Below are 57,671 nucleotides of genomic sequence, written 5' to 3' on the forward strand. Positions count from 1 at the left end.
TTCTCCTGTTATGGAACAGGCAAATGAAACGGTAGACGTAATGCTGCAGGACCCGAAAGAGCGGTGGCTGTATGAAAACCGTATGAAGTATGAACACGATAAGGCCTCTTGGGAACATTTCGGTTACACAAAGGGAGTTACTGAAGGCGAAGCTATCGGGCTTGAAAAAGGTGCCCGGCAAAAAGCGCTGGAAACGGCAGCGGCTTTTAAACGGCTTGGCGTTGAACTCGATACGATAGTTGCGGGTACGGGCTTATCCCGTGAAGAAATAGAAAAACTGTAACTTTTTTTTATGCCGTTTTTTATTTGAAGTATAAAAATACGTGCCGCACGGCGGTTTTGCCGGCGCACGGCAGCATATTATTGTTGAGGATATCGATTATGAATAAAAAATCGAACCGTGTATGGGGTTTAAGGTTTATAGGGTTTGTAGCAGTGCTTATATTTGTTTTTATAAGCCTGTCTTGTAAAAGCGTACAAGGCGCGCCGAACGGACAAAGTACCGAACAAAGCGCCGACCCCGCCTTTTTGGGCGACTTCGACCCCATACGTCTTGAAGACGCTATGGCATTGCGATTGTCGTTCGGAAAAATAAAACCGACACAAATACGGCTTTATTTTGTACCGCGCACCAACGTGGTGGAAGCCCACTTGCGCGACGGTATGAATTCCGTTGTGCTTATGTTCGATGCACAACAGCGCCGCAGCCTTGCCGAAGGAATCGACTTGTATGCGCAAGCTTACGCTTTATATGCCGCCGGAAACAAATCGGCCCTGCCGGAACGGAAAGCGGATCGCAAAAACGCCTTTAACAGAGGCGGCCTTTCGGTTGCATGGGGTGTGCTGGGTACCGCGCGTACCGCACACACGGAGTTCAGAACAAATTACGAGTTTCTTGAAAAAGGCAAACCCTATTTTGTGCTTACGGCCGAAGGCGGCGAAGATATGGAAGATTCAACCGTTCAATCGCCCCTCGTACATTTATATTTTTCGCCTGCACAATTGGAAGCTTTATCGGAAATTACGCGGCAAGACGCTTTGCAAAAGCATATTGACGTTTTAAACGAAAAAGCCTTTGCATTTTAATTTACACTTTGACATTTTTTGTCGAATGTGTAAAAAAAAACTGCCCAAAAACGTCCTAAATACTTGACGATTGTCTTAACTCATGCTATTCTTATTTTTAAGTAAAGATAAACTGTACCATAAAAAAAAAGCGTTGCTTTCGTGCAGTTTTAACGACTAAGGAGGGTTTTCAAGATATGAAAAAAGCTCTTGTAATTTTTCTTGCTTTGGCAATGGTATGCTCCGTTTTTGCAGCCGAACCCGCAGCCGAAGTAAAGGTAGCCGAGTTTAAAGGCAGTGCGGCTGTTACGTTCGGTATCAACTTGGATACGGTAAAAACCGGTTTTAAAAATGAAACCGACGGCAGTTTAAAGTTGAATTTTATGAACGGTGGTGAAAAATCCACGACCGGAAGCGGTATTTGGGGCGAACTGAAAATTAAAATCGTAGGTTTGCAAGCTAGTGTAACCGTAGATGATAATTTTGCGCTCACTATGCAAAAAGATAATGATAATGCAAGTGATATTCGTGTAGAAATCGATACGGCTAAAATTCACTTCGGTCCTGTATATATGGGAATCAAATCGGGAAATTTAAGCTACGGCGGAAGCTTTTGGTATCCCCATGCTTTAAACTATAAGGACAGTAACGATAAATACAATCGCACTCCTTCGGATAAGTTTGAAACAACCGGTACCAACGTTGCCTATGATCAGGGAATTGTTGTAGGATATGCAAATGATAAGTTTAAAGTTGAAGGTTCTTTGCGTTCAAATAAGGAAAAAGATGGCGCAGGTAAACCGATTTATTGGACCAACAAATATGCAATGGGCGTATACGGTGAAGCAACCCCCATTAAAGATTTGCGCGCAGGTGCAGGCTTTGCCTATGTGCTCGGTAATATAAGCTTAAATACTCCTATTTCGGACGCACAGAAAGATGCGGATCGAGCAGGTGACTTCTCTTTGTTCGCCGGTGTTGACTACCGCTTTAACTTTAACGACGATTTCTTTATTCAGCCGACACTTACCTATACACTGACCAACGATTACAATTGGGTTGCTTCTACCAGCGCTGTTTCAATGAATGCTCTTAGTACAGGTGTTCGCTTAGGTTTTGCAAAGAGCAAGAGTTCAAGCGACAATTCAGTACTCTATGATTTCTTCGGTAATAAATTGGTCTATGAAACAAAGCAAAACGACAAAGGTGACGATACCCTTCTTCCCGGCGTGAGCGTATATACTTCTTTTGATTTGAAGAAGAACGCTATGAAAACGAATTTGCCCCTTATGGTTACTGCTTATTCCGGTGAAATCGTAAATGGTTTGAAAGCCGCTGCGTTATTCTATGCCAACCTCGGTAAGGATGCCAGCAAAGTTCCCTCTGTTCTAGGTATTGATTATACCACTCTTATTGCAGCAAAAGGGTTGCAAGCCGGTCTTGCCGCCAGCTACGACATTAAGGTTAACGATATTACCGTTGTTCCCGTTGCAGGTTTCCTGTGGACACACGGCAGTGCAAAAGTCGATAAAGACAACGTGATAAACGCTGACGAATTTGCTATCGAGGCAAAAGTCATCGTTAAGGGATTGATAGATAATACTACTCTTACCCTTTTCTGGGACGACGCCGCTTTTGGAGTAGCCAAAGCAAAAATACTTGGTACTTCCGGTTCTACTAAGTACACAACAAAAGGTTTGGTCGGTCTTAAAGCAAAAATCGCCCTCTAAGGTGTGATTGCTTAAAGTACGGTGCCCCGTGTGCCGTACTTGGACTAAAGCCCTGCGCGCAAGTGCAGGGCTTTTTTTGTGTTTTTATGCCGAATCCGGTTTGTTCAAACCCCGATTGTGCCGCTTTTAAACGGCTTCCTCCTTATACCCGCCGGTTCCCTTCAATCTCACACACAATATTTTTTGTAAAATGTCTGATTTTTTGAAAATCCGCCCCTATAATGTTTAAAGAGAGCGGCTGAAATAGCGCCGCTCTCTTTAACGTCGAGTTTGTTTCAAAACCGCACGTCCTGTGCGGTTTTGAACTCCAGTTTTGAGCATAGCTCAAAACTGATTACTGACGGCTTTTATGCACATCCGTGTGCAGGATTTGAAACAGGATGTTTTACGTGCGGTATTTTATCGTCCAAAACATCGCGAATAATCGGCTTTAGGTTCGCAATTGTTTTAAAACCGAACCTCGTGTTCGGTTTTAAACCTCAGTTTTGCTGCACAAAACTGAGTATTTGCAGCTTTTTCGTACATCCGTGTACGGAAATGAAATAAAATGGAGCTATTTCGGTGTGGTTCACTTGTAAAACAGTATAGGAGAACGGCTAATAATCACACATCCTGTGCGATTATTAGCTTCTAGTTTGCGCGCGCCGCAAACTAGGGCAATCTGAAGCTTTTACCGGCATCCGTGCCGGGATTTGAAATAGACAAAGGGAGTAAAACTATGGCAGAAAACAAAGCGGAAATCTTAAACCCCAAAACCGACTGGGTATTCAAGTTGATGTTTTCAAAGGGCGAAGAGGGTAACAAAGCACTCATCAGCTTTCTCAATGCCTTTTTGAAAGAAACTTACGGCACTATACGTAAGGCAGATATCCTGAACACCGAGCTTACGCGCGAAAGTCCCAAAGGTGAAACCTATTATTTGGACTTACTCGTGAAAACCGACAACGGCCTTATCGTCAACATCGAAATGCAGCAATTTTGGAGCAGCTCATTTTTACGTAGAAAACAACTCTACCTGGCGCGTACCGCTTCCCGTTTTCTTAAAAAAGAACCGAAAAACGATGACTTGCTTTATGCGATAAGCTTAACCGTATTCGGCTGTGATGTTCCTGAAAACGCCAAACTGGCCGAGATAAGCGGTGAAACAATCATGCAGTTTATTTACGTTGCGTTAAACGAACTTATCGGGTATACTATGAGTAAGGATATCGCGGATTATACGGCAAAGGATTGTTGGATACGGTTTTTAAGCAACTATGCGCAAGATAAACAAAGCGGTATGCTCAAAAAACTGTGTGCGCTGGAGGAGGGTTTGGAAATGGCCGAAGCGACATTATTCAAAGTAACCGAAGAAGAGCGGCGTATAGCACGGGAATTGTCCGAGCAGTACTATTATGATACCCTTGCCGATGAACGTGCCGAAGGCAGAGAAGAAGGCGAAGCTATCGGGCTTGAAAAAGGCTTGTTTCAAGGTGCCCGGCAAAAAGCGCTGGAAACGGCAAAAAACTTACTTGATATGGGCTTATCTTTAGAGAATATCGTAAAAGCTACCGGTTTAACCCGCGAAGAAATAGAAAAACTGTAATTTCTTACATGCTCTGCGTTCTTTGCGCTCTGTGCGGTTAACGCTTCTTATCTTCCGTAGGGAAGGCCGGTTAAAAGTTCGCACACCGCCTTGGTGTTTTCCGGGGCGTCTTCTTTTTTGCCGCCTTCTTCAAGCCGCTTTAATTCTTCCAATACGATTTTATGGTTTAGAGGCGTTACTTTAAAAGTCAGCCCGATGACGATTCCGAGTATAATCATTGCCAGCGGCATTAAAACAAAGGCGAGCCTGACTCCGTGCAGGGTCGTATTTTTTTGAAGCGGTTTTTGCACTTCGCCGATACCCGAATACGGATATTCGATTTTTTCCAAAAGTACCTTTAAATCGTACAAGTCCGCCTTTGAATAAAAGTCCTGCGGTTCGATGTATACATAAAAATCGCCGCTTTTTTTATACGCCGATTTTAAGAAAAAGAGGAGGTCGGCGTCGCGGAAGTTTTTCGGGTTTAGAGAGCCGAGGATAAGATTTTCAAACAGACCTGCCGGAATTTCGGCGGAGGATTTTTTTTCTTCAAAAAAATCGGCGGCATCTTCAAAATCGGCCGCTTTTAAAGCCGTTTGTCCTGCACTTCCCTTGTGTTTTTTTGCCGCCGTGTATGCATCGCTTACAATGCTGTCGGCGCTTCGCGGAAGGTATTTTAAGTGCAGATTTCCGTCTTCGCCTTTTGCATAATAGGCTTCGATTGCGGAAAAATCCTGCCCGTGTTTTACGCTTAATTCGCGCGCTTCGGTAAACTGATTTTCGGTTAAAATCGAGGGCACGGGATTTTTATAGCCTATGCCGTTCAAAATGGCTCCGATACTCGTCATAATGACAAGACCCAAAAACAGTTTTCGGGTTAAAGTCATAGCGGCCGAATAGGTGCCGGCCCTGCTTTTTCCGCTCATAAGTTTGTCTATATCGCTTATAAAGGGCAAAAGCTGGTGCGGTATAAGATTGTTTGCCGAAATTCCTATGCCCATCAAAACCATATTCAAAATTAAAAGTACGACCGGAGAGGTCGGCGTATGGAAAAGCATGAGTAAAACGGAAAGAGCAAAAACAACCAGGGCCGTTATATATACGGGGCGGTGGCCGAATTTGTTTATAAAATGATTGTGAACGGGCAAAACGAGCATCATCGTAATAAGGAGGGTGCCTTGTATAATAACAAATACGCTGCCCCTGTCCAAATAATCGACCATATAAAATAAGACAAACGACATAAAAATATCGAGCGCCCCGTATGAGCAAACGTACATGGCAATATGGATTCGGCAGGATTTGTTTTTAAACAGCGATAAAAAGTTACGCATAAAGGATTCGCCCTTTGCATTCTTTTCCTGCACGGAAGCTTTTTCCCATGTACCGAAATAGAGCGGTATCCACGGCAGGGCAAAGATCAGGGCAAAAACGCAGCTCATAACAAAATATCCCATCTTGCTGCCGTGAAAGCTGTCGATAATCGGCTGAGCCAAAACGCCGCCGAGAAGGGTTGCTATAAACGAAAACATCAATCGCGACGTGTTCAGCTTATTGCGCTCGGAAAAGGATTCGGTCATTTCCGCACTGAGGGCTGCATAAGGAATGTATGAAACCGTCGATACGGTAAAAAACGCTATATATGCAATGGTGTAAAAAATGAATTTTCCGGCTTGGCTTTCAAAATGTGCCGGAAACCAAATATGCATAAAAGACAGGGCTATCGGTACAATCGATATTAAAAACCAAACCCGCCGTTTACCGAATCGGTTTTGCGGGGTGTTATCCGCAATATAGCCCATAAGCGGATCCGATACCGCATCCCAAAATTTACCGATAGCGGGGATAAGTCCTGCCAGCAGGGGGTGCAGTCCGACGACGTTTACCAAATAATACATTGAAAAGGTCGTTACGATAAAAAAACAACCGCCTCCGTATAAATCGGCGGCTCCGTAAGCCAAGTAGTTTTTCCATGTCAGTTTGCGGTTTTGCGTATTCATACCGAATATTATACACCGCTTTTCTCTATCCGTGCAAGTAAACAAATACCGACTTTGTAAACGACAGTAAAAAAACGGTAACAGTAAAACGCCGATTCTTGTTATTTTTTTGCCGACATGCTAGTATGCTGATTGATGTAACAGCGGTGTTTTGTTCATCTGAATCTTAGGAAATACATCGGAGGAAAAATGAAAAAATCATTATGTAAGCTCGGTATTGCGGTATTGATTGTGTTTTCTTTATTCTTTATTGCGTGTAAAGACGAAAACAAATTCAAAGCCGGTACCTATACCGGAGAAGGCTCGGGTATGGCCGGCCCCGTTACGGTAGAAGTAAAACTTTCGGAATCAAAAATCGAATCCGTTAGGGTTGTCAAACACAACGAAACGGCGGGAATCAGCGATCCGGCACTGGTAAAAATACCGGAACAAATTGTAGCCTTGCAAAAAACAAAGGTCGATGTAGTGGCCGGCTGCTCGATTACAAGCCGTGCAATTGCAGCGGGAACGGAAGCCGCTCTTAAAGCCGCCGGTGCGGATATTGCAAAACTTAATAAAGCCGCTTCGGATGTAAAAAAGGCAAAAACGGCTTCCGAAGAAAAGCGCACGGATGTCGTTGTTGTGGGCAGCGGAGGAGCCGGTATTGCCGCCGCCCTTGCTGCGGCGGAAAACGGCGCAAAGGTTATTTTGCTTGAAAAAATGTCGTCGCTCGGCGGTGCTACACGGCTTTCCGGCGGTATAATTCCGGCAGTAGGAACAAAGCAGCAAGTCGAAGCGGGAATCGCCGACAACAACGATTGGTTTGCACGGGATATTCTCCGTCCGAGTAATTACAGCGTAAGACAGGATCTTGTCTATACCGTTGTTGAAAATTCAAAGTCCCTGATAGAATGGATGGAATCGATGGGCTGCCGCTTTACGCTTGTTACAAACGCCCTGTATTACGGTCAATCCAATTACAGAATGCATCGAAGCGAGGGGTCCGGAGCCGGAATGACCGAAACGCTCATAAAATATCTTGAAGGCGTTGGCGCCATTACGGTTATGCGCGAAACGGCGGGTACCGGTCTTATTACAAATAAAGCCGGCGAAGTTATCGGAGTTACCGCAAGCGACGGAAAAACCTCGTTTAACATTTATGCGAACAATACCGTCCTTGCCACTTCCGGATTCGGAGCAAACGACGCAATGTTAAAAGAATATATGCCTGAAGTCGCCGCAGCTTTTAAATATGTGGCTCCGGGAGCAACGGGCGAGGGCATTTTGTGGGGACAAAAACTCGGCGCCGCCGTTGCCAATATGAAAGCGTATCAGGGACATGCGTTTTTTAACGAACAAATTCGGAAATCGCTTTCACAGGGAATGGCCAATATGGGCGGTATTTTTGTAAATACAAACGGCGTACGTTTTACCAACGAATACGGCGGATATTCCGAATTGACGCCGCATGTTTTGGCGCAGCCCGGACATTTTGCCTATTTGATTATCAATAAGGATATTGCAAATGCAACGTCCGCCTTTGCCGGATACAAAGAAAACGGTATTGTCGTTTCGGGAAATACCGCCGAAAGCTTGGCTGCGGAACTCGGTATCGATGCGGCCGCCCTTGCCGACACCTTTGAGCGCTACAAAGCTTCGATTAAGCGCGGCGAAGATGAATTTAATAAAACAAAGCTTCCCAAAAATTGGGACGGTCCGTATTATGCGATGAAAATAACGGGCGATTTACGCCATACGCAGGGCGGCTTGGTAACCGATATAGATACGCACGTTTTGAAAAAAGACGGTTCGGTTATTCAGGGTTTGTATGCGGCCGGCGGTTGTACCGAAGGTTTTGCAAGCACCGGCGGCGCCGCATATATGTCCGGCGACGGATTGCTGCAAGCTTTGATTTACGGACGCATAGCGGGAACCAAGGCTGCAACCGAAAAAAAAGGCAGTATAAAAGCAACGGTTTGGCAAGGTCCTTCATCACGATAAATTTTTGCATATTCTAAACTGCCGTTTATCTTTACGGCAGCCGGGCTGTTTTAAAAGTAATCGACTTTTAAAACAGCCCTTTTTTTGTTGTTCTGCGGCATTTTTCGGAACAAAAGCTGTGAAAAAAATTAAATTTGTTGACAGCCGGTAAAAGCTGTCTTATACTGGATAGGGACATACAGTATAATTTTATCTAATACAGAGGACGAAACATGCACACAGATTCTCAAATTCAAAAACTTATTGACGGCTACGGCAGCTGGGTTCAGCAAGAGGGCGAAAACAAGGCGGGATCGAGCGGCGGAATGACTAAAAATCTGTTTCCGTATTCCGCAATTTTTTCACCGATTCAAATTAACCGCACAACGGTAAAAAACCGTGTGGTTATGGCTCCTATGGGCAACCTCGATATGGCCGAAGAAACGGGCCGCCCGAGTTCCAAAATGCTCGAATATTTTTTTGCACGTGCAAAGGGCGGCTGCGGTTTGTTGACTACCGGCTTGATTCCGATAAGCCACGGAGTGGATCCGACCGTTACCGAGCCGGATAAACTTTCAACCTTTCCGCGTATAGACCGCACGCGCACGGTTATGGCCGGCTGGCGCGATTTGGCGCAGGGCGTTCATGCTTTCGGAAGCCAAGTGTACGTTCAGCTGACGCCCGGCTTGGGACGGGTAGGGCCGCCTATGTGCGTTTTAACGCAAATGAAATTTCCCAAATCGGCTTCACTTAATCCGAACTTTTATCTTCCCGGCGTTCCCTGTTTTCCTTTGACGGACGCTCAGTTGGATAGAATCGTAAAAAACTGCGGTCAGGCGGCGGCCGATGCAAAGGCTTGTCTGCTCGACGGCGTGTACTTGCACGGACACGAGGGCTATTTGCTTGAACAAATGACAAACCGCGCCTTTAACCGCAGAAAATTGGGTAAATACGCCGACCCGCAGCGCTTCGGAATCGAACTGGTTAAATCAATCAGAAAACGCGCCGGGGACCGTTACCCGATTATGTACCGCATCGACTTATCGCTTGCGTTAAACGAAACCTACGGCGCCGATATGAAAAAAATCAAGTCGCTTAAAAAGTTTACAAACGGCCGCTCGATTCGGGAAACCCTCAACTATATGGAAAACCTTATAAAAGCCGGCGTCGATATTTTCGACGTGGATTTGGGCTGTTACGATAACTGGTGGCTTCCCCATCCTCCGGCAAGTATGCCCGCAGGATGTTTTCTTGAAGTATCCGAAATCGTTAAAAAGCACTTTAAAGAAAAGGGTATTCTTTCCAATGCGGGCGTTCCCGTTCCCGTCGTTGCGGTCGGAAAGCTCGGCTATCCCGACATTGCCGAAAAAGCGCTGCGCGACGGTATGTGCGATATGGTTATGCTCGGCCGCCCGCTTTTGGCCGACGAAAACTGGTGCAATAAAGCCTATGCCGGCGATGTGGAAAGCATACGCCCCTGTATCGGCTGTCAGGAAGGCTGTATCAATGAGTTTATCGAAGGCGGCCACCCGCAATGCGCCGTTAATGCCCGTACCGGTTTTGAGGATGTGTTTCCCCTTCATATGCCTAAAACGGATGCGCCGAAAAAAATCGGTGTCATAGGCGGCGGACCGGGCGGAATCGTCTTTGCGCTTAACGCATTGGAACGCGGCCACCGTGTAGATTTGATTGAAGCTTCGGACAAACTCGGAGGCCGCATTATTCCCGGTTCCGCTCCCAAAATCAAATACGATATACGCAACTATTTGGATTATCTTCGCGCCGCGGTACAAAAAGCCGAAAAAAAAGAAGGCTTTAAGCTTTTGCTCAACCAAAAAGCGTCCGCCGAATGGATAAAAAAACAAAACTACGATACGGTCGTATGCGCTTACGGAACAACGGATGTCGTGCCTCCCTTTGAGGGCTTCGATTCGGTGAAAAGCGTTCAAGCGGTCGATTTGCTTGTAAAACCGGAACTGCTCGGCGATGCGAAAAAAATCGTGATTGTCGGCGGCGGTGTTGTCGGCTGCGAAACCGCATATTGGCTCGCATACGAACACGGAAAATCGGTATCGGTTGTCGAAATGCTTCCCCATATGATGCAGGGAGCTTGTACGGCAAACAGGGGACATCTTTTGCACTATATGAAAGAAAAAAACGTTTCTTTGTATAATTGCGCAAAGGTTGTGTCTTTCGGTAAAAATTGCGTAAACATTATTAAAAACGTTTCCGCAGGCGTTCCCGATCCCTTTAATACATGGGAACCGATTTTGCCGCCGAACATCGATAACCCGTTTGCAAAAAAAATCGACGAGCGCAAAACAAAGGACATGAGCCTTGAAGCCGATTTGGTTATTCTTGCCCTCGGAGGTAAGGCGGACCACTCTTTATTTTTTGAACTGCAAAAAGAGCGCGCCGCCAAAGAAATATACAATATCGGAGACAGTTATGCCGCAGGCCGCGTTCTTGAAGCCGCCCGCGCCGCATACCGGTTGGCTTTAAGAATTTGACATTTAAAAAACGGCCGCCGTTAAAAAGCGGGATGAACCCGCAGCAGCGGTTTTACATACGGGAGCTGTGAAAAAGACCGTGTTTTTTTACAACTCCCGTGCGCGGCCGATATAAGAGGAAATGATTTCATGGAGAAAAAAAATGCACTTATTATCGCCGTTGCCGGGAAGGGCGGTGTCGGTAAAACCTCCGTTTCCGCCAATATTGTCCGTTGTTTAGTCGATGCGTTTCCCGATAAAAGAATTTTGGCTATAGATGCCGACCCTGCGGTGGGCTTGGCGACCGCTTTGGGTATAGAGCCGCGTATGACAATCGACGATATACGGAAAAATATTGTTGAAAATGTTGCAGGCGGCAATACAAAAGAAGCTATAGAGCTTCTCGGCGAAGTTCGCTATAGAATTTACGATGCCCTTGTTGAAAAAGACGGCTTTTCTTTTATTGCCGTCGGCCGTCCCGAATCGGAGGGCTGTTATTGTAAAATCAACGGCTATTTAAAAGAGGTTATAACCTTATTGTCCGAGCAATTCGACTATGTAGTTATAGACGGGGAAGCCGGAATCGAACAAATCAACCGCCGAGTTATGGAAAAAGTTTCTCATCTTATTCTCGTTACCGATCCGAGTAAAAAAGGCACTCAGGTTATTCAAACCATCAAAACGGTTGCAGATGAGCTGGTTATGTACAAAGATATTGCCGTTATCGTAAACCGTATTTCCGACCTTTCTTTAAAAGACTTTATCGATACCGGCGGAATAAGAATTCTGTCGTATATACAAAGCGATAATAATTTAGCCTTATGCGATATTAAGGGACAAAGCGTTTTTAATCTTCCGTCCGACAGTTTGATTGTCTGCGGTGTAAAAAAGGCGCTGCAAAATATGAATATTCTTTAAAGGAGGAGGCGGGATGAAAGACCTGAAGCATTTGATATATTTTGAAAAATTGTTGGAAGACACGCATAACGAACTTATCCGGCAGGCAAAAAAGGACGGTAAACTTATGATAGGCTATACCTGCTATCATATGCCGGAGGTTGTTTTGAATGTCGATAACTGCGTTTCAATACGAATGAGGGCGCCCAATACCGGAGCTATGGATATTGCTTCGTATTATATGTCGAACTATACGTGCGAATTTTGCCGTGCGATTTTGGAACGCGCCTTTGAAGGCGGTTTTAATTTTTTGGATGCTTTTTGCGCGGTAGATGCATGCGCGATGATGAACCGTATGGCCGAAAATTTGGAATTGCTCAACCTTGTTTCAAACGATAAATTCTTTGTTACCCATGCGGATATTCCCTACAAGGTTGCGGATTACAGCGTGGAACATCATATGGTGCAAATACGCAAACGTATACTTGAAAAACTGCATTCGGTTTACGGTGTCGATATTTCCGATGCCGCGCTGCGCGATGCGGTTAACAGGCATAACGAAATATGCCGTATTATTACGGAAATATCGGAATTGCGTAAACTTGAAAATCCGCCGATTACCGGCTATGAATTTCACGTATTGACTATGGCGACGTATTGCTGCCCCAAGTATTTGCTGCTCGATAAATTGCGCGAAACCTTGGACGAAATAAAAAACAGACAGGTTGACGATAAACCCTGGTACCGCGCCCGCGTTGTGTTGGTCGGAAGCGAAGTGGACGACTTAACCTTAACAAAGTTGATAGAAGACTGCGGCGTTATGGTTGTTGCCGACCGCTATTGCTTCGGTGCAATTCCGGGGCGCGAAGTTATAGAATTAAACGATTCCGAAGATGTTCTTACGCAAATTTGCCGGCACTATCTTGAAACAAGCGAATGCCCGCGCTTTATGAGCAGCGACAAGGTTCAGCAGCGATTTAAAACGGCGGATACGCTTTTAAAAGAATACAATGCCGAAGGCATAATTTATGAGCAAATTAAATTTTGCGATTTTTGGGGATTTGAGCGTGCGTTGGCAAGCCATGTACTCACTAAAGATTTCGGCCGCAACGTATTGTCGATCGACCGTCCTTATGTATCAAGGACTTCCGGACAGCTTCGGACAAGAATACAAGCCTTTGTTGAAAGTCTTGAAATTAAGAGAATTCAAAAAGAAAGCGAGGGAGCGTAATGGAAAAACAAAGATTTAAGCAAAGCTTTTGGGATTGGCTTAGCTACGGCGACCGAAGGCTGGGAGTATTGTATAAAGAAGGCCGAATGGCATTTATCCGGCGTGAATGGCGGGGTGTAAAAAGTACCTTTATAGATTATATAAATTGGCTTAAATTGTGGGGAGTATTGATCGGCTTTACAATGAGGGCGCCCATTCCCATCGCCCGGGCTTTTTTTAAGTACCGCTGGCTTGCATCCTATTTATCGGTACCCGCCTTTGTAGACAGAAACTCAATGGGTTTGCGCGGCGGTCATCTTTCCATTTGCCATATCAATTTCAGAACGATTATAGCGCAGGGAACGATTTATATTGCCAATTTAATAAAAGCCGATAAAACGCTGGGAAAAAACAAGCGGCTTTCGCGCAAAATGGTATTGTTCGATGAAATGACCATGTCGCAAATTATGGCGGGCTTTCCCGATTTGGTAGGAGTTCCCTATCAGCTTATGCCGGTTTTTTTGGTTTCGGAAATAGATCAGCTGTCCTGTATTCCGTATATAGACGCCATTGAAAGTTACGGCTTGCCCTCCGATACCTGCCCCGTTCCGACCAGCGAAGCCGGTGCGGCCGTTTTGGACGCTTACCCTCCCTGCGGCGCATGCTTTATTTCGAGTACGATGCCCTGCGACGGAAGCGTCATGGCGTCGGCCTTTCAAGAGCGTAATTTGGAAATTCCCGTGTTTCCTCTTTCATTTCCGGTGCGCTATCGGGATGAAGAAACCTTGCAATATGCCGTTGAAGACGTAAAAAAATGTATCGAATTTATCGAAAATTGTACCGGTGCGAAGTTTAATTGGGATGCATACTTTAAAAATATAGCCCGCTTTAACAAAGAAAACATCATGGAACAGGAACGCTGGGAAATCAATAAAACGAATTGCCCGGTGGTTACCGGTTCTTCCCTCAGCTTGTTTAGAGAATTTGCATATCAAATAGAAGGCGGCTTGGGTGAACCTACGTACAAATCTTATCAAAAAGCCAATAAGATTATGTACAATATTCATAAAAAGAAAACAACCTTCGGCCGGCAAACCCGATTCCGCGGTATCGTTTGGAGCTGTCCGTCCCACTACTATGCAAACTTTTCAACTTGGCTGCAATGCTGCTGGGGTATTACCGTATTGGTCGACATGGAAGCACTGAATTTTACAAAGCAGCTCGATGTGCAGGATAAGGATGAAGCATTCCGCGATTTGGCGCGATTGTACGAGCGGATGGTTATGCGGAAGCATACAAACGGCGGTTATGAAAACGTGTTGCCCGAATTGTGGAGAATGGTTGAAGAATTCAAAGTGGACATTGTTATTATGTATCAGCATGTTGCCTGCAAAACTATGGTAGGTCTTCAAGGTTTGTTCGACGAACAAGCCAGAGAACGGGGAATACACCTTATTTGGGTTCCCCACGATTTGATGGATCCGCGTACCGTTTCCCGCCGTGAAATGCGCGAAAGCGTAAACCGGTATATGCAGTCCGTTATGCAAGCCGAACCTGTAGACCCGAGTCTTATGGATATTGAAGACAGTGCGACATGGTAAAATATATGCATTTATTTTAGGAGGATTATATGAGTAAATATTATTTTGCAGGTTGTGATGTCGGTTCAACGTATACTAAATGCGTAGTTTTGGACGAAACGGGTAAAATATTGGCGCATACGACTCAAAGAAGCAAAATGAATGCCGAAGCGTCCGCCAAAATGGCTATGGAAGAAGTTCTTGCAAATATTCCCGAACTTAAAACGGCCGAAGATTTAACGTATTTAATCGGAACGGGATACGGAAGAAACAAAGTACCGTTTGCCGATGAAAACATTTCCGAAATAAGCTGCCATGCGATGGGTGTTCATGTTACGAATCCCGACGTAAAGGCCATAATCGATATAGGCGGGCAGGACGTAAAAGGGATAGCCATCGATAAAGACGGAACGGTTAAAAACTTTGCCATGAACGATAAATGTGCAGCCGGTACGGGGCGCTTTTATGAAGCGATGGCAAACGCTTTTGAAATGACCCTGAGCGAATTTTCAAAATTATCGCTTAATGCGCAAAACGTTATTCCGATAACCGCGCAATGCACCGTGTTTGCCGAAAGCGAAGTTATTACATTGGTCGGCGAAGGAAAACCGATGGATGAAATCGCTGCGGGCATACAAATGGCCGTTGCAAAACGCTGTTTTGTTATGGCAAAAAAAGCCGGAGCTGTTGACAGTATAACGCTGACCGGCGGCTGTGCAAAAAACATCGGTCTTAAAAAGGCGATAGAACACGTATTAAAACTGAAAGTTGTCGAGCTGGATACCGACCCCCAATTGATGGGCGCGCTCGGAGCGGCCGAATTTGCACGACAAAAAGGCATGGCCGCGCTTTCCAAAAAGATAAAGGAGGCATCCTAATGGCGTGGTATTGGATTGTACTTATTGTATTGGCCGCATTTTTTTTGCTGACCTTTATAATCTTTATGGGTAATTTGGACATGAAACTGGTTGCGCTTATTTATAAATGGCTGCAAAAACATCATGATAAACTCGACAGTAAAAAGGTAAGTACGTTTTAATGAAAATCTATGACAGCCTGATTAAAGACATATGCGGCATATTAAAAGACAGTCCTTCTCACAGCTGGGATTTTAATCCGCAAAAAGGCTGGCATGATATCGGTGAACATGAGGTTGTGCTGCTGCAGGATACCGCCTTCGAAATGGGAGGGCAGGGGCTTGCAGCGGCAAACTGCTTATGCGTTACAAGCGACGAAAAACTTGTCGGTAAAGACAGGGTTGTTTTATTCGGAGAAGATTTAAACCGTATAAAGCAAAACTGTCCCTTTGCCCGCATTACCCTTGCTTCGGTTACAAATATAGACGGCGATGAAGATGCGGTCTATCGGCAAATAAAAGACATCGAATTTGCAAAATACCGCATATATCCTGAAGGCTATATGATGAGGATTTCGGCCGAAAATTATCGGGAGCAAGTGCGTATAAGCAAAAAAGCCGTTAAAGCCGGTATAAGTTTTGAATACGTCGGAAACGGTTTTATAAGCGAATATAAACGCAATGCGTCGGTAAAAAACGTGTGCGTCATTTTTATTACGGGAAATGCGGACTTTGACAAAATTACCGCACTGGCAAAAAAAGCGAACGATATGACCGCCGCCCTTTGCCATATAATGGACGGTATCGCCGCTAATTGCGGTTCCTGTAATCTTAAAGAATTGTGCAATGAAGTGGAGGGATTAAAGGAGCTTCATTTTAAACATAACAAAAAACATACGGTAAATTAAGTTACATGCGGATTTTGCCGACGCATATTTTTAAGGTTTAGCCGGCAAATGTTCGAGCGATATCGGAGGACGACCGATGAAAGACTTAAAGCATTTGTTTTTTTTTGAAAATTTATTGCAGGAAGCTTATAACGAAACGGTTATGCAAGCCGTAAAAAAAGGGCGGCGCGCACTGGGTTATACCTGTTATTATATTCCCGAAGTTTTGTTGAATTTGGAAGGATGTTTTTCCGTCCGTTTGCGTGCCCCGCGCAGTGCATCTCCGGATATGGCCACATATTATGTAACCAACAGGAATTGCCCCTTTAGCCGGGCCTTTTTGGAACGGGCGATTGAAGGCGGTTATAATTTTATAAGCGCCTTTATAGGAAGCGAAACATGTGCCGCTATGGACAGAGCGCAAGAACATCTTTCTTTATTGAATCTCATTCAAACGCCCGGCTTTTTTATAAAACATCTTGACGTTCCTTTGAAAGACGATATACGCTCTATAGAGCACTATGAAAACCAATTAAAAATAAAAATCTTAAAACCTTTATCCGATGTGTTCGGCATAAAAACCGACGAAGCGGCAATACGTGAAAGCATCGACCGGCATAATGAATTGTGCCGTATTATAAGCGAAATAGGACAGCTGCGCAAAAAAAATCCTCCGGTTATCAGCGGTTATGAATTTTCGATTATTCAGCTTGTTTCTCTCGTATGCCCGCACGATGCCGTAATCGATAAGATAAAAGAAACGGCCGAAGAGCTTAAAAGCCGAAAACCCGACGAAAAAAATCCCTACAGGGTACGGGTCGTCGTTGCAGGAAGCGAAATAGACGATCCTTATTTTATTAAGCTGATAGAAGATTGCGGGGCTTTGGTTGTTGCCGACCGTTATTGTTACGGCAGCTTTCCCGGCCGTGAAACAATCGACATCGGAGAAAACGAAAGCGCGCTGAGGGCCGTTGCCCGTCATTATCTTAAAACAAGTCAATGTCCGCGTTTTATGAATCATGAAAAAGTGGACCATAGACCCGTTTATATAAAATCGCTGTTCGAAGACTTTAAAGCGGACGGGGTGATTATAGAAGCGATGAAATTTTGCGAATTTTGGGGCTATGAAAAAGCGCTTTGTTCGCATATTTTGATGAACGAAATGAATGTACCCTGTTGTACCATTGAAAAAGAATATACCATCGGTTCGTACGGGCAGCTTCGTACCCGATTCCAAGCTTTTGTCGAAAGTTTGGAATTAAAAAAACTCAATGCTGCGGTGTAAGGGGGTGCATAATGTCGTTTTTTGACCGTTTCGATCCTATTATCCAAGCAGAAAGAGGTACCGGCGGCCTTAGAAGCCGTTATCATGATAAAACCGGCATAGCATCTCACCGTGAATGGCGCGGTTTTTCAAATACGCTGTACGATTACGGCGCTTGGCTAAAAAATCTGGGCACTATGGCGGTCTTTGTTTCAAAGGCGCCGGTACGTATCGTTAAAGCTTTGTTGCGCTACCGCTGGATGGGGTCGTATTTATCCGTGTTTTGTTTTGTAGACCGCTCGTTGGAGGGCCTGCGCGGGCCGGAGCTTCGCATAGGGCATATGCACATGCACATGATAATAAAAAACGTTACCGAAAAAATGACCCTGCTTTTTAAAGCGGACGAACGTTTCGGAAAAAATACATATTCGCATCGAACGGTCGGCATTGACGAAACAATGCCCCCCGTTTTTATGGCCGGATTTCCCGGCTTATATGCAATGCCGATTCAAACCTTTCCCGAATTTTTAATTTGCAATATGGATCAGCATTTAATGCCCCACTATATCGATATTATGGAATCTTTCGGCGTTCCGGCCGACGTGTGTTCAAGGTGTGAAGCCGAAGCCGGCGTTGCCGCCGATGACGATTTTCCGATTTTCGGCAAGTGTATCATTACGTCAAATATGCCCTGTGACGGCAGTATTATGACTTCCGCATTTCAAGCGCGCCGTTTTAAAAAAGATACCTATCCTTTGATGATGCCTATGCGGCACTCGGAAAAAGAAGTACACGGGTACAGCGAAGTGCAATTGCGCGAAGCCATTGAATTTATAGAAAAACAAACGGGAGAAAAATACGATTGGCAGGCTTTTTTCAAAACGGCAAAAATCTTAAATCGTCAAAACGAAATAGAATTGGAAAAATGGGATATATTTAAAACTCCGTATTCGCCCTTGAGCGGAGAAGCCCAGTCTTTGTATCGCTTGTTTTATTGGGCGTCGAATTGCGGCTTAAGTCCCGAATTTCTAAAAGTCGACGAAAAAGTACTTAAAATTATGAATAAATGTTATAAAAATAAATATCTGCCGTTTAGGGGAAAAAGCCGGCATAGGGCTGTCATATGGTCTACTGCTGCTGTTTTTTATACCGATTATCCGACATGGCTGCAAAATTGCTGGGGCATTACGGTTATCAATAATATGGATTCGACGATGGGATATAATATGATTAATACCGAAGACCCGGATAAGGCGATTGCGGATCTTGCCTTGTTGAGCGAAAAAAGTACAATGCGCCATCATGCGGTAGGCGGTTATGAAAATGTAAGCAAATTATGGGAATATTATGAATTTTTTAACTGTGACATGGTTTTATTTTATGACCAACTTGCCTGCAAGGGAATGAACGGCGTACACGGTATTTTTGAAGAAGAAGCCCGGCGCAGAAATGTGAACCTTGTTTGGATTGAGCACGATTTACAGGATCCGAGAACGGTCAGCAGACAAAGTATGCGCGAACAAATGAATCATTATATGATGACCGTTTTGCGTGAACAGCCGCTTGATGCAACCTTGTTGGACTTTGATGATTCTATGGCATGGTAAAAGAGGAGGCCGGATAATGGCGTGGTATTGGATTGTGTTAATCGTATGTGCGGCTTTATTTTTTTTGACTGTTATAATATACTGGTTCAATTTGGATAACAAATTACTCTATTATGTCGTTCGGCCGCTGCTAAATAAGCATTATGACAATATCAAAAGAGATAGACGTATATAGGAGGCGTGTATGATAAAGGCGATTGTGTATACTTCCGCAGCCGGACATACAAAGGAGTATGCCGAACTGCTGGGGAAAAAAACGGGCGTAAAGGTTGTTGCGCTTGATGAAGCGGATTTGGAAAGCGGCTGTGAAATTATTTATATGGGCTGGCTTTTTGCCGGAAATATAAAGGGTTGTGCCAAGGCGTATAAAAAATATACGGTCCGCGCCCTATGCGCTGTCGGTATGGCCCCTCCTTCGGAAACGCTCACGGCAAATCTGAGCGCAAAAAACGTCAAAGATAAACATACGGCATTTTTTTATGTGCAGGGCGGCTTCGATTTGCAAAAACTTTCCGGCTTAAACAAGTTTATTATGAGCTTAAAGGCAAAATCAATACGTAAAAATCTTGAAGCCAAAGACTCTCTTTCGCCGGAAGAAAAATCGGTGCTGAAGATGGTGAGCGAGGGCGTATCCGTTGTGCAGGAAAGCAATCTTGCCGGTATTACGGAATGGTATCGCACAAAGGCGGAAAATATATAAGGTCGGCAGCCGTTAGGCTGCCGTCATTTTGCTTGATGTATCGGAATATCAATTCAGTGTTTTCAAAAAGGCGCCGTAAACACAAGTTGAATAATCGAATTTATACCGATTCGCAACCCTCATGCTCCGTACACTTTTTCAAGTTCGATTTCCAAAGGGGCGTTAAGATACAATGCTTCCAAACGTAAAAAGGCTGTGCGGCTGATATTTTTTCCGCCGAAACGTGCGATATGGTTCGTATATACTTGAGAATCTACAAGTTTGCCGCCGCAGCGCTTAAAGTTTTGTACAAAATGCACAAAGGCGCACTTTGATGCATCCGGCACAAGGGAGAACATCGATTCTCCGAAAAACACTTGGCCGATTAAAACGCCGTAAAAACCGCCGCACAGGATGCCGTTTTGATACGTTTCAAAAGAATGCGCCCGGCCTAAGCGGTGCAATGCAGTGTATGCGTTTATCATATCGGGCGATATCCATGTGCCGTCCTGATCGGCGCGTTTTGCCTCGGCGCAAGCGGTAATAACTTCTTTAAACTTTGTGTTCATTGTATAAGTAAAGTTTGCGGCATTTTTTTTCATCGTTCGCGCCAAACGGGAAGGAACATGAAGTTCTTCAGGTAATAAGATAAAGCGCGGATCGGGCGACCACCATAAAACCGGTTCTCCGCTGTTGTACCACGGAAAGACGCCTTGCAAATAGGCTGAAAGCAGCATGGAAGGAGATAAATCGCCGCCTATTCCTACAATGTCGAGTCCCGTATCTTCGGGTGAAGAAAATTGATACCATTGTGCATCGGGCAGGGCGGCAAAGGCTTGAAAATGCCTTGGTTCGCCGGTATTCGAAGGCGATTGTCCGCTCATTGTTCCGTCTCGCGGAGTTTTTTTCTTTTATGCTGTGCGGTATCGGAGGTTTTACGTTTTTTTCGGTACAAAAGCGCAATGTCGCCGTTTTTTACATATACGGTAACGGTTCCGCCCTGTGCCAAACGGCCGAACAGTACTTCGTCCACCAAGGGGGCTGCTATTTTTTCATCTATTATACGGCTTATATTGCGAGCTCCGAATTCTTTTGAATATCCGATTTTTGCAAGCAAAGCGGCCGCTTTGTCTTCGAGAATCAAATCGACTTTTTTTTCCGAAAGCCGTTGTGCAAGTTTGGCGCTTTCTTTTCGTACGATGTCTTCGGTTATTTCGGCATTCAAATGCGAAAAAGGTATAACTGCATCCAATCGGTTGCGGAATTCGGGACTGAATATTCTTTCAACCGCTTCTTTTACCGCGCCGGAAGCTTTGTCGCGCTCTCCGAACCCTATAAAAGCGCGGCTTATATCGGCAGCGCCCGCATTGCTGGTCATTATCAATACGGTATTGCGGAAATCGGCGGTTTTTCCCTGATTGTCGGTTAAGGAAGCATAATCCATTACTTGCAAAAGCAAGTTGTAAATGTCGCTGTGCGCTTTTTCCAGTTCATCAAGCAATACGACTGCGTGAGGATTTTTGCGCACCGCATCCGTTAACAGGCCGCCGTCTTCAAAGCCGACATAACCGGGCGGCGAACCGATAAGGCGGCTGACCGTGTGCTTTTCCTGATATTCGCTCATGTCGAAGCGTAAAAGTTTAACGCCCATCGTATCCGCAATGCAGCGCGCCAATTCCGTTTTTCCGACGCCGGTGGGACCTGCAAATAAAAAACAGCCGGCCGGTTTTTCCGGATTGCGGAAGCCTGCGCGCGATCTTTTTACTGCTTGGGCAACCGCTTCAACGGCCGCATCCTGGCCGAAAATATGTTTTTTTAAGTCGGCGGCAAGGCTGCGTAATTTTTCTTTTTCATCGGTATTGATATTACGTTCGGGAATGCGCGCAATCCGTGCGAGGGTTTTTTCTATTAAAGCGGTGTCTACGCAAAGAGCCGTATGTTCTTGCTTTTGTGCGGCACCATCCGCGTGTTCATTTTTTTTACAAGGAACGTGCGTGTCCGTTTGCGTGCGCATTTTTTCGTGATTTTCTTTTGCGTGCAGTTTAAGCCAAGCGCCCGCTTCGTCGATAACGTCTATCGCTTTGTCGGGCAGGCGGCGTTCGCTTATGTGAACTGCGGATAAATCGACGGCCGCTTCCAAGGCGTCGTCCGTATACCGCACGCTGTGATAAGTTTCGTATTTTTCGCGTAAGCCTTTTAAAATATCCACCGCCTCGTCGCGCGACGGCTCGACGATATCGATTTTTTGAAAACGGCGTGCAAGGGCGCGGTCTTTTTCGAATAAACGCGTATATTCTTCAAAGGTGGTCGAGCCTATACAGCGTATTTTACCGGAGGCTAAAATCGGCTTTAAGAGATTTGATGCGTCCAAATTGCCGCCGGAAACCGAACCCGCTCCGATAATCGTATGGATTTCGTCTATAAATAAAATCGCTTTTTCTTTTTTTAAAAGCTCGTCGGTTAATCGCTTTATACGTTCTTCAAAATCGCCGCGGTACTTTGTGCCCGCAACCAGGGCGCCCATATCCAAGGCGAATACTTCAAAATTCCGCAATAGGGGAGGAACTTCACCCTTTGCAATTTTTACCGCCAAACCCTCGGTTATCGCGGTTTTTCCGACCCCCGCATCTCCTACATGAATGGGGTTGTTTTTTACAAGCCGGCACAGGATTTGCATTGTCCGCTCAAGTTCTTTATCGCGTCCTATAAGATTGTCAAGCAAACCCTTTGAAGCTTCTTCGGTTAAATTGCGCGTATAGCGCTCCAAAGTGCTTTTTTTGCGGGAATTTTCTTCGGTTTTGTCGTGCGGAGCGTTTGTTTGCGGAGTATTTGCCGGTGCGCTTTGTGCCTGTGTAAGCCGGATAAAGCTTTGAGGTTCGGAATCCGAAAGCTGTAAATAACCGATGGTTTCCAAAAGGGCAAGGCGCGATAAGCCGGCTTTTCTTAAATAAAAGGAGCAGTGGTTTTTTTGCTCGTCGAAAATACTGACCAACACATCGGAAAGCTCCACCGTTGCTTTATCCGCCGAAGCGCATTGTTCTACGGCGCGGCCCATAACGGATTTATAACCGATTGTTTCTATGGGTTCCGCTCCCGTTCCGACCGGAATTCTTTCGGCAAAGTAGTCTTCAAGCTCACGGTATATAATACCCGGATCCGTTCCGCACAAAAGCAATACATTGATAATATACTCGTCATCGAGCGCCGCATATAACAGATGTTCCGGCGTCAGAAATTCGTGCTTTGCTTTTTTTGCAACTGCAAAAGCGCGGTGCAATGCGGTTTGCAGTTTTGGTCCTACTTTCAACTATGCTTTCTCCATAATGCATTGAAGCGGAAATCCGTTTTTCCGTGCCGTTTGTATGGTCAAGGTGGTACGGGTAACCGCAATGTCATACACATACACACCCACAACAGCCGAACCCTTCGTATGTACCTTTTCCATAAGGTTTACGGCGTCGGTTTCGGTTTTATGAAATACGCGGATAAGTACTTCGGTAACAAAATCTTTGGTCGTATAATCGTCATTTAATAAAATAACCCGATATTCCGGCGGTTCGGCAAAATCCGCTTTTTCCGTTATCGATACGCTGCTTGCATTGTCCAAATCCGTATTCATTCTTTCCGCCCATACTCATATTATAACACAATTTGTGCCGTTTTTCAGTAAAAAATTATAAATTAATAAAAAATATTTCTATAAAAAGAAAGGTATTTTTATTAAGGTGTTAAAAATAAGGTACTAAAAAAATATCAAAAAAGCAAGGTAAAAAAACTGTGAAAAATAATAGGAAGTTATCACCTTGCATTTTTGTCTAAAATATTAAAAAAATCTCCGCCCGGAGAAATAGGATTTTTTCGATATTCACGCGGGCTTTTTGACATCGTACTCTTGAAAATTCTTGCAAAATACATCGGATCGATAATACCGACCCTGTATGAAATTTCTTTTATCGGCAAATCCGTCGATGTTAAAAGAATGCATGCCGTTCTTATTCTATATTCGGTAAGATAGCGGGATGGAGAGGCGGAACAATTCGATATAAAGGCACGGTATAAACCGCTTCTGCTTATTCCCACTCTATCGGCTATTTCTGCAATGGTCAGCGGGTGCATATATTCTTTTTCAATCATTGTACAGGCTTTTTTAAACTGGATAATATCCGATGAAGATGCGGGAAAATTCTTATGGGCTTGTTCAATCATATATGAAAGCAAGGTATATAGCTTTGCCGTCATCATAATAATTTTATGACTTTGATTTCCTCTGCTTTTATATATATCGATTATCATATTTTTTATTGTTGTGTCCGAAAATGATACGACCGGTTTTTCTATTGAAAAGCCGGCTGCGGAAACCAATAATTGTGCGTCCGCTCCGTTAAAACCGACCCAGCAATATTCCCACGGAGTATTAAAGTCTGCCCGATAGTCAATTTTCGTTCCGGGAAAAATTAAAAAAGCTTGCCCCTGCAACACGGGAAAGGTTTTTTTTTCAATAAAATATGTACCGCAGCCGTCTATTATGTAATGGAGCAAATAAAAGGGTCTTACTTCAAAGCCGCGGTGAAAGCCGCTGTCACAACGCTGTTGTCCCGACCGATATACCGTAAGAGAACTCATACCGCTGAAAAGATTTTTAAATGAATTTTTATAACTTTTACGGGTCATGAGTTTTACTGTTCTCCTTATTAAGATTATAACATAAATTCTAGATGAACCCTCTTATTTTGGCAAGTGAAAAAGCGCAAATTGTTTTACAATCTGTAATATCGCCGCTGCATATATCTTTTTCAAGTTTTTCACAGTCAATCCAATCGACTTCGATGAATTCGTCTTCGTCAAGTTCTTGGCGGCTCATATGAAGATTTGCGGCAAAATAAAGATGGAGTATTTCCGTCATTATTCCCGGCGAAGGATAAATGGCGCCTAAATACTCAAAAACGGAAGCTTCCAATCCGGTTTCTTCTTTTAGCTCTCTTTTGGCTGTTTCTAAGGGTTGTTCTCCCGGAATTTTATCCATTTTTCCGGCGGGAATCTCAACCGTAACCTTGTCTATAGCATATCGATACTGTTTTACAACTGCAATCCGTTTATCTTCGGAAAGCGCCAAAATTGCAACCCCGCCCGGATGTATAAGCACTTCCCGCTTTGTTTTATTTCCGTCTGGTAAAACAACGGTATCGACCCTAAATGCATAGGATTTGCTTTTATAAAGTGTTTTTCCGATTGTTTTTTTTTGTTCCGTTAATTGCATCACGCGGCTCCAAAAACCGCAGCCTTACCGGCATGATAAAGCTGCGGCGATTTAATAAGTTTAACTGTGAATGTTACGGCTGAACCGAAACCCAATAATCGGATACGTCCAAATAGTTTGCGTAATAAAAATCCAAATCAAGCGGAAATTTGGGTATGCTGTCATAATCGGGGGTGTTCGGCGTTGTATTGATTGCGCTCGGGAAAACGGGGTATGACCCGGCCGTTAAAAAGGGTTTTAAGCCTTTTCCCTTATGTCCGGCTTCTCCACACAGATACCGGATAAAAAGCTTTGCGGCATTCGGATGTTCGCAGCGATCGGCAACTTGTGCAATCATAAAACTGACTGCCGTTGTGGGAGTTCCGAATTTGCGAGGATTTACCCCGATACTGAATCCCTGTATATCCCGTTCTCTCAGTTTTGAAGATACGCCGTATCCTATGGGAGCTTCTTTCATGTTTTTTGCTCCGCCGACATTTTTGACGATATTACTGTTCGAGGTTTCAAGTATGGGCTTGTTTTTTGCAATCCGCTTTATCCATGCATAACCTGCATTCGGTTCATCGGCGGCCAAGTTTATCGGTTTGCCGAATACTTTTTCATATTCTTTAGCCATCATATCCGCATGCTGCACCATACAGCAAAATAAAACGGGAAGATCCGGTTCTCCGCTGGGATCCAATAAGATAAATTTCCCCTTCCATTCGGGTTTTGTAAGATCCCACCATGAAGATATCGGTAAATCCGTATAAATATCCGTATTGTAATTCCACCAATCCAATTCAATTACAAAGGGTGTAACCGATAAATATTCTTTTTTTACTCCGGTGAATATGTCGCGCGGCTGATAATTATGTAAAAGACCTTTTTTAATGTAGTCGTTACTTATGCTGCCGGTTTGTTCTTTTAATTGTAATACATCCGCCGTTCTGATACCGGCTTCATATTCGCGTGAGAATTTTTCAAGCATTTCATTTATTCCCAAATCGTAAAAATTAACCTTTACTCCCGGATATTCGGCTTCAAAATCTTTTTTTACTTTTTCGAGCCGCCCCGTACAGCCGTATAAATTGACGCACCCTTCCTGTTTTGCCTTTTCATATAACTCGGCAACGGTTTCGGTTTTGTTGAGGCCTGCTTCCTCCGCCCATTTGAGGGATTCTTGCAAATTCGATTTTTGCTGTTCTTGTTTGCCGCCTGCAAACGTCATTGCACAGACAACGAGCAGTACAAAGACTGCTAAATTTTTGTTTTTCATATATTCCTCCTTAAAAATATCGGTTTTGAACCGAAAATACCCTAATCAAGCATTGCTTTTTTTATAAGTTTTCCCGTTTGCTTTAAAAATACATTTGTTTTATGCGGATCAAATGAAATATATACTTCTTGATCCATTTTATATGTTTGTATACCCAAATCTTTTACTAAAAGAGCGGTATTGCCGACTTTTAAATTAATAATCGTTTCGGAGCCGGCCGGTTGTACACTGTATACGTATGCTTTTATTCCGTTTTTTTCTTTAGTAATGCAAATTTTTTCAGGCCGTATGCCTATTGTACAATCAAATTGTTTGTCGTCGGGAACCTCTTGGGTGAGAAGTTCGGGTAATGCGGTAAAGGTGCCCAGTTCGGAGCGAATTTCGATATGACCGTCTTTTCGTTCCGCACTTGCATCGATAAAGTTGATTTTCGGATTACCTATAAAGTCGGCGACTCTCAATGATGCGGGGTTTTGATATATTTCCATCGGAGCGGCAACTTGTTCCAATTCTCCGTGAAAAAAAATCGCGATCTTTGAAGACATTGTCAGCGCTTCTACTTGATCGTGTGTAACATACAGAATAGTCGTTCCCATTTCATGGTGTAAACGCTTTATTTCGGAGCGCATATCTATGCGAAGTTTTGCATCGAGGTTTGATAAGGGTTCGTCCAATAACAATACCTTCGGTGTCGATACAATTGCGCGTGCAATTGCGACACGCTGTTGTTGTCCGCCGGACAATTCACCGGGGTAACGCGATGCAAATTCGGAGATCCGCATACGTTCAAGCGCATTCGTTACTTTTTCTTTTATCTGTTGTTTCGGCACTTTTTTTACAACAAGCCCGAACGCAACATTATCAAAAACGGTCATATGCGGCCATAAAGCGTAAGATTGAAAAACCAAATCCATATTGCGCTTACCCGGCTCTTCAAAATATTGTTCGGCAGCATTGACGATTTCTTTTGTGTCGAGCGATATGGAACCGCTTTGGGGTTTTTCCAATCCGGCAACGACCCGCAGCGTTGTGGTTTTGCCGCAGCCTGAAGGCCCTAAAAGGGTCATAAACTCTCCGTCTTCTACGACAAGATTAATATCTTTGAGAACGTGATTGTTTCCGTAATATTTATTGATATTATGCAATTCTATTTTACTCATGTTATTTCTCCTGTTAAAACGCTTATTAAAAACCGGCGCTTATATCCGCTTTAAAGAATTTGTTTGCAATCCAATAAACGGCATACACAATTAAAAACATCAGTACGGCGGATGCGTTTGCATGCTGCTCCATACCGCCGGACATGTAATAATAAGTTAAATAAGGAAGAGTTTGTGTTTTCGGCGATACTAAAAGAACTATTAAATCCAATTCTTTCATAATTGCCATAAAAACAAGTAAAAAGCCGCTTATAAATCCGCTTTTTGACAAGGGAAAAACGATTTTTCGTAAGCGCATACCGAATCCTGCTCCTGCTATTTTCCCGGCTTCTTCAAGCTCTATGCTTAATTGTATCATATTAGCCGCTCCTGCCCTGCTGGAAAAAGGAAGGTTTTTGATTGTTGTAACCAAAACAAGCAGTCCGAATGTTCCGTACAGTACGGGAAACAGTACTATTTTATGGCCGAATATAAATACGGCTCTTTCGACGGAAAACATGGAAAGATACATCGCTCCGAAAGCTATGGAAGGAATAAGATAGGGGATAAAAGCCAATTGTTCGACAAGTCTGCCGGATTTGAGTTTACGGCCGCGGGAAATAATATAGCCGATAAGCTGACCCAAACATGTAGCCGCCAAAGAAGCTACTATAACAAGTTTAAGAGAATTCCATAAGACAGCGTAAAATGCGGGATTCTTTAAAATACCCGGCGTTCCGTAGTAAATCTGCGGATTGCCTTTTCCAAACCAGTAGTGCAAGGTTAAATTATGCAAACTGTAATCTCCGAGTTTTAAAGTCAAACTTTGTAATACAAGAATACCCACCGGTAAAAGCACACCTGCGGCAAGAAAAATGAAGAAAAAAATCATTATAGGTATTTTTGAATGATTTAAAGGAATAAGATTGCTTTTACCGCCCTTACCGCCTATTGTAGCATACGATTTTCGTTTACCGATTATTAATTGATTGATATATATAACAATAGCGGCAATATCGATGAGTATGAGAGAAATAACATACGCCGTTGCCGTTTGCTGCTGTTTTATTGCCGTATAGAGCATGGTTGATATCGTATAATAGCCCACTTTTAAACCCAGATAAGCGGGAACTCCGAAGGTTCCCATTGCCTTTGAAAAAATGAGAATAAAAGATGAAAGCAGTGCCGGCATTACAAGGGGAAATGTTATTTTTCGTAAAATCAACAGTTTCGAAGCACCCAGCATTTCTCCTTGTTCTTCGAGTTCGGAATTGATTGACCGCAATGCTGCCGAAACGAGCAAATATGCGTATGCATAATAATGAACGGTTAAAACACAAATAATGGCAATGGGACCGTATGCAAGCCAATCGGGCGGGACAATACCTAAAAATGAAAGAAAGCCGAGACTGCCGCCTATTCTGGATGTTTTAAAAACGGCTATCCATGCCATAGATTTACACCATGAAGGAATCATATAAGGAATGATAACGACAAGAGAAAAAAATCTTTTGCAGGGAATGTCGCTTCGTATTAACAGCCATGCTATAGAACCTCCTATTGCAATACTGAAAAAAGATACCGCAATTGCTATGCATAATGAGTGCAACAGGGGTTTGTATAACATATTTTGTGAAATAGTGCTGGCTAAAACCCTTTTCCAATAATAAAAAGTCCAGTCCCCGGCGGATACACCTTTTATACGCGATACATCTTTTGCGGCGACTTGCAATGTCGTTATAATCATTTCCGTTAGGGGAATGACGACAAGGAGCACCAAAATGACGACCGAAAAAAATACAAGAATGTTATACGGATTTGTCAGTGTATTAATGATTGTATTTTTTATTTTTTTCGACAATGAAAAAGATTCGGTCATATCTTTTTTTACGTTTTCCATAAGATTGTTTCCTGCTAAATAATAGACTAGTCCCAAGTTGCCGAGAAAAACAGCCGGATTTGTTGCAAAAACATGGATTTTTGTTGCACGGTTTCATTTGACATTTTTTTTTCAATTTTGTTGACAGATTTTGAAAGTGCTGTTATCCTAATTATATTATCGCATAGGGATATTTGTTTGAAAGATGTTACTATTTCAAAAACTCCGTTATGGGAAATACACATTCGCAGCTCTTTGAATAAGCTTAGCTCATCCGAAACGAAGGTTGCACAATATGTTTTAAATATGCCGAAAGCCGTTTTAAACAAAAATATACGGGAATTGGCGGAAGCGGCGCGTGTCAGCGAAGCGACGGTTGTGCGTTTTTTTCATCGTGTGGGATATACGGGGTTAAAGAAATTTAAAGCCGCTTTAACACAAGAATATATTTTAAACACCGGCAGGATTCCCGATTTACGCAAATTGGATGAGTCGGATACGATTGAAAATATTAAAAATAAAGTTTTTTACGGCTGTATAGACGCATTAAGCGATACTATGGATGTGCTTGATATAAAACAGTTGTCGCAAGCCGTCGATGCATTGACGGCAGCCCCCTATGTAGAAGTTTTCGGTATGGGAGGAGCTGCAGCTGTTGCCCGCAGTGCTTTGCACAGTTTTCGTAAACTCGGCATACGCATAAACATGACAACCTCATTTAATTTCGAATATTTGCAAATGGCGCATTTTAATAAAGGAGATGTCGTTTTGGCAATTTCCCGTTCGGGCGAAACAAAGGATATTGTAGAAACCGTCCGGATTGCCAAGCAAAAAGGGGCCGTTATAATCAGCATCAGCAATATACAAGAGTCCGCATTGTCAAAGTTATCGGATTATTGTCTTGTGTCTACAAGCGGAACTTATATGCTGCAAGGAGATTCGACCTATGAACGGATTGCTCAATTTGCGGTTCTTCATGCATTGTATGCCGGGGTTGCCATGAGAAAAAAAAAGGATGTGTCGGATGAATGATTTTCCGTCGATTGTCGGCGTGGGACATAATTGTATCGACTATTTGTGCACAGTGGAATGTTACCCGCCTGAGGACGGTTCTACTCATATTACAGCCATTGATGTACAGGGAGGGGGTGCTGCAGCTACCGCAATGGTTGCCGCCTCCCGTTTAGGGTATTCTTCCGCTTTGGCGGGAAAACTTGCAGACGATTCGGCAGGAATAAAAATAATGCGGTTTTTACAAGATGACGGGGTTAATACCGACTATATTTCTTTAGAATCCGGCGGCCGCAGTTCCGTGTCTTATGTAATGGTTAATCCTCAAAACGGAACACGGACTAAATTTCCGTATCCCGATAATTTATCTGCAATTGAATGGAATCAACGATTAAAAGACCTTATTTGCAAAGCAAAAATTGTACACTTGGACGGAACTCGTTATGAAAATGCCCTTGCAGCTGCGGAAATTGCAAAAAAAGCGGGGGTTTCGGTTTCTCTTGACGGTTGTTCTATGCAAGCCGACAATGAAAAAAATAAAATACTGGCCGGTATGACTGATATTCTTATAATGAATGCGAAATATCCTACACGGGTATCCGGGATAAAAGATTATAAGGCCGCATTATTGGAAATCGCTCAATGGGGGCCGAAAATAGTAATCGGAACACAGGGAGGCGAGGGCTGCTTTGCCGTGATAGACGGAAAAGTTGTTCATTTTCCGGCATACCGAGTACCGGTTGTCGATACCACAGGAGCGGGCGATGTTTTTCACGGAGCCTTTTTGGTAGGTTTTTTGGAGGGGATGGATTTACATACCAATATTCGATTTGCTTCGGCAGTTGCGGCGCTTAAATGTACAAAAATCGGCGGCCGATCGGGGATTCCCGGCTATGAAAAAGGGTATTCTTTTATGAACGAAGGTAAGCAGTATTAGATATGCTTTTTGCAGCGTATCGGATGACATTGTTGTTGTCTGCCTAAGGCAGTAAACATAAAAACAACATCATATTATTTTTTTCAAGGAGGAGAATAACAATGAAAAAAATGATGGCGGTACTATCGGTTGTGCTTATGATAGTATTTTTGGGAGGCTGTAAAAAACAAAGCGGTACGGCTAAGGGCGGCAGTAAAGCTGCCGGCGTATTAAATGTTTATACGACCGTAAGTGATTTGCAGTACAATGCCATTATGGGCGCTTTCCAAAATAAATATCCGGACATTAAAATCAATTATACCCAAGCCGGAGCGGGCGAGTGCAAAACACGTATTCAAGCGGAAGCGGGAAATCCGCAAGCGGATGTTATGTTCGGCGGGTTGGTCTATGCGGATACCCTGACTTACGGCAGTTACTTTGAAAACTATGTTTGCGCAAACGATAAACTTATGCCCAATGAGTTTAAAAACACAACCGGAGTTTTAACGTATCACGATACGCAAATTCCCTGTTTATGGGTTAACGATGCTTTAGAAAAAGAAAAAGGGATTGTTATAAAAGGTTATACGGATCTTCTCGATCCTCGCTTAAAAGGCATTATTGCATCGGCGGATCCTACAGGCAGCTCAAGTGCGTGGAATCAATTACAATGTATTTTGACCGATTTCGGCGGTTGGGATAACGATAAGGCATGGGAATATGTAGATCGGTTGTTGAATAATCTTGTAATTACAAGCGGTTCTTCGGCTGTGTATAAGGGAGTTTACAACGGCGAGTATGCGGTAGGTCTTACCTATGAACCTGCATGCGTACAAATGCTGTCCGAAGGCGCACAGGGAGTTCATATCGTTTATCCCAGTGAAGGTGTTACTTCAATTGCGTTCGGTTCCGCAATTATCAAAGGATGCGCGAACATGGATAATGCAAAATTGTTTATGGATTTTCTTCAAAGCGATGAATGTCAAGCAATATATTTGGAATCCGGAGCGCGGCCTGCCACAGCTTCCAAATTATCCGTAAAAAACGAATATATTGTCGATTTGTCCGCCATCAATTATTTGGAGGCCGACACCATGGCTTTGGCAAATAATCAAAAAGCTATTTTTTCGCGTTGGAACAACCTTAGAATAAAGCACTGATTTTCAGCCTATAGCGGCATACTGTATTACTATTACATGAGCAAGAGGAGCGTTTTGCTCCTCTTGCAAAGTACAAGGATTATATATGAATGTTGGAATTAAAATTTCTCATGCACTTAAAAAATATGAAGAGAATGTTGTTATTCCCGATCTTTCGCTTGAAATATATCCGGGTGAATTTTTTACGTTACTGGGTCCTTCCGGCTGCGGAAAAACGACACTGCTTCGTATGATTGCCGGCTTTAATTCGATTGAAGGAGGCGATTTTTATTTCGGCGACCGAAGGATAAATGATCTTGATCCGGCCAAACGAAACATAGGTATGGTTTTCCAAAATTACGCCATTTTTCCGCATTTAACGGTATATAAAAACGTAGCCTTCGGTTTGCAAAACAAGCACTTACCGAAAGAGCACATTAAACGGCAAACGCAAAAATTTTTGAAATTGATGAAAATAGATCAATATCAGGATCGCTTGCCCCAGCGTTTGTCCGGCGGACAACAGCAGCGTGTCGCTTTGGCCAGGGCACTTGCGATTGAGCCGGAAGTTTTGTTAATGGACGAACCTTTAAGTAATTTGGATGCCAAACTGCGTGTTGAAATGCGGGAAGTAATTAAAGAAATACAGCATGAGCTGGGTATTACAACGGTTTATGTAACGCATGATCAGGAAGAAGCAATGGCCGTTTCCGATCGTATTGCGGTTATGAATATGGGAGAAATTCAACAAATCGGTTCTCCTAAAGCCCTGTATCAGCGTCCGAAAAATTTATTTGTTTCTACGTTTATCGGCCGTACCAACATTCTTAATGCGAAGATTATCGATGCGGCGGGTTTTCTGGGGTTGGAGTTTGAAGACGGAGTTCGTTTCCCCATGGCGAATCTTGCCGATGTAAAAGACGGACAGGATGTAGTTGTTTCCGTTCGTCCCGAAGAATTTATTGTGCTTGAAGGCCGGGACGATTCGGGTTTGCCGGCTTCTATAGCATATAGTACTTTTTTGGGATTGAATACACATTATTTTGCGGATTTGGCAAACGGTAGACGCATAGAAATCATTCAAGAGTCGACAATTAACGAAATTTTGGAAAAAGGAACGCCGATTCATTTGGGAATAAAAACGGAAAAGATAAATGTATTTACGGCTGACGGTTTGTGTACTGTTGTAAAATAAAAGGGGAGTATGATGGTAAAAACAAAAAAACCTGACCTATGGGTTGTCGTCAGCTTGTGTATTCTTGCACTGTATGTAGTATTTATGCTCTATCCTGTTTTAAGGGTTACTACTCAATCGGTCCGTGATAATACGACCGGTACGTTTACGCTGCGATATTTTAAACAATTTTTCAGCGATCCGTACTATTTTATCACATTATTCAACAGTTTTAAAATTTCGCTTTGTGTTACGGCCGTTTGTTTGGTTGTCGGCGTACCCTTGGCTTACTTATACAATATATATGAGATAAAAGGGCGGCACGTGCTGCAAATTTTAATTGTTTTAAGCTCTATGTCCGCTCCGTTTATCGGCGCGTATTCATGGGTGCTTTTATTGGGGCGTTCCGGACTTATTACAAAATTTATAAAATCCGCATTTAATATCGTCCCGCCCAATATTTACGGTTTTAAAGGTATTTTGTTGGTGTTATCCACCAGACTCTTTTCTTTGGTGTTTTTATATGTTTCCGGTGCTTTAAAAAATATGGATAATTCTTTACTTGAAGCTTCCGCAAATATGGGACGTACCGGCTGGCGGCGCTTTGTTTCTGTCGTACTGCCTCTTTGTATGCCGTCGATACTTGCGGCGGCTTTAATGGTGTTTATGCGTTCGCTTGCCGATTTCGGAACCCCCTTGCTTATAGGAGAAGGATACCGCACTTTCCCCGTTGAAATTTATAATCAATATGTCGGTGAAACCAGTATTAATCACAGTTTTGCGGCAGCAATAAGCGTCATTGCAATTCTTATTACCCTTGTTGTGTTTTTATTTCAAAAATATTTATCAAATAAAATGAGTTATTCTATGAGCGCAATGCACCGTATCGAACGCAAAAAGCCCTCTTTATTAGCCGGCATTTTGATTCACATGTATGCATACGGCTTGGTAACGATATCTCTTATACCGCAAGTGTATTTGGTGTATTTGTCTTTTCGAAATACAACAAAAACGGGAAATATGTTTAAGCCGGGTTATTCTTTTATGAATTATCAGCAAGTGTTTGACACTATGGGAAATGCCGTTTGGAATACCGTAAAAATATGCGGCGGAGCACTTGTTATTGTTGTTGTGCTTGCCGTGTTAATTTCTTATTTGGTTGTGCGAAGATATAATGTTATCAATAATATTATCGATATGCTTTCAATGGTGCCCTATATTATTCCCGGTTCCGTAGTCGGTATAGCAATGGTTATGGCATTTAACAGCGGCCCCCTTGTTTTAACGGGAACGGCTATGATTATGATGATTGCCATGTCTGTGCGCCGTATTCCGTATACAATCCGCAGCTCGGTAGCGGTGCTGGGACAAATACCTCTTTCCGTAGAAGAAGCTGCCGTCAGTTTGGGCGCCGGTAAAACCAAAACCTTGGTACGTATTACCGTGCCCATGATGTTCAGCGGTATTCTTTCCGGTGCCATTATGAGTTGGGTTACTTTAATTACCGAATTATCCTCATCTATTATTTTATATTCTTCCAAAACCATAACCCTTAATTTGGGTGTGTATGTAATGGTATCGCGCGGTACGGACGGTAAAGCATGTGCCATTTCTTCCATATTAATGCTGTTTACAATACTTTCTTTGATTTTATTTATGAAAGTATCTAAAAACGGAGATATATCTGTGTAAGGAGGAATTATGGACACAGAATATTTAAAAGAAAAAGCTCGGCAAATTCGATGCGATTCTCTTCGGATGATAAGTCAAGCAGGTTCAGGACATCCCGGCGGTTCTCTTTCCGCCGCGGATATTATGGTTGCATTATATTATTCCAAAATGAAACTTTCGGACAATCCGCAAGACGAATCCCGCGATCGGTTTGTTTTAAGCAAAGGACATGCGAATCCGCCCTATTATGCAATTTTAGCGGACAAAGGATATTTTCCCAAAACGGAATTACAAAAATTGCGGAGACTGCATAGCATTCTGCAAGGACATCCCGATTGCAATAAGTGTCCCGGAGTCGATTGCAGCACCGGTTCTTTGGGACAGGGAATATCCGTTGCCGTCGGTATGGCTTTAGGTTTTCGGTTGGCAAAAAAAGCGAACCGAGTGTATGTTTTGACGGGGGACGGAGAATTGCAGGAAGGTCTTGCGTGGGAAGCTTTTATGGCCGCTTCGCATTATCGTTTGGATAATTTAACCGTTTTGGTTGACAATAATCGTTTGCAATTGGACGGACCCGTTACGGACATTTTATCATTGGGAGATCTAAAGGCAAAATTCGGCGCTTTCGGCTTTTCGGTTCGGGAAGTAAACGGTCATTGTTATGACGAGTTGTTAGCGGCATTGGATACGCATGAAAAAGATAAACCGCTTTGTATTATATGTAATACGGTAAAAGGAAAAGGGGTTTCCTTTATGGAAAATAAACTTGAATGGCATGGAAAAGCTCTTTCCGCCGAACAATTGGAGCAAGCTTTGAACGAGCTTGAAAGGAAATAAAAATGAATGAAAAAAAAGCAACTCGGCAAGGATATGGGGACGGTTTGGTAGAACTCGGTAAAAAATATTCGGATGTAATCGTTTTGGATGCGGATTTGGGAAATGCTACCGGTACGTTGACTTTTCGTAACGCTTTTCCCGAACGCTATATAGAAGCCGGCATAGCCGAACAAAACTTAATAGGTATGGCTGCAGGTTTTTCAAAGGTCGGATATGTGCCTTTTGCATCTTCTTTTGCAATGTTTACGGCAGGACGGGCTTTTGAAATCATCCGCAATGCCGTCGCGTATAGTAAGGCAAATGTAAAAATTATCGGCAGCCATTCCGGTATTACCCCCGCCGGTGACGGCGGAACGCATCAATGTATCGAGGATATTGCACTGATGCGCGCGATTCCGGAGATGACCGTATTAAGCCCCTGTGATTATAATCAAACAAAGCTCTTAGTCGAAGCGGCGTATCACTTTCAGGGACCTGTTTATATGCGGACATCCCGTGAGCCTATGCCCATAGTTACCGCCGCCGATGCCGCCGTTAAAATCGGTAAAGCGCAAAAACTGCGTGACGGAAACGACATATGTATTGTTGCAACGGGTATTATGACCCCGATGGCGGTTGAAGCTGCGGAAAAACTTGAAAAGGACGGTATTCACGCGACCGTTTTGAATATTCATACGATAAAACCCTTGGATACGGATGCAATTTTTGACAGTGTAGCGGCTTGCGACGGCCGTGTGCTTATCTGTGAAGAAGCAAATCAATACGGCGGACTCGGAGAAGCGGTAGCTTATAAACTTTTCGGTAAAACGGATGTGAAAATGGCGCATGTGGCTGTAAACGACCGATTCGGCCAATCGGGCTTAACCGCCGAATTATTGGACGATTACGGTATTACGGTTTGCAATATATTAAATCATGCAAAGTCGCTTTTGAATTGATCTTATTAATTGATTTTATCAATTTTTTTATTTGTTTTTCTCTCGCCATTATTGACAAAAGAATATAACTTCTATATACTTGCAGGACATCTCGTTTCGGCATATGTGCCATAGACGGGATAGTCGTGCAAAATGCCTCTGTAGCTCAGTCGGCAGAGCGCAACCATGGTAAGGTTGAGGTCAGCGGTTCGATCCCGCTCGGAGGCTTATCCCTTTGGGAGTCATGAAGGAGAAAAGGTAAATGGCAAAAAAAGCAAAAACAGCGGTTGAAATCATTGCGTTACAATGTTCGGAGTGTAAGCGCAAAAATTATACTACTTATAAAAACCGTAAAAATATTCAGGGAAAGCTTGAAAAAAGCAAATATTGTCCTTTTTGCCGCAAGCACATTGTTCATAAAGAAACAAAAGCCAAATAATGACTCTGCGGGGCGGCCGGTGGCCGTGTTTTAGGTCAGTAGCTCTAATGGTAGAGCGTCGGTCTCCAAAACCGAATGTTGAGGGTTCGAGTCCTTCCTGGCCTGTATCTTAATAAATAGCGGGGACTGGTGTGTATGAAAATCGTCCAGTTTTTTAAAGAATCTGTTGCCGAGTTGAAAAAGGTTGTGTGGCCTGCACGCGATGATGTTTTTTCGTCGGTAAAAGTCGTATTGATTTCCACTGTGATTGTTGCCGTTTTGTTAGGCGCACTTGATATGCTTTTCACAGCGGGTTTCAATTTTATGTTTTAGGTATATTGATGGCGAAGGGATGGTATATCCTTCATACCTATTCCGGATATGAAGGTAAAATAGAACGTACCATACGTTCTATGATAGAAAACGGCGATCTTTCCTCCGATGTAATTCTGGATGTAAAAGTTCCGGTAGAAGATGTTGTTGAAGTACGTGACGGTAAAAAACGTACCGTTTCAAAGAAATTTTTGCCCGGTTACATTATGATAGAACTCGATTTGCCCGATTTGGGCTGGAAGCCCGTGTGTTCGGCAATTCGGCGCATACAAGGAGTAACGGGTTTTGTCGGTACAAACAGCAATGTGCGGCCGCGGCCTATTTCCAGCGATGAAGCGATCGCTTTATTGCAAAAGTCCGGCGAAATAAAGGGCGAAAAAACCGCGCGCGTAAAGCAAACCTTTGCCGTCGGAGAGCAGGTTAAAATTATTGACGGTCCCTTTATTTCTTTTTCCGGTGCGATTGAAGAAGTCAATTTGGAAAAAAACAAACTGCGCGTAACTGTCGGTATTTTCGGCCGCGCTACTCCCGTTGAAGTGGATCTTACTCAAGTAGAAAAAATATAAAATCCCGTTTTGGGAGGGAGCTGCCAAGGCTCCCGTTAAGCAGGTATAAATCCTGCTATACCAATATAAGGAGAAATACATGGCAAAAAAAAAGGTAACGGCCGTTATTAAACTGCAGTGTCCGGCAGGAAAAGCAACGCCCGCACCGCCTATCGGTCCTGCGCTGGGGCCGCACGGTGTAAGCGCGCCTCAGTTCGTTCAACAGTTTAACGACCGTACAAAATCAATGGAAGCCGGTCTTGTAATACCGGTTGTTATTACCGTTTTTCAAGATAAGTCTTTTACATTTATTTTGAAAACTCCGCCTGCAGCCGTACTTATTAAAAAAGCTGTGGGATTGGAAAAAGGATCGGGAAATCCTTTAAAAGACAAGGTTGCAAAACTTACCCAAGCCCAGCTTGAAGAAATTGCAAAAACAAAGATGCCCGACATTAATGCGAACGATGTTGAGGCTGCAAAAAAAATTGTTGCCGGTACTGCGCGCAGTATGGGTGTAGAGGTGGAGCGGTAGTATGAAACACGGAAAAAAATATCGCGAATCACTGAAAAAGTATGATTCTTCGCAGGCTTATGACGTACAAAAAGCTTGCGAACTTGTAAAAGAGCTTAAATATGCGCAATTCGATGAAACCGTTGAGGCGCATATTTGTTTGAAACTTGATAAAAGTCAGAGCGTTCGGGATACCTTGGTGTTTCCCCATCAGTTCCGCGGCGAAAAAAAAGTGCTTGTTTTTTGCAAAGAAGACCGCATTAAAGAAGCTTTGGATGCCGGAGCCGCTTATGCCGGGGCCGATGAATACATCGAAAAGGTAAAGGGCGGATGGCTTGATTTTGATGTAGCCGTTGCAACCCCCGATATGATGAAAGATGTCGGACGGCTCGGTATGGTACTCGGCCGTAAGGGGCTGATGCCGAACCCGAAAACGGGGACCGTTACAAACGATATAACGGCGGCTATCGGCGAATTGAAAAAAGGCCGCGTTGAATTCCGTACCGACAAAGGCGGTGTTATTCACATGCCGGTAGGAAAGGTTTCTATGGATGCATCTCAAGTGGCTGAAAATATATCTGCGCTTTTAGCTGAAGTTGCCCGCAAGCGCCCCTCTACTGCGAAGGGCGGATATGTTAAGTCGGTATCCGTTAATTCTACAATGGGACCCGGTGTTTGGGTTGACTATAAGGAGGCGGAATAATGGCTATTTTGGCAAAAAAAATACAGCCGGCAAAACTTGACGCGGTAGCGGCGACAAAGACGGTTTTTGAAGGATATAAAGGTTTTATATTTGCGGATTACCGCGGTTTAACCGTTGAACATATTACCGGCTTGCGCCGCAAGCTCGGTGAAAAAAATGCAAAGCTTAAGGTTGTAAAAAATACGTATGCGCGCGTTGTGTTCGATGAAATGAAAATCGAAAATGTCGCCGAGTATTTAACCGGACCTACGGCTATTGCATTGACGGCAGAAGATGCAAATGAAGTTGCAAAAATCCTGTTTGATTTTGCAAAAGAAGCTCCCGCTTTAAAAGTAAAGGGCGCTTATATCGATGATGAACTTTATGATGCGGCAAAAATTGAAGCTTTTGCCAAACTTCCCGGACGTCAGCAGCTTTTGGCTATGATCGCATCGACCATCAATGCGCCCGTGCAAAAACTTGCAGCTACTTTGCTTGCCTATGTGGAAAAGCGCCAAGCCGAAGAAGCGTCCGGTGCAAGTGCGCCTAAGGCCGACGCTGCACCTCCTGCCGCCGAAACTGCGGCGGCCGATGCGGGCCCGGCTGAAAAAACGGCGTCTGCCGAACCGGTAAAAGCGGAAGCGGCCGAAACGTCCGCTTCATCGGAACAGGCGGCTTCATCGGAAGCGGCCGCTCCTGCCGAAACACCTTCGGCGGAATGATAATGTAATTACGGCTCAGGCTTCGTGGCTGTCGTCCTGTGCGTAGATAAAAAATGCCTATTTTAAGGAGAAGATAATAATGGCAGCAATTACAAAAGATGAAATTCTTGATGCAATCGCATCTATGACGGTACTTGAAGCTTCCGAGCTTGTAAAAGCTATGGAAGAAAAATTCGGCGTAACCGCCGCAGCTCCGGTTATGGTAGCGGGCGCTGCCGGTGCGGCCGGTGCCGCAGCAGGCGGAGCGGATGAACAGTCCGAATTTACCGTGACTTTGGAAAGCGCCGATCCGGCGAAAAAGATTGCGGCAATTAAGGCTGTTCGTGAAATTACCGGCTTAGGCTTAAAAGAAGCAAAAGATTTGGTTGAAGGCGCTCCCAAGCCCATTAAAGAAGGCGTATCCAAGGAAGAAGCGGCTAAAATCAAAGAAACGCTTGAAGCGGCCGGCGGTGTTGTTAAGATTGCATAATATCGCTCTTTGTACGGCCCGGTGCCGTACAAAACATTTAAAATTTAAGATTACACAAATGCTGTCTGAAAAAGATTGTTTTTCAGACAGCTATATCCGTTTATACGCAAAAGCAAGGGGGATTTAATGTTCGCGAAAAGCCGGACGGTGAATCGTCAATACATAGGAAAAAATATCCGCAATTTTATGGAACTGCCGAATCTGATAGACATTCAGCTTCAGTCTTATGAGGGTTTTTTGCAAAGAGAAAAACTCGACAATCATAAGCCGCTTGCCGTTCAGGGTCTTGAAGAGGTTTTCCGTTCTACATTCCCCATTGAAAGTCCTAACGGGGATATGCTTTTGGAATATGAATATTACGAGCTGGATGAAGCAAATATCAAATATACGGAATTGGAATGTAAGCAAAAAGAGCTTACCTATTCGGTTCCTTTAAAAGCCCGTATCAATTTGATTTTTCAGCAAACGGGGGAAATTCGCCAAAAAAGTATATATATGGGCGATATTCCGCTTATGACCGAACGGGGGACCTTTATTATAAACGGTGCCGAACGGGTTGTCGTTTCTCAGATTCACCGTTCTCCCGGCGTTATTTTTAACCATGAAAAAGGCGTTTACTCAAGCCGCATTATTCCTTATCGCGGAAGCTGGCTTGAATTTGAGATAGACCAAAAAAAAGAACTTATTTATGCAAAAATCGACCGTAAAAAACGCATTCTCGGAACCATCTTTTTGCGTGCACTGGGTTTCAGTACGCGAGAAGAAATTATCCGTATGTTTTACGATGTTGAAAAAATAAAACTTAAAGATACCCGCGAATTTAAAGAATCCTTAGTAGGGAAAGTTCTTGCCGATGCGGTATATGTAAAAGACAGCGAAACCGGCGAACAAAAAAAATTATTTCGTGCGAGCGAAAAACTTCAGCCGCACAATATAAATGAACTTTTTTTATATCCCGAAATAAAAACATTATCGGTTATTAAATTTGAAGGGGAAACGTCCCTCGATTCCCAAATGATTATAAACTGTTTCGACAGAGAAGAAATCCGCTTCGTAAAAGAAGGCTCGCAATCGGATGAGCCTACGCTTGAAGACGCTCTTTCGGCGGTTTACCAAGTGCTTATGCCCGGCGAGCCGATTACTGTGGAAGTCGCCGAAAAAGACCTGCACAGCATGTTTTTTTCGCCGCGCCGCTATGATTTGGGCAGAGTCGGCCGTTACAAGCTGAATAAAAAATTCGACGTAAAAGAACCGATAACCGAACATACCTTGGTAAAACAAGATATTATCGCAACGATGAAATTCCTTATGAAGGTGTATATCGGCGATGAAAATATAGACGATATCGACCACTTGGGAAATCGGCGCGTGCGTTCCGTCGGCGAACTTATGACAAATCAGTTAAAAACCGCTTTTAACAGAATGGAACGTATCGCAAAAGAGCGCATGGGACTTAAAGAAACCGAAACGATGAAGCCTCAGGATCTTATTTCAATAAAACCGATAGTCGCGTCGATAAAAGAATTTTTCGGTTCGAGTCAGCTTTCCCAATTTATGGATCAAGTAAACCCGCTTGCCGAGCTTACTCACAAGCGCCGTCTTAACGCTTTGGGTCCCGGCGGCCTTTCACGCGACCGCGCTGGTTTTGAAGTGCGCGACGTTCACTATACTCACTACGGCCGCATGTGTCCGATTGAAACGCCCGAAGGTCCGAATATCGGTCTTATCGTGTCGCTTGCAATTTATACACGCGTAAACGAATACGGATTTTTGGAAGCGCCGTATCGCAAACTTGAGAACGGAAAAGCTACGGATCAGGTTGACTTTTTGTCGGCTATGGATGAAGACCGTTATTATATCGGTCAGGTTTCCGTCAGTATGAATGAGGACGGTTCTTTTGCCGCCGAACGGATTGCCTGCCGACACTACGGTGATTATACTTCTCGCAACCCGAAAGACGTCCAATATATGGATGTGTCGCCCAAGCAGATTATTTCGGTGTCTGCGGCCCTTATTCCCTTTTTGGAGCATGACGACGCAAACCGCGCCCTTATGGGCTGTAACATGCAGCGCCAAGCCGTACCTCTTTTATTTCCCGAACCTCCGCGGGTGGGAACCGGTATGGAAGCAAAATGCGCTTATGATTCGGGCGTTCTTATAAAAGCAAAGCGGGCCGGAACGGTCAGCTATCTTACCTCGGAAGAAATACGAGTAAAGCCCGATAAGCAAAAGGATGCCGACGATTTTGACCGCTACACGATGTTAAAATATCAGCGCACGAACCAAGATACTTGTTATCATCAACGGCCTGTTGTGGCAATCGGACAAAAGATAAAAAAAGGCGAAGTTCTTGCCGACGGACCGGCAACGGTAAACGGCGAACTTGCCTTGGGACGCAATATTTTAGTCGGTTTTGTGCCTTGGAACGGATATAATTACGAAGATGCCGTATTGATTTCGCAGCGTGTTGTCCGCGACGATATGTTTACATCGATTCACATTAAGGAATTTACGATTGAGATTCGCGAAACGAAACTCGGACCGGAAAAAATAACCCGTGATATTCCCAATACAAGTGAAAAAACCTTAGATAATCTTGATGCCGAAGGTATTATCCGTATCGGTGCGAAAGTGCGTTCGGGCGATATTTTGGTAGGAAAGGTAACGCCCAAAAGCGAAACCGACACTACCCCCGAATTTAAACTGCTTAATTCGATTTTCGGTGAAAAAGCCAAAGAAGTGCGCGATTCGTCATTGCGTATTCCGCACGGAATTGAAGGAACCGTTATAGACGTTCAGCGGTTGCGCCGCTCCGAAGGCGACGATTTGAATCCGGGTGTAGATGAAGTTGTAAAAGTATTGATTGCAACAAAGCGCAAATTGCGTGAAGGCGATAAAATGGCCGGCCGCCACGGAAACAAAGGTATTGTCGCCCGTATTTTACCGGTTGAAGATATGCCTTATTTGGAAGACGGTACGCCGCTTGACGTATGTTTGAACCCCTTGGGCGTTCCTTCCCGCATGAATATCGGTCAGATTCTCGAATCCGAACTCGGTCTTGCAGGCTTGTTCCTTGACGAATGGTATGAGTCTCCCGTTTTCCAATCGCCTTCAAGAGACCAGATTGAAGAAAAACTTAAAAAGGCGGGCTTTAAAACCAATTCAAAAGCGGTATTGCGCGACGGACGCACGGGAGATCCCTTCCAAAACGAAGTATTTGTCGGCGTTATTTATTACTTAAAGCTGCATCACTTGGTAGACGATAAAATGCACGCCCGTTCCACCGGCCCGTATTCGCTCGTTACCCAACAGCCCTTGGGCGGTAAAGCGCAATTCGGCGGTCAGCGTTTGGGAGAAATGGAAGTATGGGCGCTCGAAGCTTACGGGGCAGCGAATACTTTGCAAGAGTTATTGACGATAAAATCCGACGATATGAACGGACGATCCAAAATATACGAATCGATTGTAAAAGGCGAACCGTCCACTGCTGCCGGCGTTCCCGAATCCTTTAACGTTTTAGTACAGGAATTACGCGGGCTTGCCCTCGATTTTACCATCTATGATGTAAAAGGCAAGCAAATAGCGCTTACCGAACGCGATGAAGAGCTCATAGCAAAGGCGGGCTCGAACTTTTAAGTAAGGGCTGCGGTTTGTTTGCCGCACTTTTACGGAAAAGTTCTTTGTTATAGGAGATAAAGATGCGTGATATTCAAGATTTTGACAGCCTGATGATAAAGCTTGCTTCGCCGGAAACCATCCGTGCATGGTCATACGGTGAAGTAAAAAAACCGGAAACCATAAATTACCGCACGCTTCGTCCCGAAAAGGACGGATTGTTTTGCGAGCGGATTTTCGGTACCACAAAAGAATGGGAGTGTTATTGCGGAAAGTTTAAATCGGTACGTTATAAGGGCGTTATCTGCGACCGCTGCGGTGTTGAAGTAACGCATTTTAAAGTACGCCGCGAACGCATGGGACATATTGAACTTGCCGCCCCCGTATCGCATATTTGGTACTATCGATCGGTACCCAGCCGTATGGGGCTTTTGCTCGACTTGCAGGTTGCCGCTCTTCGTTCCGTATTATACTATGAAAAATACATTGTCATCGATCCGGGCGACACCGACTTAAAAAAGATGAGCCTTTTAACCGAAGACGAGTATATGGAAGCTCAAGAACGTTACGGCGGTTCTTTTTCGGCCGGTATGGGTGCCGAAGCTATCAAAACCCTGCTTGAAAACTTAAACCTTGACGAACTTGCCGCCGAGCTGCGTGCTAAAATGATCGAAAAAGGCCCCAAAAGCGACAAGCATTTGTTAAAGCGCATTGCAATCGTTGAGAATTTCCGTTCTTCGGGAAACAAGTGTTCGTGGATGATTTTGGATGCAATTCCCGTTATCCCGCCGGAACTGCGCCCCATGGTACAGCTTGACGGCGGCCGCTTTGCAACGTCGGACTTAAACGATTTATACCGCCGCGTTATCAACCGCAACAACCGCTTAAAACGGCTTATCCAATTGAACGCACCCGATATTATTATCTGCAACGAAAAGCGTATGCTTCAAGAAGCGGTCGATTCCCTGTTCGACAACTCCAAGCGCAAACGTGTTGTAAAGGGTGCGTCGAACCGTCCGCTTAAATCCATTTCCGATATGCTCAAGGGTAAACAGGGCCGTTTTAGGCAAAACCTTTTGGGTAAGCGCGTCGATTATTCCGGCCGATCGGTTATCTGTGTCGGTCCCGAATTAAAGCTGTGGCAGTGCGGATTGCCGACAAAAATGGCGCTTGAGTTGTTCAAACCCTTTATAATGAAAAAACTGGTCGATAAGGATATCGTATTCAATATTAAAAAAGCGAAAACCCTTGTCGAAGAAGAATCGAGCGAAGTGTTTGCCATTTTGGATGAAGTGGTACGCGAACATCCGGTTATGCTCAACCGCGCTCCGACCTTGCACCGTTTGGGTATTCAAGCTTTTGAACCCGTTTTGGTTGAAGGAAAGGCAATCCGTTTGCACCCGCTTGTTTGTCACGCATTTAATGCGGACTTCGACGGCGACCAGATGGCCGTTCACGTGCCCCTTACCCAGGCGGCACAAATGGAATGCTGGACATTGATGCTTTCGGCGCGAAACCTTTTAGACCCTGCAAACGGTAAAACGATTGTGTATCCGTCACAGGATATGGTTTTAGGTATTTACTATTTAACCAAAATCAAACCCTCCGGAAAAGGAACGGGCAAGCGCTTTAGCAGTGAAAACGAAGCTTTGCTTGCCGCCGAATCCAAAAGTATCGATTGGCAAGCCGAAATAAAAGTGCCTATAAAAAAAGCTCCGTATAACGGTGAAGTCATTTCTACAACCGCCGGCCGTATTGTGTTTAACGACGAACTTCCCGCCGAAGCCGAATTTGTAAACAAATTGATGGGCGACAAAGAGTTAAAACGTCTTATCGAAAAAGTACATAAAACCTGCGGCCCCTGGCTTACCGTAAAAATGCTCGATGCGATTAAAGCTGTCGGCTACCGTTATGCAACTTTTTTCGGCGCAACCATCTCGATGGACGATATTTTAGTTCCCGAAGAAAAATCGTCGATGATGGAAAAGGCAAACAAAGAAGTCGATTCCATTATGAAGCAATATCGTCAGGGACACATCACACAGGACGAACGGTACAACCGTGTCGTCGAAGTATGGTCGAAAACGAACGAAGAACTTACAAATGTTATGATGAAAAAGCTCGAAAACGACAAAGAGGGCTTTAACACGATTTACATGATGGCTTCTTCCGGAGCGCGCGGAAGCCGCAACCAAATCCGTCAGTTGGCGGGTATGCGCGGTCTTATGGCAAAGCCGAACGGCGATATTATCGAATTACCCATACGTGCAAACTTTAAAGAAGGTCTTTCGGTTATCGAATTCTTTATTTCCACAAACGGTGCGCGCAAGGGTTTGGCAGACACCGCTTTAAAAACCGCCGACGCCGGTTATCTTACCCGCCGTCTTGTCGATATTGCCCAAGATGTGGTTATAAACGAAGAAGACTGCGGTACGATTAACGGAATCGAATATACGGCGATAAAAGACGGAGACGATATAATCGAGCCTTTAAAAGACCGTATTGTCGGCCGTTATACGCTTGAGCGCGTATTACACCCGATTACGGGCGAACTTTTATGCGATGTAAACGAATATATCGACGATGAATTGGCTGAAAAAATCGATGCAGCCGGTGTGGAATCCGTAAAACTTCGCACCGTGTTGACCTGCGAATCGCGTCACGGCGTATGCTGCAAATGCTACGGCCGTAACCTCGCACGCAATAAAATCGTCGAAATCGGAGAAGCAGTCGGTATTATTGCCGCCCAATCAATCGGTCAGCCGGGTACTCAGTTAACCATGCGTACTTTCCACGTCGGAGGAACCGCTTCTAAGATAAGCGAAGAAAACCGCATTGTTTTAAAATATCCCGTTTTAATCCAAAATATTTCGGGAACGCATGTTGTTATGAAAGATAAAACATTGCTTTTTACCCGTAAAGGATCTATGGATGTAACCCATATTTTAAACGAATTTTCAGTGTCGGGCGCATCCTTGCTTGTACAGGACGGAGATCGTGTGCTTAAAGACACGCCGCTTTTTGAAGTTAAGGGTAAAAAAACCTTGTCGCCCGAAGCGGCGCGTATTATAGTACGCGGAAAAAAACTGTATTTGGCAAGCAACGATTTAAAGGTTGAAATTAAAAACGGTTCGACGGTACCCGTTTCGGCGGGCGATTATGTTGAAGCCGGACAAACCCTTGCAACCTTCGACCCCTTTTCGGACCCGATTATTGCCGAAGTATCCGGTTATGTTCACTACGAGGATATTATTCCCGGTTCGACTCTTTCCGAAGATTTGGACGAAGAAACGGGAAATATCGAAAAGCGTATTACCGATTTGCATTTGGATACCAAACAGCCGCGTATTTTAATTACCGATGAAGCCGGTAACGAACGGGGAAGCTATTACCTTCCCGGAGGAGCGGTTCTTTTGGTTGACGACAAGGTGAAAATTGCTGCCGGAACGCCCTTGGCAAAAACCCTAAAAGAATCTTCAAAAACAAGCGATATAACCGGCGGTTTGCCGCGTGTTTCGGAGTTGTTTGAAGCGCGTAAACCGAAAAACCCCACCGTTTTGGCGCAAATATCGGGTACCGTGCAGTTTAAGGGTATTACAAAGGGTAAGCGCGTTATTGCGGTTGTCGATAAATACGGTAAAATTTTTGAACATTTGGTGCCGATGACTAAACGGCTTTTAGTGCGCGACGGCGACACGGTTGAAGCCGGAGAACAATTATGCGACGGTTCCATCAGCCCCCACGATATTTTGGCTATTTTGGGTGAACATGCGCTTCAAACCTACCTTATGGATGAAATCCAAGAAGTGTACCGTATGCAGGGGGTAAGCATAAACGACAAGCATATCGGTATTATCGTGCGGCAAATGCTGAGAAAAGTTGAAATCGTTGCGGTCGGCGATACGCACTTTATTTTCGGCCAACAAGTGGATAAGTACAAATTCCATGAAGAAAATAAAAAGGTTATTGCCGAAGGCGGTCAGCCCGCTATAGCCCGTCCTATGTTCCAGGGAATTACAAAAGCGTCTTTGAATATCGATTCCTTTATTGCGGCGGCTTCTTTCCAAGAAACCACCCGGGTTTTGACAAATGCGGCTATTGCCGGCGCTGCGGATAATTTGCGCGGATTAAAGGAAAACGTTATTATCGGTCACCTTATTCCGGCAGGTACGGGTATTCGTAATTACCGCAATGTCAAGCTTTTTGATGAAAATACGGTAGACCTTGATATTCAAATGAATGAGGTATTGGAGCGCCGGAAACTTGAAAAGGATATGGAATCCGAAATGGAAGACGGTCTGTATGAAACGGAGAATGAAGAAGATTAGTATATTGACAGGAGCTTTCGGTATTTGATATACTGTTAAAACATCGCCGGTTTAGTTCTTTTTCGGCGGCGATGTGCAACTGAATAACAACGAAAGTTTAATATGTATTTTAGCCGGAGTGCTGGCCGGTTTAGTAAATAGGAGAATAAGGCACATGCCTACAATTAATCAATTGATCCGTCAGGGTCGTAAATCGGTAACGTACAGGACGAAGTCTCCCGCGCTTCAGTCTTGTCCTCAAAAACGTGGTGTATGTACACGTGTTATGACTTTTACGCCTAAAAAGCCGAATTCGGCGCTTCGTAAAGTTGCCCGTGTACGTTTAAGTAACGGAATCGAAGTAACCGCCTATATTCCCGGCATCGGACACAACTTGCAGGAACACTCCGTTGTGCTTATCCGCGGCGGTCGTGTTAAAGATCTTCCCGGTGTGCGCTATCATATTATTAGAGGTACAAAAGATACCCTCGGTGTGGAAGACCGCAAACGCGGACGTTCAAAATACGGTGCAAAACGGCCCAAGGCATAGGAGGAAGTAAATGGGAAGAAAAAATAAAAGCGTCAATCGCCCCATTTTACCCGATTCACGCTATAACAGTACGGTTATTTCAAAGTTTGTAAGCCGCATGATGCTCGACGGCAAAAAAGCGGTAAGTACGCGTATTATCTATGAAGCGTTGGATACCTTAAAGGCAAAAACCGAAAAGGATCCCTTAGAAGTATTTTTAAAGGCACTCGATAACGTAAAACCCATGGTTGAAGTAAAATCCCGCCGTGTCGGAGGCGCTACCTACCAGGTTCCTATTGAAATCCGCGACAGCCGCCGCGAAGCTTTGGCTATGCGCTGGGTTATTACCGCTGCGCGGAATAAAAGCGGCCGCGGAATGGGCGAGCGCTTGGCATCCGAACTTTTGGACGCATATAACAATACGGGTACCGCTTACAAGAAGAAGGAAGATACCCACAAAATGGCCGAAGCCAACAAGGCATTCGCTCACTACCGCTGGTAATTTTAATTTGCACGGATTTATGCCGCTGCAGTAAATGAGGCTGTCTAGAACATGCGTTTTAGGCGGCTTTTTTTTTATAATTTATAAAACCGGCTGCAAATTTCTATTGACATTTCATTTAAGGTTAGGCTATACTAATTTAAAGAATAAAAAGGGAGTTTTTTATGCCCTTGGCAATGGTTAGCTGCGGTGAAGTCAGGACGATACGGAATTTTTGCGGCGGCGAAGACATTAAACAACATTTACTCGATATAGGTTTGATTCCCGGAGAAATCGTTCAAGTTATAGGTGAAAATGCATCCGGTCTTATTTTAAAAGTTAAAGGTGTCCGATTGGCTTTAAATCGCGGTCTTGCGCAAAAAATTATTGTATATTAACTTGTTCCGGATACTAATTAGGGATTGAATTTTCTCGTTCTTAATTTTTATATATTATTTTTATATTTTGGAGGTTGTATGACAGTAGTTGATTTAAAACCGGGTCAAACGGCTACGGTAAGTACAGTCGGTACCGGCGATCCTCTGCTCAAGCGCAGAATCTTGGATATGGGAATTACTCCCGGTGTGGAAATAACCATGATAAAATCCGCTCCGTTGGGCGATCCTTTGGAAATTACACTTCGGGGCTATCAGCTTAGTTTGCGGAAACATGAAGCTCAGCAAATTCACTTAAATTAATTTTTTCCTTTAAAAATTAGTTTTATAAAACATTTTGAAGAAAACGATTAATTTATGTGTAGGTTTATACATATGAGGAGAGATATATGAAATATACAATTGCTCTTGCAGGTAACCCTAACTGCGGAAAAACATCGATTTTTAACGCACTTACCGGTTCTCGGCAGCATGTCGGAAACTGGCCCGGTGTTACCGTTGATAAAAAAGAAGGCGAATATAAAAAAGACCGTACGGTGACGATATTGGATCTTCCCGGAACTTATTCTTTATCGCCTTATTCGGAAGAAGAAAAAATAGCGCATGACTATATTGTAAACGAGCGCCCTAGTGCCGTTATCGATATTGTGGACGGAACGAGCATTGAGCGCAACCTCTACTTGACGCTGCAAATTTTGGAAACCGGCGTTCCTGTTGTCGTTGCTCTCAATATGACCGATGAAGTCGAAAAGCGCGGCGATAAAATAGATGCGCAAAAATTGTCGGAAATTCTCGGCGTTCCCGTCGTACCTACGTGCGGACGCAACGGCAAAGGAACCCATGAATTGATGCAAGCTGCAGTTGAAGCTGCGAAAAAAGCCGCTGCCCCCGAGGTCAAAAAAATATATGAAAGCGGAGATTCCGAAGAAGTTATTGCGGATAAGCGCTATAAATACATTGCCGAAATAGTAAAACAAACGGTTGTAAAAGCTTCCAAAACTTCTGCGGGACAAAAGGCGGATGAAACGGTCAGCGATAAAATCGATAAAGTTTTGACAAACAGATTTTTGGCCTTACCCCTGTTTGCCGTTATTATGTATTTGATGTTTGCCTGTGCTTTGAGCGAAAACTTCCTCTTTTTAGGCATAAACGGTCCGGGACGCTGGCTCGAAGGAGTCGTCGGAACCGTCTGGGAGTATCTGACCGGTTTGGTTGCAGGCGGCCTTGAAGCCGCAGGGGCTGCCGACTGGGCGATGGGCCTGGTTATCGACGGTATTTTCGGCGGTATCGGCGCCATTTTAGGCTTTATGCCCCTCGTTTTGGTGTTGTACGTATTGATGGCCTTCCTTGAAGACAGCGGCTATATGGCGCGCGTCGCCTTTGTTATGGACCGCATTTTCCGTAAATTCGGTCTTTCCGGCCGCTCCTTTATCCCGATTTTGATGGGCTTCGGATGCAGCGTTCCGGCTATTATGGCAACCCGTACCCTGGAAAGCGAAAAAGACAGGCGCATTACCGCTATTATTACCGGTATGGTTCCCTGCGGTGCAAAACTGCCGATTTTCGCAATGTTTTGTGCAATCTTTTTCCCCGAAAACACAACCCTGGTTATGTTTTCCATCTATATGACGAGTATTGTCGTTGCCGTCATCGTTTCTCTTTTAATGAACAAATTGATGTTTAAATCGGCCGTTTCCAACTTTATTATGGAGCTGCCTCAGTACCGCTGGCCTACTTTAAAAAGCGTTCTTATGCTCGGCTGGGAAAAGGTGAAGGGCTTCGGCGTTAAAGCCGGTACGGTTATTTTATTGTCTACGATTTTGATTTGGGTGCTTTCAAACTTTAATGTCGGTTCTCTTACCGGCAAAAACCTTAAAGAAAGCGCAGGCGAAGAAGCGTCGGTTATGTGCGAAATGGACGACAGCTTTATGGCAAGCATCGGTAATTTTGTTGCTCCCATTTTCAAACCCCTCGGATTCGGCGAATGGAGGCCGGCCGTCGGTATTGTTACCGGATGGATTGCAAAAGAAAACGTCGTCGTTACCTTCGCTCAACTGTACAGCGACGATACCTCCGAAGAATATCTTGCCGAATTCTTCGGTAAAATGAGCGCAGAAGAATTGGAAGAACTCGGATTTGAAAACGGTGAATACGACCCCGAAGCCGCTCCCGATATTTATTCGGAGGGAATCCTCTTTGAAGGCGCCGACGAAAACGCTCTTCCGACAATGAAAAAAGATATCCGCACCCCGAACGCGGCTTTGGCTTATATGCTGTTCAACCTCTTGTGTATGCCCTGTTTTGCCGCCGTCGGTTCGATGAAACGCGAATTAAAAACATGGAAAAAAACCTGGGGAGGCGTCGGTATTCAAATGCTTACGGCCTATATCGTTGCCTTATTGGTGTATTGGATCGGCTTTTTATTTGTGTAATTATTGACGCGATAAATCTGCCGTTTACAGGTAAGTGATTGAAAAGCCGCCTAAAGATATTCAAGGCGGCTTTTTCTTTTTAGATACCGAAAATACTTGTATATTTGTGTTTTTTGTAGTAAGTTAGATTTATGTAATACTATGTATGTTTTTATAAAAGTCTATCTGTGTGAAAAATTTTTTGTGGATAGGAGTTAATATGATTAATATTATTGTAGTGCTTGTCGTAATTGCAGCGGTTGTTTTTGCCGTTATGCGTATTCGCCGTGGCGGAGGCTGCGGTTGCGGCTGTAGTTCGTGTGCAAGCGGCTGTTCGTCCGCTTCGAAAAACCCCACGGATACGAATACCGAGTATCCGCCGGAATCGTCTTTGATTTTGGATATTACGGGTATGCACTGTGAAAAATGCAGTACCGGCGTATCCGAAGCTCTTAATGCTCTTGACGGTGTATCGGCTGAAGTCAATTTGGCGGCAAATAATGCGGCGGTAAAACTTTCCAAAGCCGTTTCGGCACAGGTTTTGCGGACTGCAGTTGAAGACAAAGGATTTGAACTTACGCACATACGAGTTCTATAAACCGTTTTTAAGCCGGCCGATTAATTCAAATACGTAATTAATCGGCGTTCTGTACGTATAAAAATTATTTTAATGCTTTGCATAAGGGGCGACAGCCCCTTAGGTCATTATTTTATTAAAGAGGTGATAGTATGAATTATGCTGAAATTATTTCGGTAAGGGGGCGGGAAATAGTCGATTCCCGCGGAAATCCTACGGTAGAAGCGGAAGTGCTTTTAGCCGACGGAACCATAGGACGCGGAGCCGCTCCTTCCGGCGCATCTACGGGAACTTATGAAGCCGTCGAATTGCGTGATGGCGATAAAAAGCGTTTTGGAGGCAAGGGAGTTTCCAAAGCGGTAGAAAACATTAACGGCCCTATTAATGAAGCTTTGATGGGTGCCGATGCTTTGGATACCTACGAAATAGACAGGCTTATGATTGAAGCCGACGGAACACCCAATAAATCTAAATTAGGTGCAAACGCTATGCTTGCCGTGTCGATTGCCGCAGCACGGGCCGCCGCTATGTCGTTGGATATTCCTCTGTATAAATTCTTGGGCGGATCGAATGCGAATGTTTTGCCGGTACCCATGATGAATATATTAAACGGCGGCGCTCATGCTGCAAATACAGTCGATTCCCAGGAATTTATGATTATGCCTGTCGGTGCACAGTCCTTTAGCGAAGGCTTGCGTCAGTGTACTGAAGTTTTCCACGCGCTGGCCGCTATTTTAAAGTCAAAAGGACTTGCGACTGCGGTAGGTGATGAAGGGGGTTTTGCTCCCGATGTGGCAAGTGATGAAGAAGCAATTGAGCTTATTTTGGAAGCGGTAAAAAAAGCCGGTTACAAGCCCGGTAAAGATTTTGTTCTTGCCATGGATCCGGCTTCGAGTGAATGGAAGGGGGCTAAAAAAGGCGAATATAAGCTGCCCAAGAGCGGACGCAAGCTTACCTCCGCCGAACTCGTGGCCCACTGGAAAGCATTGGTTGAAAAGTATCCGATTTATTCAATCGAAGACGGTTTGGATGAAGAGGACTGGGAAGGCTGGGCTTTGTTGCGTAAAGAAATCGGAGATAAGGTTCAACTTGTCGGCGACGATTTGTTTGTAACAAATACCGAACGCCTTTTAAAAGGAATCAAGCAGGATTGTGCAAACTCTATTTTAATAAAATTAAATCAAATCGGAACAATCAGCGAAACCCTTGAAGCTATAAAGATGGCCCATAAAGCAGGCTTTACCGCCGTCGTATCGCACCGCTCCGGTGAAACCGAAGATACGACCATTGCGGATTTGGCAGTCGCCTTAAATGCCGGCCAGATAAAAACGGGTGCTCCGAATCGCAGCGAACGAGTTGCAAAGTATAATCAACTTATCCGTATCGAAGAGCATTTGGGAAAGGCCGCCCGCTACCCCGGTATCAACACCTTTAATCAAAAGAAAAAATCCTAATCAAATTATTTGAGGAAGCCGCCGCTAAGGGCGGCTTCCGCTTTTTTTCCCGCACATCCGACATACCGATTTTTATAAACCGTTTTTTTGCTTTTGAATAAACGTATATCTTTATCAAATCAGTGAAGTTTTTGTGTTAAGGTTGCAAAATAATTTTCGCAAAAAGGCTTGACATTTTTTTTAAAGTTAGTTATAATTAACTTATAAACAAACCGATGCGACTACATGCGTACGGATATTTAGTTATATCAGGAGAGTATATGAAAGCAGGCGTTATTTATGCAAGTACAACCGGAAATACCGAAGCTATGGCACAGCTTATTTGTGAAGGTCTTCGCGCCGGCGGAGCTGAAGCGGTTATGACAAAAGCAGGCGATGTTTCGACTTCGGATGCTCTTGCCTACGATGTGCTGGTTTTGGGCAGCCCCGCGATGGGGGCGGAAGTCCTTGAAGAAGATGAAATGGAGCCTTTTTTTACTTCACTTGAAAATTCTTTATCCGGGAAAAAAGTCGCATTATTCGGATCATATGATTGGGGCGACGGCGAATGGATGCGTTTGTGGGAAGACCGCGTGCGCTCTGCCGGCGGCACATTGTTTAAGGATGCCGGTTTAATCGTTCATCTTGCTCCCGAAGGCGATGACATTCAAAAGTGTAAGGATTTCGGTAAAGAAGTCGCTTCGTTTTAATGCAACGTAATCCATTTGAAGCGGTATTCGTTGCTTTGATTTTTGGCCATAATTTTCCTCCGCATCGTTGATGCGAGGGTGTGTGTGTTTTCTACTATGTAAAAATATTGAGTCTCCACGCGGCGCTGCTCTCGTCCGGCAGCGCCGTTTTTTTTGCAGCGAAGCGATGAGCTTATTTTATACGTGCACCGAACGGAACAAGAGCCAGTTGGGCGAGTTTGAAATGCTGCAAGCCGAACGGAATACCGACGATAGTACAGCAAAGTAAAATTCCGCACACGGTACTGGTCAAAGCTATTTCCAATCCTCCGAAAATAAGCCATAAAATATTCAACAGAAAAGACCCTGCTTTTCCGCCCGGTACAATTTCTTTTCCGAAAGGAAAAAAAGCAACGACCGATAGTTTAAAACATTGTTTGCCGACCGGTATACCGATAATCGTACAACACCATAATAAGCCTGCCGCAAGCCAGCCGATACCGGTTAAAAAACCGCCGAAAATAAACCATATAATATTTCCCAGTGTTTTCATGTCCTACCTCTTTATTTTGTATTTATCCGCACTTAATCCGCTCGTCCGCTTCGCTATAATTTGTTTTGTGCTTTGTACAACGAAGCGTATAATCCGTTTTGTGCTAAAAGCTCGCTGTGTTTTCCCTGTTCGCAAATTCCTTCATCATCGACGACAACGATGAGGTCTGCATTACGGATGGTGGAAAGCCGGTGCGCTATAACGAGGGTTGTGCGCCCCTTTGCCAATTTTTCAAAAGATTGTTGAATCTTTATTTCGGTTGCGGTATCCAGTGCCGATGTCGCTTCGTCCAATATTAAAATGGGCGGATTTTTCAAAAAGGTGCGCGCTATGGAAATACGCTGCTTTTGGCCGCCGGATAAGCGTACGCCGCGTTCTCCGACAAGGGTGTCGTACCCCTTATCCATTTTTATAATGTCATCGTGAATTTCGGCTTGCCGCGCGGCTTCGATAATTTCTTCGTCGCTTGCCTCGATATTGCCGTATGCAATATTTTCCTTTACGGTGCCGGCGAACAAAAAAACGTCCTGCTGTACCAAGCCGATATGCCGGCGCAAACTTTCAACTTTTATATCCCGTATGTCGCGGCCGTCAAGCTTGATAGAACCGCTTTGCACATCGTAAAAGCGCGGCAGCAAACTGCATAATGTGGTTTTTCCGCTTCCCGACGGGCCGACAAAGGCAACCGTTTGCCCGGCTTTTATGCTTAAGTTTACATTGTGCAAAACGGTAATACCGTTATTGTATGCAAAATCGATATGTTCGTAGTCGATATCGCCGCGTGCGCCGTTTATATTCACCGCATTCGGGTTGGAATGTATTTCTTCATGCGTGTTCATAATTTCGGCAAAGCGGCGGAAACCTGCCATACCGCTTGCGTATTGTTCGACAAAGGCGGTAATTCTGCGAACCGGCTGTAAAAAGGCCGAAGAAAACAAAAGGGCGGTGATAAGGTCTGCAATATTCATGCTGCCGCGCATAATAAAAAAGCCGCCGGCACCGAGTATAATCAAATTCAAAATCGACGTAAAAAAATCGATGCGGCATAAAAAAGAGGCTACGGACCGATAAAATCCTTTTCGCGCATTGTAGTATGCTTGGGTGTTTTTTTCAAAGCGCTGTTTTTCGTATGCTTCATTTGTAAAAATCTTTGTAACCCGTATACCCGAAACCGCAGATTCGATTGCAGTGTTGATTTCGGCCGTTTTTTCTTTTACGTTTTTTGACGTGTGCATAAGGCGGCTTCGCGAAAGAGCGGTATGCAGCACAATCAGGGGTATAAAGGCCGCAAGCAAAAGGGCAAGTTCCGCTTTGATTACGGACATAAGGATGAGGGAACCTGAAAGCGTGAGGGCGGAAATGAGTATGTCTTCGGGGCCGTGATGAGCAAGCTCGGTTACTTCAAAAAGGTCGGTGGTAATGCGCGACATAAGCTGCCCGGTACGGTTACGGTCAAAAAAAGCAAAAGACTGCTTTTCTATATGGTTGAATATTGCACGTCTCATATCGGCTTCCACGCGGGCACCGAACAAGTGCCCGAAGTAGGCGACAAAATACACCGCTCCCATGCGTATAAGATAGAGAAAAAGGGAAACACCGATAAAAATATAAAAGGTACGGAACTCCGAAGATGCGAGAAAGTGTGTCAGCGCATAGCGCGTAAACATCGGAAAAACCAAATCAACGCCGGCTATAAAAGCAGCGCATATCAAATCCGCAATAAAAAGACTGCGGTGCGGCTTAAAAAAGGATAAAAAATAACGCATGGGATTATTGTAACGGTTTGGGAAAAAAGTGTACAGACTTGAAAGGAAAAAGGGTAGTTACTAATTACAGGTTTTTCATAACTACCCTTTTTTATTACCGGTTAATTTTACACTTTAAACTTTTTCACTTCGGTGGACAGGTGTTCTATACTTTGCTTATTTTTTTGACTTATTTCATTGACTTCGGTAACGGCGTTGCGTATCTGAACGGCACCGGAAGCCATCTCATTCATACTGTCACTGATAACCC

The 57,671-nt window shown here is 44.1% G+C and carries 51 protein-coding genes and 2 tRNA genes (1 of these 53 running past the window's edge); 41 read left to right on the forward strand and 12 right to left on the reverse strand.

Features of this window, described 5'->3' with window-relative positions; all coding sequences use genetic code 11:
- From H0R92_RS11895 to H0R92_RS11910, 4 genes are all read left to right on the forward strand, one after another.
- Positions 1-283 (forward strand): PD-(D/E)XK nuclease family transposase (locus H0R92_RS11895; protein ID WP_432965091.1); only part of this gene is annotated, 283 nt, incomplete at its 5' end.
- Positions 284-381: 98 nt separating this feature from the next.
- The gene (locus tag H0R92_RS11900; protein WP_432965094.1) at positions 382-1,086 is read left to right on the forward strand and encodes a hypothetical protein; all 705 of its coding nucleotides are present in this window, start codon (positions 382-384) and stop codon (positions 1,084-1,086) included.
- Positions 1,087-1,262: 176 nt separating this feature from the next.
- Positions 1,263-2,795, forward strand: a complete 1,533-nt coding sequence (locus tag H0R92_RS11905) for an autotransporter outer membrane beta-barrel domain-containing protein (RefSeq protein WP_432965097.1) — start codon at positions 1,263-1,265, stop codon at positions 2,793-2,795.
- A 718-nt stretch (positions 2,796-3,513) separates the two neighbouring features.
- Positions 3,514-4,380, forward strand: coding sequence for an Rpn family recombination-promoting nuclease/putative transposase (locus tag H0R92_RS11910; RefSeq protein ID WP_432965100.1), 867 nt, complete (start codon positions 3,514-3,516; stop codon positions 4,378-4,380).
- Between the two features lie 47 nt (positions 4,381-4,427).
- On the opposite strand, the gene H0R92_RS11915 is transcribed toward H0R92_RS11910, so the two are convergent.
- Positions 4,428-6,359: an MFS transporter gene (locus tag H0R92_RS11915; protein WP_432965103.1), complete on the reverse strand. Its 1,932-nt coding sequence runs from the start codon at positions 6,357-6,359 to the stop codon at positions 4,428-4,430.
- Positions 6,360-6,548: 189 nt separating this feature from the next.
- Between H0R92_RS11915 and H0R92_RS11920 the strand changes: the two genes are divergently transcribed.
- The 11 genes from H0R92_RS11920 (at position 6,549) to H0R92_RS11970 (ending at position 19,808) form a co-directional block, all read left to right on the forward strand.
- Positions 6,549-8,339, forward strand: a complete 1,791-nt coding sequence (locus tag H0R92_RS11920; protein WP_432965106.1) for a flavocytochrome c — start codon at positions 6,549-6,551, stop codon at positions 8,337-8,339.
- 212 nt (positions 8,340-8,551) lie between these two features.
- Positions 8,552-10,828 (forward strand): FAD-dependent oxidoreductase, encoded by a 2,277-nt coding sequence (locus H0R92_RS11925; protein WP_432965109.1) that lies wholly within the window; start codon positions 8,552-8,554, stop codon positions 10,826-10,828.
- Positions 10,829-10,957: 129 nt separating this feature from the next.
- On the forward strand, positions 10,958-11,725 hold the full coding sequence (locus H0R92_RS11930; protein WP_428769613.1) for an AAA family ATPase: 768 nt from the start codon (positions 10,958-10,960) through the stop codon (positions 11,723-11,725).
- 13 nt (positions 11,726-11,738) lie between these two features.
- Positions 11,739-12,935 (forward strand): 2-hydroxyacyl-CoA dehydratase family protein, encoded by a 1,197-nt coding sequence (locus tag H0R92_RS11935; RefSeq protein WP_428769611.1) that lies wholly within the window; start codon positions 11,739-11,741, stop codon positions 12,933-12,935.
- Positions 12,935-14,515: a 2-hydroxyacyl-CoA dehydratase family protein gene (locus H0R92_RS11940; RefSeq protein ID WP_432965114.1), complete on the forward strand. Its 1,581-nt coding sequence runs from the start codon at positions 12,935-12,937 to the stop codon at positions 14,513-14,515. The genes H0R92_RS11935 and H0R92_RS11940 overlap by 1 nt, the downstream gene beginning before the upstream one ends.
- A 29-nt stretch (positions 14,516-14,544) precedes the next feature.
- A complete protein-coding gene (locus H0R92_RS11945) occupies positions 14,545-15,372 on the forward strand; it encodes an acyl-CoA dehydratase activase (protein ID WP_428769607.1) in 828 nt (275 codons plus the stop codon).
- On the forward strand, positions 15,372-15,533 hold the full coding sequence (locus H0R92_RS11950; protein ID WP_428769605.1) for a hypothetical protein: 162 nt from the start codon (positions 15,372-15,374) through the stop codon (positions 15,531-15,533). The genes H0R92_RS11945 and H0R92_RS11950 overlap by 1 nt, the downstream gene beginning before the upstream one ends.
- Entirely contained in the window at positions 15,533-16,258 is a 726-nt protein-coding gene (locus H0R92_RS11955; protein ID WP_428769603.1) for a hypothetical protein, read from the forward strand. The genes H0R92_RS11950 and H0R92_RS11955 overlap by 1 nt, the downstream gene beginning before the upstream one ends.
- Positions 16,259-16,334: 76 nt before the next feature.
- Entirely contained in the window at positions 16,335-17,522 is a 1,188-nt protein-coding gene (locus H0R92_RS11960; RefSeq protein ID WP_432965118.1) for a 2-hydroxyacyl-CoA dehydratase family protein, read from the forward strand.
- An 11-nt stretch (positions 17,523-17,533) separates the two neighbouring features.
- A complete protein-coding gene (locus H0R92_RS11965; RefSeq protein WP_432965121.1) occupies positions 17,534-19,108 on the forward strand; it encodes a 2-hydroxyacyl-CoA dehydratase family protein in 1,575 nt (524 codons plus the stop codon).
- A gap of 184 nt (positions 19,109-19,292) precedes the next feature.
- Positions 19,293-19,808: a flavodoxin domain-containing protein gene (locus H0R92_RS11970; protein ID WP_432965124.1), complete on the forward strand. Its 516-nt coding sequence runs from the start codon at positions 19,293-19,295 to the stop codon at positions 19,806-19,808.
- A 119-nt stretch (positions 19,809-19,927) separates the two neighbouring features.
- Here H0R92_RS11970 and aat read toward each other — a convergent pair whose 3' ends face one another.
- The 8 genes from aat to H0R92_RS12010 form a co-directional block, all read right to left on the reverse strand.
- A complete protein-coding gene (gene aat / locus H0R92_RS11975; RefSeq protein WP_432965127.1) occupies positions 19,928-20,671 on the reverse strand; it encodes a leucyl/phenylalanyl-tRNA--protein transferase in 744 nt (247 codons plus the stop codon).
- Entirely contained in the window at positions 20,668-23,094 is a 2,427-nt protein-coding gene (clpA, locus tag H0R92_RS11980) for an ATP-dependent Clp protease ATP-binding subunit ClpA (protein WP_432965130.1), read from the reverse strand. The genes aat and clpA overlap by 4 nt, the downstream gene beginning before the upstream one ends.
- Positions 23,095-23,406 (reverse strand): ATP-dependent Clp protease adaptor ClpS, encoded by a 312-nt coding sequence (locus tag H0R92_RS11985; protein WP_432965133.1) that lies wholly within the window; start codon positions 23,404-23,406, stop codon positions 23,095-23,097.
- Between the two features lie 179 nt (positions 23,407-23,585).
- Entirely contained in the window at positions 23,586-24,458 is an 873-nt protein-coding gene (locus H0R92_RS11990) for an AraC family transcriptional regulator (RefSeq protein WP_432965136.1), read from the reverse strand.
- 40 nt (positions 24,459-24,498) lie between these two features.
- Positions 24,499-25,044 (reverse strand): NUDIX hydrolase, encoded by a 546-nt coding sequence (locus tag H0R92_RS11995; RefSeq protein ID WP_432965139.1) that lies wholly within the window; start codon positions 25,042-25,044, stop codon positions 24,499-24,501.
- Positions 25,045-25,117: 73 nt separating this feature from the next.
- Positions 25,118-26,302, reverse strand: a complete 1,185-nt coding sequence (locus H0R92_RS12000) for an ABC transporter substrate-binding protein (RefSeq protein WP_432965142.1) — start codon at positions 26,300-26,302, stop codon at positions 25,118-25,120.
- A gap of 41 nt (positions 26,303-26,343) precedes the next feature.
- Positions 26,344-27,462 (reverse strand): ABC transporter ATP-binding protein, encoded by a 1,119-nt coding sequence (locus H0R92_RS12005; protein WP_432965145.1) that lies wholly within the window; start codon positions 27,460-27,462, stop codon positions 26,344-26,346.
- A gap of 25 nt (positions 27,463-27,487) precedes the next feature.
- A complete protein-coding gene (locus H0R92_RS12010; protein WP_432965148.1) occupies positions 27,488-29,341 on the reverse strand; it encodes an ABC transporter permease in 1,854 nt (617 codons plus the stop codon).
- A gap of 177 nt (positions 29,342-29,518) precedes the next feature.
- Between H0R92_RS12010 and H0R92_RS12015 the strand changes: the two genes are divergently transcribed.
- The 26 genes from H0R92_RS12015 to H0R92_RS12140 all read left to right on the forward strand — a co-directional run bounded on the left by H0R92_RS12015 (position 29,519) and on the right by H0R92_RS12140 (position 55,123).
- The gene (locus H0R92_RS12015) at positions 29,519-30,352 is read left to right on the forward strand and encodes a MurR/RpiR family transcriptional regulator (protein WP_432965151.1); all 834 of its coding nucleotides are present in this window, start codon (positions 29,519-29,521) and stop codon (positions 30,350-30,352) included.
- Positions 30,345-31,268 carry a carbohydrate kinase family protein gene (locus tag H0R92_RS12020; protein WP_432965154.1) on the forward strand — a complete coding sequence of 308 codons (924 nt, stop codon included), beginning with the start codon at positions 30,345-30,347 and terminating at the stop codon, positions 31,266-31,268. The genes H0R92_RS12015 and H0R92_RS12020 overlap by 8 nt, the downstream gene beginning before the upstream one ends.
- A 101-nt stretch (positions 31,269-31,369) precedes the next feature.
- Positions 31,370-32,407, forward strand: a complete 1,038-nt coding sequence (locus H0R92_RS12025) for an extracellular solute-binding protein (protein ID WP_432965157.1) — start codon at positions 31,370-31,372, stop codon at positions 32,405-32,407.
- Positions 32,408-32,492: 85 nt separating this feature from the next.
- Complete coding sequence (locus H0R92_RS12030) at positions 32,493-33,581, forward strand: ABC transporter ATP-binding protein (protein WP_432965160.1); 1,089 nt, start codon at positions 32,493-32,495, stop codon at positions 33,579-33,581.
- A 9-nt stretch (positions 33,582-33,590) separates the two neighbouring features.
- Positions 33,591-35,252: an ABC transporter permease gene (locus H0R92_RS12035; RefSeq protein WP_432965163.1), complete on the forward strand. Its 1,662-nt coding sequence runs from the start codon at positions 33,591-33,593 to the stop codon at positions 35,250-35,252.
- Between the two features lie 9 nt (positions 35,253-35,261).
- The gene (locus H0R92_RS12040; RefSeq protein ID WP_432965165.1) at positions 35,262-36,068 is read left to right on the forward strand and encodes a transketolase; all 807 of its coding nucleotides are present in this window, start codon (positions 35,262-35,264) and stop codon (positions 36,066-36,068) included.
- A 2-nt stretch (positions 36,069-36,070) separates the two neighbouring features.
- Positions 36,071-37,006 carry a transketolase family protein gene (locus H0R92_RS12045; RefSeq protein ID WP_432965168.1) on the forward strand — a complete coding sequence of 312 codons (936 nt, stop codon included), beginning with the start codon at positions 36,071-36,073 and terminating at the stop codon, positions 37,004-37,006.
- 134 nt (positions 37,007-37,140) lie between these two features.
- Positions 37,141-37,213: transfer RNA gene (locus tag H0R92_RS12050), tRNA-Thr, on the forward strand.
- Positions 37,214-37,247: 34 nt separating this feature from the next.
- Positions 37,248-37,424 (forward strand): 50S ribosomal protein L33, encoded by a 177-nt coding sequence (rpmG, locus tag H0R92_RS12055; RefSeq protein WP_432965171.1) that lies wholly within the window; start codon positions 37,248-37,250, stop codon positions 37,422-37,424.
- Positions 37,425-37,456: 32 nt separating this feature from the next.
- Positions 37,457-37,529: transfer RNA gene (locus H0R92_RS12060), tRNA-Trp, on the forward strand.
- Between the two features lie 30 nt (positions 37,530-37,559).
- Entirely contained in the window at positions 37,560-37,736 is a 177-nt protein-coding gene (gene secE / locus H0R92_RS12065) for a preprotein translocase subunit SecE (RefSeq protein WP_432965174.1), read from the forward strand.
- 8 nt (positions 37,737-37,744) lie between these two features.
- Positions 37,745-38,302 (forward strand): transcription termination/antitermination protein NusG, encoded by a 558-nt coding sequence (gene nusG / locus H0R92_RS12070; protein ID WP_432965177.1) that lies wholly within the window; start codon positions 37,745-37,747, stop codon positions 38,300-38,302.
- 79 nt (positions 38,303-38,381) lie between these two features.
- Positions 38,382-38,813: a 50S ribosomal protein L11 gene (rplK, locus tag H0R92_RS12075; protein ID WP_432965180.1), complete on the forward strand. Its 432-nt coding sequence runs from the start codon at positions 38,382-38,384 to the stop codon at positions 38,811-38,813.
- 1 nt (position 38,814) lies between these two features.
- The gene (gene rplA / locus H0R92_RS12080) at positions 38,815-39,495 is read left to right on the forward strand and encodes a 50S ribosomal protein L1 (protein ID WP_432965183.1); all 681 of its coding nucleotides are present in this window, start codon (positions 38,815-38,817) and stop codon (positions 39,493-39,495) included.
- The gene (gene rplJ / locus H0R92_RS12085) at positions 39,495-40,196 is read left to right on the forward strand and encodes a 50S ribosomal protein L10 (RefSeq protein WP_432965186.1); all 702 of its coding nucleotides are present in this window, start codon (positions 39,495-39,497) and stop codon (positions 40,194-40,196) included. The genes rplA and rplJ overlap by 1 nt, the downstream gene beginning before the upstream one ends.
- Before the next feature lie 79 nt (positions 40,197-40,275).
- Positions 40,276-40,665, forward strand: a complete 390-nt coding sequence (gene rplL, locus H0R92_RS12090; RefSeq protein WP_432965189.1) for a 50S ribosomal protein L7/L12 — start codon at positions 40,276-40,278, stop codon at positions 40,663-40,665.
- Positions 40,666-40,791: 126 nt separating this feature from the next.
- Positions 40,792-44,301, forward strand: a complete 3,510-nt coding sequence (gene rpoB / locus H0R92_RS12095; RefSeq protein WP_432965192.1) for a DNA-directed RNA polymerase subunit beta — start codon at positions 40,792-40,794, stop codon at positions 44,299-44,301.
- Positions 44,302-44,363: 62 nt separating this feature from the next.
- Positions 44,364-48,608 (forward strand): DNA-directed RNA polymerase subunit beta', encoded by a 4,245-nt coding sequence (gene rpoC, locus H0R92_RS12100; protein ID WP_432965195.1) that lies wholly within the window; start codon positions 44,364-44,366, stop codon positions 48,606-48,608.
- A 154-nt stretch (positions 48,609-48,762) separates the two neighbouring features.
- Positions 48,763-49,137 carry a 30S ribosomal protein S12 gene (rpsL, locus tag H0R92_RS12105; RefSeq protein ID WP_432965198.1) on the forward strand — a complete coding sequence of 125 codons (375 nt, stop codon included), beginning with the start codon at positions 48,763-48,765 and terminating at the stop codon, positions 49,135-49,137.
- Between the two features lie 10 nt (positions 49,138-49,147).
- Positions 49,148-49,618: a 30S ribosomal protein S7 gene (rpsG, locus tag H0R92_RS12110; protein ID WP_432965201.1), complete on the forward strand. Its 471-nt coding sequence runs from the start codon at positions 49,148-49,150 to the stop codon at positions 49,616-49,618.
- Positions 49,619-49,782: 164 nt separating this feature from the next.
- The gene (locus H0R92_RS12115; RefSeq protein ID WP_432965204.1) at positions 49,783-49,995 is read left to right on the forward strand and encodes a FeoA family protein; all 213 of its coding nucleotides are present in this window, start codon (positions 49,783-49,785) and stop codon (positions 49,993-49,995) included.
- A 78-nt stretch (positions 49,996-50,073) separates the two neighbouring features.
- Positions 50,074-50,295 (forward strand): FeoA family protein, encoded by a 222-nt coding sequence (locus H0R92_RS12120; RefSeq protein WP_432965207.1) that lies wholly within the window; start codon positions 50,074-50,076, stop codon positions 50,293-50,295.
- 86 nt (positions 50,296-50,381) lie between these two features.
- Positions 50,382-52,424 (forward strand): ferrous iron transport protein B, encoded by a 2,043-nt coding sequence (gene feoB, locus H0R92_RS12125; RefSeq protein WP_432965210.1) that lies wholly within the window; start codon positions 50,382-50,384, stop codon positions 52,422-52,424.
- A 199-nt stretch (positions 52,425-52,623) separates the two neighbouring features.
- Positions 52,624-53,001 (forward strand): heavy-metal-associated domain-containing protein, encoded by a 378-nt coding sequence (locus tag H0R92_RS12130; RefSeq protein ID WP_432965213.1) that lies wholly within the window; start codon positions 52,624-52,626, stop codon positions 52,999-53,001.
- Positions 53,002-53,132: 131 nt separating this feature from the next.
- Entirely contained in the window at positions 53,133-54,434 is a 1,302-nt protein-coding gene (gene eno / locus H0R92_RS12135) for a phosphopyruvate hydratase (protein ID WP_432965216.1), read from the forward strand.
- 260 nt (positions 54,435-54,694) lie between these two features.
- Positions 54,695-55,123, forward strand: a complete 429-nt coding sequence (locus H0R92_RS12140; protein WP_432965219.1) for a flavodoxin — start codon at positions 54,695-54,697, stop codon at positions 55,121-55,123.
- 172 nt (positions 55,124-55,295) lie between these two features.
- Here the strand turns inward: H0R92_RS12140 and H0R92_RS12145 are convergent, their stop codons facing one another.
- From H0R92_RS12145 to H0R92_RS12155, 3 genes are all read right to left on the reverse strand, one after another.
- Positions 55,296-55,655 carry a YccF domain-containing protein gene (locus H0R92_RS12145; RefSeq protein WP_432965222.1) on the reverse strand — a complete coding sequence of 120 codons (360 nt, stop codon included), beginning with the start codon at positions 55,653-55,655 and terminating at the stop codon, positions 55,296-55,298.
- Positions 55,656-55,708: 53 nt separating this feature from the next.
- Positions 55,709-57,421 carry an ABC transporter ATP-binding protein gene (locus H0R92_RS12150; RefSeq protein ID WP_432965225.1) on the reverse strand — a complete coding sequence of 571 codons (1,713 nt, stop codon included), beginning with the start codon at positions 57,419-57,421 and terminating at the stop codon, positions 55,709-55,711.
- 107 nt (positions 57,422-57,528) lie between these two features.
- On the reverse strand, positions 57,529-57,671 hold the end of the coding sequence (locus tag H0R92_RS12155; protein WP_432965228.1) for a methyl-accepting chemotaxis protein. Its footprint extends 1,960 nt past the window's final position; the window shows 143 of its 2,103 coding nt (coding positions 1,961-2,103); its start codon lies off the right edge, out of view — the gene reads right to left on this strand; the stop codon is at positions 57,529-57,531.

The organism is Treponema sp. OMZ 840, assembly GCF_050937815.1.
Taxonomy (GTDB): Bacteria; Spirochaetota; Spirochaetia; order Treponematales; family Treponemataceae; genus Treponema_C.

Coding starts and splice junctions, on each gene's coding strand:
- H0R92_RS12145 (WP_432965222.1), bottom strand. CDS start 55,655: ATGAAAACACTGGGAAATATTATATGGTTTATTTTCGGCGGTTTTTTA.
- H0R92_RS11925 (WP_432965109.1), top strand. CDS start 8,552: ATGCACACAGATTCTCAAATTCAAAAACTTATTGACGGCTACGGCAGC.
- H0R92_RS11930 (WP_428769613.1), top strand. CDS start 10,958: ATGGAGAAAAAAAATGCACTTATTATCGCCGTTGCCGGGAAGGGCGGT.
- H0R92_RS12115 (WP_432965204.1), top strand. CDS start 49,783: ATGCCCTTGGCAATGGTTAGCTGCGGTGAAGTCAGGACGATACGGAAT.
- H0R92_RS11910 (WP_432965100.1), top strand. CDS start 3,514: ATGGCAGAAAACAAAGCGGAAATCTTAAACCCCAAAACCGACTGGGTA.
- H0R92_RS11920 (WP_432965106.1), top strand. CDS start 6,549: ATGAAAAAATCATTATGTAAGCTCGGTATTGCGGTATTGATTGTGTTT.
- rplL (WP_432965189.1), top strand. CDS start 40,276: ATGGCAGCAATTACAAAAGATGAAATTCTTGATGCAATCGCATCTATG.
- rpmG (WP_432965171.1), top strand. CDS start 37,248: ATGGCAAAAAAAGCAAAAACAGCGGTTGAAATCATTGCGTTACAATGT.
- feoB (WP_432965210.1), top strand. CDS start 50,382: ATGAAATATACAATTGCTCTTGCAGGTAACCCTAACTGCGGAAAAACA.
- rpsG (WP_432965201.1), top strand. CDS start 49,148: ATGGGAAGAAAAAATAAAAGCGTCAATCGCCCCATTTTACCCGATTCA.
- H0R92_RS12045 (WP_432965168.1), top strand. CDS start 36,071: ATGAATGAAAAAAAAGCAACTCGGCAAGGATATGGGGACGGTTTGGTA.
- rplA (WP_432965183.1), top strand. CDS start 38,815: ATGAAACACGGAAAAAAATATCGCGAATCACTGAAAAAGTATGATTCT.
- aat (WP_432965127.1), bottom strand. CDS start 20,671: ATGAGCGGACAATCGCCTTCGAATACCGGCGAACCAAGGCATTTTCAA.
- H0R92_RS11985 (WP_432965133.1), bottom strand. CDS start 23,406: ATGAATACGGATTTGGACAATGCAAGCAGCGTATCGATAACGGAAAAA.
- H0R92_RS11940 (WP_432965114.1), top strand. CDS start 12,935: ATGGAAAAACAAAGATTTAAGCAAAGCTTTTGGGATTGGCTTAGCTAC.
- H0R92_RS11900 (WP_432965094.1), top strand. CDS start 382: ATGAATAAAAAATCGAACCGTGTATGGGGTTTAAGGTTTATAGGGTTT.
- H0R92_RS12005 (WP_432965145.1), bottom strand. CDS start 27,462: ATGAGTAAAATAGAATTGCATAATATCAATAAATATTACGGAAACAAT.
- H0R92_RS12130 (WP_432965213.1), top strand. CDS start 52,624: ATGATTAATATTATTGTAGTGCTTGTCGTAATTGCAGCGGTTGTTTTT.
- H0R92_RS12140 (WP_432965219.1), top strand. CDS start 54,695: ATGAAAGCAGGCGTTATTTATGCAAGTACAACCGGAAATACCGAAGCT.
- H0R92_RS12035 (WP_432965163.1), top strand. CDS start 33,591: ATGATGGTAAAAACAAAAAAACCTGACCTATGGGTTGTCGTCAGCTTG.
- H0R92_RS11905 (WP_432965097.1), top strand. CDS start 1,263: ATGAAAAAAGCTCTTGTAATTTTTCTTGCTTTGGCAATGGTATGCTCC.
- H0R92_RS11965 (WP_432965121.1), top strand. CDS start 17,534: ATGTCGTTTTTTGACCGTTTCGATCCTATTATCCAAGCAGAAAGAGGT.
- H0R92_RS12025 (WP_432965157.1), top strand. CDS start 31,370: ATGAAAAAAATGATGGCGGTACTATCGGTTGTGCTTATGATAGTATTT.
- H0R92_RS12020 (WP_432965154.1), top strand. CDS start 30,345: ATGAATGATTTTCCGTCGATTGTCGGCGTGGGACATAATTGTATCGAC.
- rpsL (WP_432965198.1), top strand. CDS start 48,763: ATGCCTACAATTAATCAATTGATCCGTCAGGGTCGTAAATCGGTAACG.
- H0R92_RS11945 (WP_428769607.1), top strand. CDS start 14,545: ATGAGTAAATATTATTTTGCAGGTTGTGATGTCGGTTCAACGTATACT.
- H0R92_RS11990 (WP_432965136.1), bottom strand. CDS start 24,458: ATGACCCGTAAAAGTTATAAAAATTCATTTAAAAATCTTTTCAGCGGT.
- H0R92_RS11960 (WP_432965118.1), top strand. CDS start 16,335: ATGAAAGACTTAAAGCATTTGTTTTTTTTTGAAAATTTATTGCAGGAA.
- H0R92_RS11950 (WP_428769605.1), top strand. CDS start 15,372: ATGGCGTGGTATTGGATTGTACTTATTGTATTGGCCGCATTTTTTTTG.
- H0R92_RS12010 (WP_432965148.1), bottom strand. CDS start 29,341: ATGGAAAACGTAAAAAAAGATATGACCGAATCTTTTTCATTGTCGAAA.
- H0R92_RS11955 (WP_428769603.1), top strand. CDS start 15,533: ATGAAAATCTATGACAGCCTGATTAAAGACATATGCGGCATATTAAAA.
- H0R92_RS12120 (WP_432965207.1), top strand. CDS start 50,074: ATGACAGTAGTTGATTTAAAACCGGGTCAAACGGCTACGGTAAGTACA.
- rplJ (WP_432965186.1), top strand. CDS start 39,495: ATGGCTATTTTGGCAAAAAAAATACAGCCGGCAAAACTTGACGCGGTA.
- rpoB (WP_432965192.1), top strand. CDS start 40,792: ATGTTCGCGAAAAGCCGGACGGTGAATCGTCAATACATAGGAAAAAAT.
- rpoC (WP_432965195.1), top strand. CDS start 44,364: ATGCGTGATATTCAAGATTTTGACAGCCTGATGATAAAGCTTGCTTCG.
- H0R92_RS12000 (WP_432965142.1), bottom strand. CDS start 26,302: ATGAAAAACAAAAATTTAGCAGTCTTTGTACTGCTCGTTGTCTGTGCA.
- H0R92_RS11970 (WP_432965124.1), top strand. CDS start 19,293: ATGATAAAGGCGATTGTGTATACTTCCGCAGCCGGACATACAAAGGAG.
- H0R92_RS11915 (WP_432965103.1), bottom strand. CDS start 6,359: ATGAATACGCAAAACCGCAAACTGACATGGAAAAACTACTTGGCTTAC.
- H0R92_RS12030 (WP_432965160.1), top strand. CDS start 32,493: ATGAATGTTGGAATTAAAATTTCTCATGCACTTAAAAAATATGAAGAG.
- H0R92_RS12150 (WP_432965225.1), bottom strand. CDS start 57,421: ATGCGTTATTTTTTATCCTTTTTTAAGCCGCACCGCAGTCTTTTTATT.
- H0R92_RS11995 (WP_432965139.1), bottom strand. CDS start 25,044: ATGCAATTAACGGAACAAAAAAAAACAATCGGAAAAACACTTTATAAA.
- H0R92_RS11935 (WP_428769611.1), top strand. CDS start 11,739: ATGAAAGACCTGAAGCATTTGATATATTTTGAAAAATTGTTGGAAGAC.
- rplK (WP_432965180.1), top strand. CDS start 38,382: ATGGCAAAAAAAAAGGTAACGGCCGTTATTAAACTGCAGTGTCCGGCA.
- H0R92_RS12040 (WP_432965165.1), top strand. CDS start 35,262: ATGGACACAGAATATTTAAAAGAAAAAGCTCGGCAAATTCGATGCGAT.
- eno (WP_432965216.1), top strand. CDS start 53,133: ATGAATTATGCTGAAATTATTTCGGTAAGGGGGCGGGAAATAGTCGAT.
- secE (WP_432965174.1), top strand. CDS start 37,560: ATGAAAATCGTCCAGTTTTTTAAAGAATCTGTTGCCGAGTTGAAAAAG.
- nusG (WP_432965177.1), top strand. CDS start 37,745: ATGGCGAAGGGATGGTATATCCTTCATACCTATTCCGGATATGAAGGT.